The organism is Altibacter sp. (assembly GCF_019913785.1).
In the GTDB taxonomy this organism is placed as follows: domain Bacteria; phylum Bacteroidota; class Bacteroidia; order Flavobacteriales; family Flavobacteriaceae; genus Altibacter.
In genome coordinates this window covers 57672-115342 of the sequence record NZ_JAIOHK010000011.1, presented here as the reverse complement: position 1 = coordinate 115342, position 57671 = coordinate 57672, and the positions used below count along the sequence as shown (strand labels likewise).

54 protein-coding genes (2 of these 54 cut by a window edge) are annotated in these 57671 nt (G+C 42.2%); 15 read left to right on the top strand and 39 right to left on the bottom strand.

The window, feature by feature from the left end:
* From K8F54_RS01840 to K8F54_RS01780, 13 genes are all read right to left on the bottom strand, one after another.
* On the bottom strand, positions 1-47 hold the start of the coding sequence (locus tag K8F54_RS01840; protein ID WP_290786241.1) for a metalloregulator ArsR/SmtB family transcription factor. Its footprint begins 331 nt before the window's first position; only the first 47 of its 378 coding nucleotides appear in the window; it begins with the start codon at positions 45-47; its stop codon lies off the left edge, out of view.
* Between the two features lie 236 nt (positions 48-283).
* Positions 284-2104, bottom strand: coding sequence for a hypothetical protein (locus K8F54_RS01835; protein ID WP_290786239.1), 1821 nt, complete (start codon positions 2102-2104; stop codon positions 284-286).
* Positions 2089-2673, bottom strand: coding sequence for a hypothetical protein (locus K8F54_RS01830; RefSeq protein ID WP_290786237.1), 585 nt, complete (start codon positions 2671-2673; stop codon positions 2089-2091). Before K8F54_RS01830 ends, K8F54_RS01835 begins: the two co-directional genes overlap by 16 nt.
* A 314-nt stretch (positions 2674-2987) precedes the next feature.
* Positions 2988-3734, bottom strand: a complete 747-nt coding sequence (locus K8F54_RS01825) for a T9SS type A sorting domain-containing protein (RefSeq protein ID WP_290786235.1) — start codon at positions 3732-3734, stop codon at positions 2988-2990.
* A gap of 231 nt (positions 3735-3965) precedes the next feature.
* Positions 3966-5453, bottom strand: coding sequence for a hypothetical protein (locus K8F54_RS01820; RefSeq protein WP_290786233.1), 1488 nt, complete (start codon positions 5451-5453; stop codon positions 3966-3968).
* A gap of 305 nt (positions 5454-5758) precedes the next feature.
* Positions 5759-6841 carry an acyloxyacyl hydrolase gene (locus K8F54_RS01815; protein WP_290786231.1) on the bottom strand — a complete coding sequence of 361 codons (1083 nt, stop codon included), beginning with the start codon at positions 6839-6841 and terminating at the stop codon, positions 5759-5761.
* A 116-nt stretch (positions 6842-6957) separates the two neighbouring features.
* Positions 6958-8775, bottom strand: coding sequence for an adenylate/guanylate cyclase domain-containing protein (locus K8F54_RS01810; RefSeq protein ID WP_290786229.1), 1818 nt, complete (start codon positions 8773-8775; stop codon positions 6958-6960).
* Between the two features lie 15 nt (positions 8776-8790).
* Complete coding sequence (locus tag K8F54_RS01805; RefSeq protein WP_290786226.1) at positions 8791-9282, bottom strand: hypothetical protein; 492 nt, start codon at positions 9280-9282, stop codon at positions 8791-8793.
* Positions 9283-9415: 133 nt separating this feature from the next.
* Positions 9416-9790, bottom strand: a complete 375-nt coding sequence (locus K8F54_RS01800; RefSeq protein ID WP_290786223.1) for a hypothetical protein — start codon at positions 9788-9790, stop codon at positions 9416-9418.
* Positions 9791-10289: 499 nt separating this feature from the next.
* Complete coding sequence (locus K8F54_RS01795; RefSeq protein WP_290786220.1) at positions 10290-11084, bottom strand: hypothetical protein; 795 nt, start codon at positions 11082-11084, stop codon at positions 10290-10292.
* A 153-nt stretch (positions 11085-11237) separates the two neighbouring features.
* Positions 11238-13250 (bottom strand): M13 family metallopeptidase, encoded by a 2013-nt coding sequence (locus K8F54_RS01790; RefSeq protein ID WP_290786217.1) that lies wholly within the window; start codon positions 13248-13250, stop codon positions 11238-11240.
* 46 nt (positions 13251-13296) lie between these two features.
* Positions 13297-14352: an NAD(P)-dependent alcohol dehydrogenase gene (locus tag K8F54_RS01785; protein WP_290786214.1), complete on the bottom strand. Its 1056-nt coding sequence runs from the start codon at positions 14350-14352 to the stop codon at positions 13297-13299.
* A 135-nt stretch (positions 14353-14487) separates the two neighbouring features.
* On the bottom strand, positions 14488-15444 hold the full coding sequence (locus K8F54_RS01780; protein WP_290786211.1) for a winged helix-turn-helix domain-containing protein: 957 nt from the start codon (positions 15442-15444) through the stop codon (positions 14488-14490).
* Between the two features lie 31 nt (positions 15445-15475).
* On the opposite strand from K8F54_RS01780, the gene K8F54_RS01775 reads away from it, so the two are divergent.
* The 4 genes from K8F54_RS01775 (at position 15476) to K8F54_RS01760 (ending at position 18702) form a co-directional block, all read left to right on the top strand.
* On the top strand, positions 15476-16048 hold the full coding sequence (locus K8F54_RS01775; RefSeq protein ID WP_290786208.1) for a hypothetical protein: 573 nt from the start codon (positions 15476-15478) through the stop codon (positions 16046-16048).
* A gap of 84 nt (positions 16049-16132) precedes the next feature.
* The gene (locus K8F54_RS01770) at positions 16133-16723 is read left to right on the top strand and encodes a hypothetical protein (RefSeq protein ID WP_290786205.1); all 591 of its coding nucleotides are present in this window, start codon (positions 16133-16135) and stop codon (positions 16721-16723) included.
* A 173-nt stretch (positions 16724-16896) separates the two neighbouring features.
* Complete coding sequence (rlmF, locus tag K8F54_RS01765; protein ID WP_290786202.1) at positions 16897-17772, top strand: 23S rRNA (adenine(1618)-N(6))-methyltransferase RlmF; 876 nt, start codon at positions 16897-16899, stop codon at positions 17770-17772.
* A gap of 24 nt (positions 17773-17796) precedes the next feature.
* Positions 17797-18702, top strand: a complete 906-nt coding sequence (locus K8F54_RS01760) for a class I SAM-dependent methyltransferase (protein ID WP_290786200.1) — start codon at positions 17797-17799, stop codon at positions 18700-18702.
* Between the two features lie 74 nt (positions 18703-18776).
* On the opposite strand, the gene K8F54_RS01755 is transcribed toward K8F54_RS01760, so the two are convergent.
* The 9 genes from K8F54_RS01755 to K8F54_RS01715 all read right to left on the bottom strand — a co-directional run bounded on the left by K8F54_RS01755 (position 18777) and on the right by K8F54_RS01715 (position 28596).
* Positions 18777-18968: a cold shock domain-containing protein gene (locus K8F54_RS01755; protein WP_290786198.1), complete on the bottom strand. Its 192-nt coding sequence runs from the start codon at positions 18966-18968 to the stop codon at positions 18777-18779.
* Positions 18969-19038: 70 nt separating this feature from the next.
* The gene (locus K8F54_RS01750) at positions 19039-20106 is read right to left on the bottom strand and encodes an acyl-CoA desaturase (protein WP_363299047.1); all 1068 of its coding nucleotides are present in this window, start codon (positions 20104-20106) and stop codon (positions 19039-19041) included.
* A 470-nt stretch (positions 20107-20576) separates the two neighbouring features.
* Entirely contained in the window at positions 20577-21749 is a 1173-nt protein-coding gene (locus tag K8F54_RS01745) for a hypothetical protein (protein WP_290786196.1), read from the bottom strand.
* A 153-nt stretch (positions 21750-21902) separates the two neighbouring features.
* The gene (locus K8F54_RS01740; protein ID WP_290786194.1) at positions 21903-22766 is read right to left on the bottom strand and encodes a mechanosensitive ion channel domain-containing protein; all 864 of its coding nucleotides are present in this window, start codon (positions 22764-22766) and stop codon (positions 21903-21905) included.
* Positions 22767-22898: 132 nt separating this feature from the next.
* Positions 22899-24284, bottom strand: coding sequence for an FAD-binding oxidoreductase (locus K8F54_RS01735; protein WP_290786191.1), 1386 nt, complete (start codon positions 24282-24284; stop codon positions 22899-22901).
* A 128-nt stretch (positions 24285-24412) separates the two neighbouring features.
* A complete protein-coding gene (locus K8F54_RS01730; RefSeq protein ID WP_290786188.1) occupies positions 24413-25519 on the bottom strand; it encodes a nickel-binding protein in 1107 nt (368 codons plus the stop codon).
* A 149-nt stretch (positions 25520-25668) separates the two neighbouring features.
* Positions 25669-26532, bottom strand: a complete 864-nt coding sequence (locus K8F54_RS01725) for a cyclase family protein (RefSeq protein ID WP_290786184.1) — start codon at positions 26530-26532, stop codon at positions 25669-25671.
* Between the two features lie 67 nt (positions 26533-26599).
* A complete protein-coding gene (locus tag K8F54_RS01720) occupies positions 26600-26821 on the bottom strand; it encodes a VF530 family protein (protein ID WP_290786181.1) in 222 nt (73 codons plus the stop codon).
* Between the two features lie 125 nt (positions 26822-26946).
* The gene (locus K8F54_RS01715) at positions 26947-28596 is read right to left on the bottom strand and encodes a SulP family inorganic anion transporter (protein WP_290786178.1); all 1650 of its coding nucleotides are present in this window, start codon (positions 28594-28596) and stop codon (positions 26947-26949) included.
* Positions 28597-28792: 196 nt separating this feature from the next.
* Between K8F54_RS01715 and K8F54_RS01710 the strand changes: the two genes are divergently transcribed.
* Positions 28793-29365, top strand: coding sequence for a hypothetical protein (locus K8F54_RS01710; protein WP_290786175.1), 573 nt, complete (start codon positions 28793-28795; stop codon positions 29363-29365).
* A gap of 115 nt (positions 29366-29480) precedes the next feature.
* Here the strand turns inward: K8F54_RS01710 and K8F54_RS01705 are convergent, their stop codons facing one another.
* The 11 genes from K8F54_RS01705 to K8F54_RS01655 form a co-directional block, all read right to left on the bottom strand.
* Positions 29481-31067, bottom strand: coding sequence for a hypothetical protein (locus K8F54_RS01705; RefSeq protein ID WP_290786172.1), 1587 nt, complete (start codon positions 31065-31067; stop codon positions 29481-29483).
* Positions 31068-31089: 22 nt separating this feature from the next.
* A complete protein-coding gene (locus K8F54_RS01700; protein WP_290786169.1) occupies positions 31090-33153 on the bottom strand; it encodes a PQQ-binding-like beta-propeller repeat protein in 2064 nt (687 codons plus the stop codon).
* A gap of 98 nt (positions 33154-33251) precedes the next feature.
* Entirely contained in the window at positions 33252-35129 is a 1878-nt protein-coding gene (locus K8F54_RS01695; protein WP_290786166.1) for a CocE/NonD family hydrolase, read from the bottom strand.
* Positions 35130-35228: 99 nt separating this feature from the next.
* Positions 35229-37106, bottom strand: a complete 1878-nt coding sequence (locus K8F54_RS01690; protein ID WP_290786163.1) for a peptidase M61 — start codon at positions 37104-37106, stop codon at positions 35229-35231.
* Between the two features lie 101 nt (positions 37107-37207).
* Positions 37208-38149 (bottom strand): EamA family transporter, encoded by a 942-nt coding sequence (locus K8F54_RS01685; protein ID WP_290786162.1) that lies wholly within the window; start codon positions 38147-38149, stop codon positions 37208-37210.
* A gap of 133 nt (positions 38150-38282) precedes the next feature.
* On the bottom strand, positions 38283-39836 hold the full coding sequence (locus K8F54_RS01680) for a DEAD/DEAH box helicase family protein (protein ID WP_290786160.1): 1554 nt from the start codon (positions 39834-39836) through the stop codon (positions 38283-38285).
* Between the two features lie 88 nt (positions 39837-39924).
* Positions 39925-41481 (bottom strand): SDR family oxidoreductase, encoded by a 1557-nt coding sequence (locus tag K8F54_RS01675; protein WP_290786158.1) that lies wholly within the window; start codon positions 41479-41481, stop codon positions 39925-39927.
* Positions 41482-41563: 82 nt separating this feature from the next.
* Positions 41564-42829, bottom strand: a complete 1266-nt coding sequence (locus tag K8F54_RS01670) for an MFS transporter (protein WP_290786156.1) — start codon at positions 42827-42829, stop codon at positions 41564-41566.
* Positions 42830-42852: 23 nt separating this feature from the next.
* Entirely contained in the window at positions 42853-44208 is a 1356-nt protein-coding gene (locus K8F54_RS01665; protein ID WP_290786152.1) for a DEAD/DEAH box helicase, read from the bottom strand.
* A gap of 153 nt (positions 44209-44361) precedes the next feature.
* Positions 44362-44817, bottom strand: coding sequence for a cold shock domain-containing protein (locus K8F54_RS01660; protein WP_290786149.1), 456 nt, complete (start codon positions 44815-44817; stop codon positions 44362-44364).
* Positions 44818-44928: 111 nt separating this feature from the next.
* The gene (locus K8F54_RS01655; protein ID WP_290786146.1) at positions 44929-47034 is read right to left on the bottom strand and encodes an elongation factor G; all 2106 of its coding nucleotides are present in this window, start codon (positions 47032-47034) and stop codon (positions 44929-44931) included.
* A 499-nt stretch (positions 47035-47533) separates the two neighbouring features.
* On the opposite strand from K8F54_RS01655, the gene K8F54_RS01650 reads away from it, so the two are divergent.
* Entirely contained in the window at positions 47534-48091 is a 558-nt protein-coding gene (locus tag K8F54_RS01650; RefSeq protein ID WP_290786143.1) for a biopolymer transporter ExbD, read from the top strand.
* A gap of 9 nt (positions 48092-48100) precedes the next feature.
* On the opposite strand, the gene K8F54_RS01645 is transcribed toward K8F54_RS01650, so the two are convergent.
* Positions 48101-48715 carry a VTT domain-containing protein gene (locus K8F54_RS01645; protein ID WP_290786140.1) on the bottom strand — a complete coding sequence of 205 codons (615 nt, stop codon included), beginning with the start codon at positions 48713-48715 and terminating at the stop codon, positions 48101-48103.
* Positions 48716-48881: 166 nt separating this feature from the next.
* Here K8F54_RS01645 and K8F54_RS01640 point away from each other — a divergent pair, with 166 nt between their 5' ends.
* The 5 genes from K8F54_RS01640 (at position 48882) to K8F54_RS01620 (ending at position 52923) form a co-directional block, all read left to right on the top strand.
* Positions 48882-50180 carry a dipeptidase gene (locus K8F54_RS01640; RefSeq protein ID WP_290786138.1) on the top strand — a complete coding sequence of 433 codons (1299 nt, stop codon included), beginning with the start codon at positions 48882-48884 and terminating at the stop codon, positions 50178-50180.
* 315 nt (positions 50181-50495) lie between these two features.
* Positions 50496-51128 (top strand): hypothetical protein, encoded by a 633-nt coding sequence (locus tag K8F54_RS01635; protein ID WP_290786135.1) that lies wholly within the window; start codon positions 50496-50498, stop codon positions 51126-51128.
* 10 nt (positions 51129-51138) lie between these two features.
* Entirely contained in the window at positions 51139-51765 is a 627-nt protein-coding gene (locus K8F54_RS01630) for a hypothetical protein (protein WP_290786132.1), read from the top strand.
* Positions 51766-51795: 30 nt separating this feature from the next.
* The gene (locus tag K8F54_RS01625; RefSeq protein WP_290786129.1) at positions 51796-52452 is read left to right on the top strand and encodes a hypothetical protein; all 657 of its coding nucleotides are present in this window, start codon (positions 51796-51798) and stop codon (positions 52450-52452) included.
* A gap of 333 nt (positions 52453-52785) precedes the next feature.
* On the top strand, positions 52786-52923 hold the full coding sequence (locus tag K8F54_RS01620) for a hypothetical protein (protein WP_290786127.1): 138 nt from the start codon (positions 52786-52788) through the stop codon (positions 52921-52923).
* 30 nt (positions 52924-52953) lie between these two features.
* Here the strand turns inward: K8F54_RS01620 and K8F54_RS01615 are convergent, their stop codons facing one another.
* Positions 52954-53232, bottom strand: coding sequence for a DUF1456 family protein (locus tag K8F54_RS01615; protein ID WP_290786124.1), 279 nt, complete (start codon positions 53230-53232; stop codon positions 52954-52956).
* A gap of 126 nt (positions 53233-53358) precedes the next feature.
* On the opposite strand from K8F54_RS01615, the gene K8F54_RS01610 reads away from it, so the two are divergent.
* Both K8F54_RS01610 and K8F54_RS01605 read left to right on the top strand, forming a co-directional pair.
* Positions 53359-53949 (top strand): pseudouridine synthase, encoded by a 591-nt coding sequence (locus tag K8F54_RS01610; protein WP_290786121.1) that lies wholly within the window; start codon positions 53359-53361, stop codon positions 53947-53949.
* A 97-nt stretch (positions 53950-54046) separates the two neighbouring features.
* Positions 54047-54661 carry a hypothetical protein gene (locus K8F54_RS01605; protein ID WP_290786118.1) on the top strand — a complete coding sequence of 205 codons (615 nt, stop codon included), beginning with the start codon at positions 54047-54049 and terminating at the stop codon, positions 54659-54661.
* Positions 54662-54729: 68 nt separating this feature from the next.
* On the opposite strand, the gene K8F54_RS01600 is transcribed toward K8F54_RS01605, so the two are convergent.
* From K8F54_RS01600 to K8F54_RS01585, 4 genes are all read right to left on the bottom strand, one after another.
* The gene (locus K8F54_RS01600) at positions 54730-54930 is read right to left on the bottom strand and encodes a helix-turn-helix transcriptional regulator (protein ID WP_290786115.1); all 201 of its coding nucleotides are present in this window, start codon (positions 54928-54930) and stop codon (positions 54730-54732) included.
* A complete protein-coding gene (locus tag K8F54_RS01595; RefSeq protein WP_290786112.1) occupies positions 54930-55382 on the bottom strand; it encodes a hypothetical protein in 453 nt (150 codons plus the stop codon). The genes K8F54_RS01600 and K8F54_RS01595 overlap by 1 nt, the downstream gene beginning before the upstream one ends.
* 107 nt (positions 55383-55489) lie before the next feature.
* Positions 55490-56140 carry a hypothetical protein gene (locus tag K8F54_RS01590; protein ID WP_290786109.1) on the bottom strand — a complete coding sequence of 217 codons (651 nt, stop codon included), beginning with the start codon at positions 56138-56140 and terminating at the stop codon, positions 55490-55492.
* 68 nt (positions 56141-56208) lie between these two features.
* Positions 56209-56418, bottom strand: coding sequence for an adenylosuccinate synthetase (locus K8F54_RS01585; protein ID WP_290786106.1), 210 nt, complete (start codon positions 56416-56418; stop codon positions 56209-56211).
* A gap of 132 nt (positions 56419-56550) precedes the next feature.
* On the opposite strand from K8F54_RS01585, the gene K8F54_RS01580 reads away from it, so the two are divergent.
* Positions 56551-57417, top strand: coding sequence for an RNA polymerase sigma factor RpoD/SigA (locus tag K8F54_RS01580; protein ID WP_290786103.1), 867 nt, complete (start codon positions 56551-56553; stop codon positions 57415-57417).
* 182 nt (positions 57418-57599) lie between these two features.
* Positions 57600-57671 carry the start of an OmpA family protein gene (locus K8F54_RS01575; RefSeq protein WP_290786100.1) on the top strand. 771 nt of this gene lie beyond the right edge of the window, so only the first 72 of its 843 coding nucleotides appear in the window; its start codon is at positions 57600-57602; its stop codon lies beyond the right edge, outside the window.

Below are 57671 nucleotides of genomic sequence, written 5' to 3'. Positions count from 1 at the left end.
ATTTGTTTAGCGTCTGCTTCTAATCTTATACAACTGGTTCCTTCCATAGATCAAATATGGAATTATTATCTTATTTAAGCAAATACTTAAATACAATTAACAATACATTATAATTCTTCTATGATGTATACTAAAAGGGATGAAAATTATTCTACTCACCCTACCTCCACCCTGCCGTGGCAGGCAGGTACGCTGTTTTAAATAATTCGGTTATAATTCCTGCCTTAGCAGAATATGTTGAACCAAACAAATTGTTGACTCACCACTTCTAATTAAAACATTTTTAAATTCTTAAAGAATATTGAATTTTTAATGTCGTCACGTAGATATCCGATAACTCCCTATATGACAGTACTCCATACATGAAACTAAGCCTTAAATCTGAGTCAACTTTTCCGCTGTGAAATAACTTATAAATAACACCTACATTCCCGCCAATTGTCCATGCAGTATTAAAATTATCCTCTAATAATGTATTATCCTTATACAATATTGAATTAGTTTCCGGACCTATGAAAGGCTCTATCGATCCGTTCATTCCATTTGTTCTAAATATATAATTCAACCAAAATGATGTGGTCGCTGGATAAAACAATTCGTAATTATTAAAGAAGACACTTTCTTTTTTGCCAAAAATCCCACTAAATCCCAGTTCCCAGTTATTAGTTAACAAAGCAGAAATACTTAAATATCCACCGAATCCAACAAAACCTGAATTTCGGCCTAACACTATTTCCTCCCCAGATTCTGTGGTAAAATTATCTCCTTTATTATTCCCAATCGTGTACGGTGAAACACCAATATGAATAATAAATAGCCCATTAGTATATAGTTTGTGCTTGATGTGTGATGGTTGACTTAATCTTCCATCTAAATTTTTCCTATAAAGAAAGTAGTCATTTTCCGAATCAATCTCAGGAGCAAGAAACTGAGATTCAAAAACTATTTTATAAATGCCTTGATCATTGTAATTTTCAATTTTTGTTTCCACTAAAAAGATAGAGTCTTTAGGATTAAATTTTTCTAAAATATCTAATTTCTTATTTGCCAAAATGAAATCGTCAGCTATTAATTTTACCGGCCCGTTATTTTCAAAATATAATTCCGCCTTTTGTCTTATTTTAGGCTTAAAATTCTTTAATAATGTTTGTCGGTGAATTGAATAAGATATAGTATCCAACAATAGAGGTATTTCTGGTCTGTTTTCTGCTTTAATGTTTATTATTATTTGATTGGAATCGGAAACACCATCATTTACTTTAAATCCAATCTTATAAAATCCATCTTGATTAATAATTATGTTTTGCTTAGCAACATTATCCAATAATTCTAATTTTTTAAATGTTTGATACTTTTCATTCTCGCCAGGTATGTTATACCATAAATACTTTACTATTTCAGAATCAGTATCACCAGATGAAGATCCATCCAGAACAATAAAGGCCTTAGTGGGAAGAGATATTGTGTCTTCAGACTTATATAATTGATCAAAAATATACAATTCGGCTTGCGGCACACTATTAGAATTATGAAAAAGTCGCTCTATCGCAAGCTTAATCTGATTTCCATAGTTACTTTCCTTAGGATTAACGAAGAAATTCTCAACGCCAATAATGTTGTCCGCAATATTGAGGGGGGAGTTAATTGAGTCCTTTTTTAGTTCTGATTTTCTAGTTTCAAACAATTGAAATTGAAATTCGATTAATTCAACCAGAGTATTCGTCTTAATGGCGAGGAAATAATCATAATCAACCAGAATATCGAACACCCTGTTGTTATCTTTTTTTTGATTTTCCGTATAAGAAATATCTAAACTCACATTGTCAGGCTTACGAATACTAATAATATCATTAAGGATTGACTGATAACGATTATCGCTTATAAATGTATTAAGTGAATTTACCTTATTAAAATATTGTCTTTCTCCTTTTTTATCTTTGTAAGAGAGTCCTTTTATTACAGATTCTATAAAAGGCTGAAGATAGCCGTCTCCCTCTGAGTATATCAAAATAGACTCAGGCTTAATTGCTTCTTGAGCAACAAGGATCGAGAAACTTAGATGGATTGTACAGAACAAAATTAGTGTCCTTAGTGTTTTATGCATTCTAGAATTTTTTGTGAGATTTCTATGAAATTAATATTAATTAGCGATTCACGTTCTTTATCAATCACGGATTCCAGTTGGTGTTGTTTTGCAGGTCGCAATGAGCTTAATTTCAATGATTTAAATTCATAACATATATTCCCATTTACCAACGCTATCAAATTTCCTCCTGTGAAAATATAAGTCTGTCGTTCCTTATCAATCTCTTGAATACTTCCGCTTATTTTTAATCTAATCTTATTCTTTGAACTTGTAATAATTTTAATATTTCCCAATTTTTGAATTTCATTCTTTAAGTTGACATTTGATGTGCCTTCTAATTCGAAAATAGAAATATTTGATTTTTCCGCTTTCGAACTTGAATCAGTTGATTCAAGTTCAGAGGACTTATTCGTATCATCATTGTTATTTGAACAATCCATGGCTAAAAAAATTGCAAGCGCACAGGATAGAACAAAAAGTGCAATATTTAGTAATCTATCTTTTAAAGATCCCTTGTAGAGTTTATAGATTAATTTAGATGGTAATGACCAATTTTCGTATTGATCGTCGCTAGGTTTTAAATTCATTGTTAATTCCTTAAAAACAGAATTTCTAAATGGGGAGAATTCAAATCTACGAAAGATTTCCTATTATCTATATGAATAAAACAGTATTAATTTTACCACGTTGCACCTAACAACAAGCCACAGGGTGATCTTCATCAAAGCTTAGCTCAACTTTAAAGAATTAAACATCACCTTAACTTCAAATCCCTTAACCTTGCTGCATGTAACCACAAAACCCTTATATAGACTAACAAGAGCTATTACGAATAGCTTAAAACCATGCATAGCATTGTTGTAAAATCTAGTTTCGAAGCATCACTGACAAATAGGAAAGCCTACTGCTTTAAAAACCGCTGTACGCTGGTATAGCCGTCTGTGGAGATGATCTCCACAAAATACAGCCCATTGGCCAGCTGGGAGATATCGATGGACTGGGGCCCGAAGTTGGTATAGCGGATCACCTTGGTGCCCGTGATGGAGAAGATATTTACGGTTTCTATGGTCGTGTTTTCGGTATCAATATGCAATAGCTTTTTACTCGGATTGGGATAGATGCTAACCCGTGGTTTCTTTGCCGGATCGTCTGTCGCCAACACATAGTTGTAGAATACAGCATGATCTCCCTCCGGGGTGGTGATGGTCAGTACATCGGTGCCGCTTATATTCTCAATAATATAGTCAAAGGTGCGCAGGGTAAAATCGCCAGCCAGGATGGTGCTCAGGTATAAGTTTTCCAAGTCACAAATACAGTCGCATTCTCCCAGGGTGACTGCGCCCCAGGTGGTAAATGTAGTTTCGTCTATCGTCATGGTGGCATTGACACTATCGTGAAACCAGTTGTTAAAGGTCAGCACCGCAAAGGCCTCGTACTCCCCAGTGCCATCGATACCAAAACTAATGCTCGGAAAATAATCAAAGGGCAGACAAGGGGGTGTGGTACTGTATAAGGGCGGTGCCACATAGGTGGTCCCGTCGACCACCACATAATCCAGCACCCATGTTCCATCCAATAATTCTTGCTGGGCCGAACTTGACAATAAACCGGCGCATAAGCATAACAGGCAGCATATAATTTTTTTCATCCTGATGGTTTTAGTGGGGATGTTCGTTACAATATACTCTATTTTGGCAACACTTGCGTGTGCTCTCTATCTAAAGACGGCCCTTTTTATAAACTGTTACACAGGTGCAAGAAAATAATCTCGGCCACTATGCCTAGCCGCTGTTGACTGTGGTGGTGGTTTGGACCGAACTCCCTATATAAAAACCCATCCTGTTACAGATGGGTTTTCGCAATCTAAAGTAACGACCGCTTAGTGTTTAAACCGTACATAATACGGTGTCACCGAGCCGTCGGTTTCGTAGGTAAAACCGGCCGAGACCCACTCATCGGCATTGGTGCCCGAACGCCGTGTGGTATGGTAATGCCCGTAGTTGGTATAGCTACGCGAACTCAGTCGCGGATAGTAGATCACAAAATCGCCCCACACTCCTACTCCGCTGCTGGCATTCCATGGGCCACCGCCAAAGGCGGTGATGATTCCTATTTGCCCCTTTTGGTTGGTCTCAAAATACGGGTAGGCAAAGGCAAAGTCGGGATTCCATATCTGGTATTGGTTCACCAAATTCCAGGAATTGGTATTGATTTCGGCAATTTGCACATGGGTTTGCGGGAAATTGGCATTGTTAGACGCATTCCAGGCAAAGATGGCATTGTTCTCTCGCATGGTGGCGGCACGGACATAGGTCTTCCAGGAGGCATCAGTGAGCCAGTCGTTGCCATCGGCGGCCGTAGACGACATGGTATTGTTGGGCCACGAATTTATATTCACTTCCCGCCAACTGTAGAAATTGTCGGCATCACGCATGGAGTACACCAACATGGTACTATTGTTTTGGTGCCCCGCCCAGAACACGGCGTTGGTACCGTTTTGGGTTACGTGCGACCAGAAGGCATTGGTACTCCCCGTAAATTGGTAGTTTACGGTGCCTTTGGCGTTTAGCTCGGACAATGGCACACGTATCACGTAGCGATTGGCACCCCCTCCTATGCTGCTGGTCCAATACAGGAACTGACGTCCAAAGCTCATGTCGTTATAATCCAAGGTTCCAGAAGAGGCCAAGGCATCGTTGGTAAAGTCCCAGTAGGTCCAGGAAGTACCGTTACTACTTCTCACCTGTTGTGTATTCTGAACGGCGATTCTAATGGCATTTTGCCCGCCGGAAGTCCAATATTGCAGCAACCAGACAAACATATCGAATTCGGGTACGTACTGCAGCACCTGATCGCAGCAGAGTCCGCCGTAATCATTTGGAAAGATGGTGGTAGGATTCACACTTGTAAAGGTTTGTCCGCCATCCAGTGACAAGGACATATAGGTATTCCCGGTGGTCATTACCGTTTGTCCATTTTCGGCAACACTAGGTTCAGGAAGCACGGAGCTTACATTGATGGCATCACCAATCTCATCGTATTCTTCGAAGGAAATTGCCTGACTTGCTCCTCCGTCCTGCTTTTCTACCTTATACTCAGGATTGTTGGGGGACAGATTCCCACGAATAGGTCCGTTAGGGACATAGTACGGCTTGGTTTCCTTGTTTAGGGTATCGTAGGTAGGTTTGAAGGGTGGATAGTCACCTCCTTCTACCACCTTGGGCTCTACCTTTCCAAGTTTTAGGGGTTCGGTATACTCACAGGGGTCGTCCGGTGTGGGGTCCGGTGGTGTGACTTTAGGATCGCAATTGCAAAGTAACAGGGCTAGAATAAAAAGCCCCGCAACGTAGTTCCATTGTTTTTTCATAATAATAGCATTTAAGGTTCGTAGTCATTACAGATAGGGGGCTATTTGTCTATACTTCCATGCCATACGTTAGCACTAATTACAAATTTAAGCAATTGATACTCAGATTATTTCAGGTAAACCACTAGAGTTTGGAGGGGATTTTCCCTTGATCTTATAGCCACTGTAGTGTCATAAGGAATACACTGTAGGTACGATCGAGGTATGGTGGTTGATTCGCTCCCCGCCTATGCTCCTTCATCAAAAAGCCTAGGCGGACACGGTTCATCCCAACTGTGCCCGATACAGGCTAGCATACGGTGCTTTTAATCTATCATATACAACAACCGTCCATCCAAATGATCTACGTCTGTACCATACACAATATAGGATGCCCCAATAGTCCATCGTTTCGACCTTCCAATGCCATACCAAAAGGAATACCGCTGGTAGATCCATCTGGGTTCGATGGTTTTAGGCCGGGTGATATAGGCACCCACTTGTTGGAGAAAATAAAAATTACCTACCCGAAAATGATGCCCCACAAGCACTGCAGACGAAAAGGCCGAATCGGCCAGTCCATCGCGCTCGGCGATCTTGGCATTGGCATAGTCGTACCAAAGTTCTACGCCTCCATTAATCCCATTAATATCGGTAAGTGGTTGTAAGGCACCACCCATACCTCCCACAAGCAGATGGCTGGTCGATGCTTCGTCCTTACCGGTGGATCGTAAACTTAAAAAGGAGCCCACATAATAGCCGGTGGATCTTTCCTGTTTCCTTAATTCTCTTGGCTTAGTTACCAAGCCGTCAAAATTGATCATCCTATCGATACCTACCGATACGGTAGGAAAGTTCATGCCTTTGTTGGGCTGTTTCTGACTAGCGTTGGAAATATGATTGTAGTTTGCCGATAGGTTTATGGCGTAGTTTTCATTAAGATGATAGTTAAGATTGAGTGACATGGCCAAATAAAAACTGAAATGAGAACTAAACAGCAGGTTTTGAGGATTGGTAGTTGCACGGAAGGGTGTCGTTAAATAGGTGGCACCAATGGAGCCTCTCATTGAGAATTTGAAAGGGCCTTTATAGGCGAAGTACGGTTCCATAAAATAGATTAGGTTATAGGCACTTCCCAAAACCTGAGGATTGGCATAATTAAAATACGAAAAGGACAGCCCCGTACGGCCGTAGCAATAACAGGTCTTCCAGGCTTTATCGCTTGTTTTGAGTCGGCTGTATTCTAATTGGATCCCATAGGGATTGGATTGGGAGATGGACTTTACTTCATCGGAATGAGAAATGATAAAACCATAGTGTGTTTTCAGACTATAAAAATCGGGGTTCGACTGTCCAAAAGTGCTCTGGAAAGCTAAAAGTAGTAGTACCGCTCCAATATACTTTTTCATACCGATAATCCACTCTTAATCGCTTCAGCTGAAATTAGATTTTATTTTATGCGCTCGATTTACTCACATTAGATGCCGTAGCCTAAGGTGCGTGGTATGGCAGCATGGAATTAGAATTAGGCGTCCCTACCATTGGCATTGACAAAATACATTTTCAAACTGCCCCGATTCTTCACCTCAATTTCACCGCGGTATACACAATCCCAGCTATCCTTGACCAGTTCGTAGGTGGTCTCACTAATATTGATCTTCCCCGGTTCCGACATGGATTCCATCCGCGAGGCCACATTGACCGTATCTCCCCAGATGTCGTAGGCGAATTTCTTGGTTCCTACCACCCCGGCTACCACAGGCCCCGAATTGATCCCAATACGGATGTCGAAGCTGAGTTCGTTGGCCGTGATGTCTTTCTTTGTCTTTTCCACAAAGGTGACAATCTCGAAAGCGGCCTTGACCATTCGAGTGGCGTGATCCTGGGTATCGTGATGCAGGCCACCGGCGCACATATAGGCATCCCCTATGGTCTTGATTTTTTCCAAGCCGTGTTTTTCGATGATCGCATCGAATTCGGAAAAGTAAAAGCCAACGGTCTCTACCAAGGCCTCCGGGGACAGCCCTTCCGAATAACTGGTGAAGCCTTTAAAATCGGTAAATAGCACCGTGGTGGAAGCGTATTTCTTGGCGGTGACCTTGCCGTTGCGTTTTAGTTCTTCGGCGGTTTCTTCCGGCAGTATGTTGAGCAGCAAGCGATCTGATTTGTCCCGCTCTTCTTCAATAATCTGCTTTGTTTTCCGTATATAAATAATACGCCTGAATTGCCCCACGGCCAACAGTCCAATGAGGAACAGTGCGATTATGGTAGCAATCACCAGAATACGCTGGCTCTTTCTTTTCTGTTCGGACAGGTCTATTTCGATCTGTTTCTGTGACACCTCGTAATTGGTGCGCTGATCGGCCATTTTTTGAACGGTTTCGATGTTCATGACGCTGTCCCTATAGACGATATGGTTTTTAAAATAGGTCAGAGAGCTGGCCGGATCGCCCTGTGCTTCGTACAATTCGGAAAGCTTTAGATTGGCATCGCTAATCTGATTGTTCAAACCGTGGCGGGTGGCCAATTCTAAACTTCGCTTGGCATAGTGCAAGGCGGTGGGAAAATCGTTTTGTCTGAAATAGATATCGGACATATAGGTGAGGTAGATCGAAATACCGTAGTAGTCTTCTAACTCTTCCAGTAAAATAATGGCGTCGTTGATATTTTTTTCGGCCAGTTCGTCCTTTCCTTGTTCGGCATGTACCATCCCCACATTTCCCAAATTATAGGCGGTGCCAATGAGGTAATCGATTTCCTTAAAGATAAGTCCCGACTCGTCGAAATACAGCAGGGCCTTTTCGTAGTCCTTGGCATTAAAGGCCTCGTCTCCGGCGTTTAGCAAGGCGCTTGCCAGAGACGCCTTGTCGTCTGTTTTTCGGAGTATTTCTATGCCCTGACTGTAATACAGTTCGGCATTGACGGCGTTTCCTATTTCGGAATAGATATTTGCCACGGCGATGGTCACGGCCCCCACGGCCCGGGTATCGTCTATGCGTTTGGCATGGCCTATGCTCACAAAATAGGAGGTGATTGCCTCGTCATAATCGCCTTGGAGGTGGAGGGCATTCCCCTTTTGCAGGTGTCCGCTGATCAAATAATCGAAGAGGGAATCGGAAGCCGCCTCTTGTATGAGTAGTTCGGCATAGGCATGTTTTCTATCGGGGTTGGATTCTTCTTCGGCAATTGCCTTGAGCAGGGCGAGCTTGTCGCCTTGATAGGCTTCCGACTCGTACAAATTGATAAGGCTGTCGGTGTATTTCTGATCCTGAGCAGCCATACTGAAGCACATCAGACAAAAGAGTCCAATCGCCAATAGGAATGATCTTCGCTTAAAAATCATGGTCGGTATCCGTTTTTATAGTTGCTCTGTCTTAGGTGGTGGGGCTACAAACTCAAAATAGCGCCAATCTCCTTTGTTTCCCTCCGGCATATAGGTAAAACCCAGGAATCGCAACCAGGTAAACAGGTCGGGATGCGGTGATACCGAGTGGATGCCTAGGGTATATCCCTGATAATGTGCTGCTTTTTCCTTTAAGGTCTTTCGCATTTCGAAGCTCAGCTTCATCACATGCTCGTCGTAATGATGGCTACAGATAAGGAAGGTGGTAAATTTCTTATCGGCCACCTTATAGCCTCCCAGCAGCGCTATGGGTTCGTCCTTTTCGGTTCTCCAAATTTTGGAATAGCCACCGTCCTTCGTTTTTTGGAGTAGTTCCTTAATATACGAAAACATGGCGGTACGGTTGTTTTCATCACGAATTCTCCATTCTACTTCCGAGATACTCCAGGGATTGTTTAGAATATACCAGAGGTCTTCGGGACTTATTTCGTTTTGCAATGCTGCCATACCCATTTTTAACACTTAGATTCTTTACACCAAAAAAGCATAGCCTATACGGTATCGTTAGTCTCAACTATAGAGGTGAAACTAGTATCCACATAGGCACACTTAGGGGATGGTGTAAGCAAGAAATATCGAATTACACCTTCATCTGAAGCTTAGGATCCTGACGATACGGATTGCCGGGAGCTCCTTTTACGTTATAGAAAATGGTATACTCGCGTGTGTCGCTTGCCGGCAAGGAACCTATTACGCCGGTCCAATTATTGGCGGCGGTAGGATCGGTCTTAAAGATGTCTGATCCCGAGCCTTCTTGAATTGCAGTAATCTCGGTAATATCACCGGCCGGTACAAACTGAATTTGCTGGCCTGCAACTACGACGGTGGTGAATGCGGCATCATTTCCCCCGCCAATTGGAAGTGAGGTTACGCCATCGGATAGACCCGGTGGTGCCGGATTTGCCGTGGTTGCCGAAACAGTTACAATGATCTTTGTTGGTCCTCCATTACACATAATTTAAATTTTTAAGGTTAGTTAATTGTATGTTGAATTAAAGTATTCCAGATTTATTAAAATGTCGATTTGGGAGGAACATTTTAAGCACCCTGTTCGGGTATATATTCTATTGCCTAAGTAAGATAGAGGGAAATTAGGCAATTTTTTTTGATATTCCTAAGATTATTTCGCATTGATATTCAATACATTATCTGCCATATCCCGAAATATGTGGTTTTAGGCCGTTTTGTAAGCCGAAAATTTACCGTCCCTACCGAGCGGTATTTTACCCACTTCCCTATTGATTTAGCAGCACCTAATTTATGAGTGACAGTACCCTATACGTACCCTAGTAGTATACCGGGAGTATCCTACCCTTTACTACGGGTGAAACATGGGTGAAACATGGGTGAAACATGGGTGAAACACGGGTGAAACACGGGTGAACCTTACAAATGAGTAGCCCTTTCCTACAAGGCCCTAGGTCGTACACAACTAATGATTTGATGGTATTTTCTTACACCACACTTAGAATGTGCATGGTTTGGCCGCTTCTTAGCCTTTCTATGCGATGGTGCAGTACCCCATAGGATATACCCAATGTTACCACACAGGCCACATTGGCTTGTGGAATGGCATCGTTAGGGGTATTCAGCACCCACTCCATGGCTATTGGCAGCTCATGAATGGGTAGAAAGCCTGTAGTCTGTATGTTGCCCAGGGCATTTTGTTTCGGGACTTTTGGCAGGTATTTTTCGGCTGCTTTGTTCCAATAGTGATTGGACACCAGACTGATTGCTGCCGTAAATTGAACGTGGGTAGCTTGGGCGGGTTTGTTTGCAAAGTCCTCTGGATATAACGGATTGCAGGTTAGTATACATTGTGAGCGATCTGCTTTAAAGTCGGCTTGAAAGGCACCGCTAAAACCGTACGAAAAAGGCTGTTCTTTATCAAATGCAAATCCAATTAATTGATTCCCATGCGTACGCAGGTTGCCTTCCCTAATTCCCCAGTCGCCCGAACTTTGGATAATTAGTTTTCGACAAGCACTTGTAAGTCGGCCTGCCATATAGGAATCTTGAAATTGACGGCCCATAGGCCCCCAGCTTTGGCGTAGGGCCTTACTGATTACAGACCCTCCACCAAACTCATTGTTGTTCTTACGTACGTTGGCAAAGGCCGGATCGTTTTTGATGGTATCTCCCGAATGCCCCGAAGACCATTTCACCAGGTTCTTTTTACGCTTGGAGTTATAAAAGGACAACGGGCCTAATTTGCCTTTTATCTTTATAATGCCCTTATTTTCTGCCATAACTGTGTTCTTTTTAGCTGCTAACCAATCATTTAGGTATTGGACAACTTCTATAAAACGGGGTTTTTGGTGGCAATCGTACATGGAATTCGTAAGAAAATACTTCCATGTATGGCACTAACCATGACAGAAACCTTTAGAAAGCAACACGAATTACCAAATCTTGATCCGTTCTTCTACGGGTCTAAAGTTGGCTTCGCCGGCTTGTACGTTGAAGGCCTCATAAAAGGGTGTAAAATTCATCAGTGGCCCATTCACACGCCAAATAGGAGGCGAATGTGGGTCGGTAGCCACATAATTGCGTAAAAACTCGTCGCGGGTCTTTACGCGCCAAATTCGCGCAACCGATAAGAAGAAGCGCTGGTTGGGAGTATACCCGCCAATCTTTGTGGTATCCTGTCCCTGTGCTGTAAGTTTAAAGGCATCGAAGGCAATTGCAATACCTCCATTGTCTGCGGTGTTTTCCCCTACCGTAAGGGCTCCTTTTAAATGTACGCTGTCCAATACCGTAAACGCGCTGTACTGATCAATGATCTGTTGGGTTTTTTCCTTGAATTTGGTATAGTCAGCTTCGGTCCACCAGTCGGTTACATTTCCGTTCTTGTCAAACTGCGCTCCTTGATCGTCGAAGGCGTGGGTAAACTCATGCCCTATCACCATACCAATGCCCCCGTAATTCACGGCATCATCGGCATATAGATCGAAATAAGGGGCTTGCAGTATACCTGCGGGAAAGACAATTTCGTTTAGAGAAGGGTTGTAATAGGCCGTCACCGTAGAGGGGGTGGTATGCCACTCGTCTCTATTGGGCGGTTTGTTAAGTGTGTTGAGTTCGTATTGATACTCTTCTTTCCGCAGGGCCACTACATTTTCAAAAAAGGTAGCACGGTCAATGGTCACATCGTAGGTACGCCAGACATCGGGGTAGCCTATTTTTTTATTGATGGCCCAGAGCTTGTCTTTTGCCTTGAGCTTGGTGCTGTCGCTCATCCAATCGAGCTCGTTAATTCGCTTTTCCAAGGTCTTCTGAAAATTGTTAACTAGCTCTAAGGCACGCTTTTTGGCGTCTTCATTAAAGTATCGCTTTACATAGATCTGCCCCAGTGCAAACCCTATCTGCTGGTCGACACGGCGCACCATTTGTTTGGATCTGGACTGCTGTACCGATTGGCCCGATAGCACTTTGCTATATTCGAAGGCTGCATCCTGAAAGGGCCGACTTAGGATATTGACATGGGTCCCTATGGAATTTGCCTTTAGATATAGTTTCCATTGTTCCAGAGGCACCGATTTCAACATGGCATCCAGCTTTTTATAATAGGCAGGCTGCCCCACATCCACCGAATCAACTGCCATCCCCAGGGTCTCGAGCATGTTTTTCCAAGCGATATTCGATTGGCTTTTCTGAAGTTCTGCTACGGCCAGTTTGTTGTAGTTTTCTTTTACCACTCTGCGTTCGATCCGTGTTTTGTGCGCCTCGGCCAGTTGTTTTTCGATTTCGTATACGGTGGTTGCCTGTGCTTCGGCATTGGGTTCGCCTATCAGTTCGAACAGGCTGCTCAGGTATTTTTTATACGCCTCCTGAATGGCAGTCACCGAGGTATCTGTTCCGAAGTAATAATCACGATCGGGCAGTCCCAGACCCGATTGCACAAAATGTGCAATATTCATAGCACTGTTTTTCTGATCGGCCGAGATATAGGGATAGATCATGGAGTAATCCCCGCTTCGTATCTGCTGGGCGACAAAGGTCATCATTGCCGGAACATCCTGTAGGGCTTCTATGCGATCTAGAATGGGCTGTATGGGCGTAGTCCCACGGGCATTGATACTTAGGGTATCCATACCCGAAGCATAGAAATCGCCTACCAACTGTTCTATACTCCCCTTGGGATGGGTTTCTTGGGATACTTCTTCCAAAATGTCCTGCAACAACTTTTGCTGTGGAATGTTTAAAAAGCGGTAGGACCCCACTCCTACTTGATCTTCATCGATGACCGCGTTGTCGTACCACGTCTTATTGACGTGATGAAAGAAATCGTCTCCGGGCTTTATGGTTGCTGAAATGCCATCGAAGACAACCGGATCGGGCGTCGCCTCGGCGGGTTTGTCTTTGCATGCCAAAACTAAAACGGCCATTGCCGAGAGATACAGAAGATTTTTCATAATGCTATTGGTTTTAATAAATATAGTAAAACGGAAGGCCTGTAACTTAGCTTTTTAAGGACTTCATATCGATGACAAAGCGGTATTTCACATCGCTTTTGAGCATGCGCTCATAGGCTGTATTGATATCCCGCATCTTAATGATTTCGATATCGGATGTAATATTGTGCTTGCCACAGAAATCCAATAACTCCTGGGTTTCGGCGATACCGCCTATCAAGGATCCCGCTACTGCTTTGCGCCCCATGATCATAGGGACGGTCACCAACATCGGGTCTAAGGGCCCCAGATAACCCACTACCACCAGGGTGCCGTTGGTGTTCAAGGTACCTACATACGGATTGAGATCGTGTGCATAGGGAACGGTATCAATGATAAGATCGAATTGCCCCATGGCCTGCTCCATTTGTGCCTCATCTGTTGAGATAATCACTTTGTCTGCTCCCAAGGCTTTCGCATCCTGTACCTTATTCGAAGATCTTGAAAACAGGGTAACGTGGGCGCCAAGCGCCGCGGCTAGTTTGATTGCCATATGTCCGAGTCCGCCAAGACCTACTACGGCTACCTTACTATCCTTTTCCACCTTCCAGTGACGCAGGGGTGACCAGGTAGTGATCCCCGCGCATAATACGGGCGCAATCCCGGCAGGGTCTATGTTTTCAGGGACACTAAGCACAAAGGCTTCGTCCACCACGATGGTTTCGGAATAGCCACCGTGTGTATTGGTATCTAGGTGTTTATCATAGCCACCATAGGTCCCAACCCAGGCGCCACAATATTGTTCCAGATCGTCCTTACAATTGGCACAGGTTCTGCAGGAATCCACCAAACAGCCTACTGCTACCAGATCGCCGAGCTTGTATTTGGATACCCCGGCTCCTACCTTGGTGACCTTGCCTACGATTTCGTGTCCGGGTACTACCGGATATTGGGTCATCCCCCAATCGTTGCGCGCGAAGTGCAGATCGGAATGACACACGCCACACCACAGTATGTCGATTTCTACATCGGATGTGGTTACTTCTCGTCTATTGATATTGAATTGTTTTAAATCGGCTTCCGGAGCTTCCGTGCCGTACGCCTTAACGCTTGTTGTTTTCATGATACCTATGTTTATTGGTTAGTTAACTATATAAGAATATTAAAAATACAAATTTCTGGAAGACAGCGGTACACTATTGGGATAAAACCTTGGTTGGTGGTTGGGAAGTTTGGTAGTAGCCGTGCTATTTTCTAGTTACAAATTCACTTCCAGCTTATAGCCCACCCCGTGAATGTTGGTGAGTTTAATGGAGTCGTCATCTTGTAACTTCTTGCGCAATTTCGAGATATAGGTATCTAAACTTCTCCCTGTAATCACCCCGTTGTCTTCCCAAACGCGTTTGGTGAGTTCGTCCCGGGTGATGATCTGGTTGGGTTTGGCAATAAATATTTGGAGGATATCACATTCCTTTTTCGACAGGCTAATTTCGGTGGCTTCTTTTATCAGCATGTTTTGGTCGGGGTAGAATTTAAATCGGCCCAGAGCAGCAAAGTTGTCGTCTGTAGTTGGGACCATCCGCTTCTTCTTTTTATAAAAGACCAAGACCAACAGCAGCAATCCGCCTAAGGCCAGGGCATATACATAGTTTGGAATACTCGTTGGAGATTCGGGGAGTTTTGTGAATCGCACATGTACGGTATAACAGGCTTTGGGGAGGTTTCGACCGCGGCAGGGAATGATTCCTTTTTCTTCCTCCTGTTTTACCTCATAGCTATAGCCTACCTCTCCATCTTCACAGCGGATGACCTCCGTCAGGTAGTAGGATGGCAGCCCTGCCTTTTTAAAACTGCTTTTAATGATGTCCACCAGGCTGTCGGGATAGATGGCCAGTGGCAGTTCGAAGGATACTTGGTATCTATAGTCGTCCAAAGCCACTACCGGCTTTACCAAGGAGGTAGCATCTTGATCGGCCAATAATAAACGATGGCCTACATCGCGTAGCGACACTTTTACACTTTCGGAGAATTCGGTATTGGGCTCCTTTGTACAGGAAGTCAGTCCTGCAATCAGCAGCAATACAAGTAGCTTTTTTACAAGGATTTGGGTGGAAGTATTCATAATATGCTGTAAATAACACATAAATTGAGGACTTTTTAAAAAGTTTGACACTTCTTTTACATTCTTTTGACACTTTTCTGCCAACGTAGCCATAGTTTTACTTCATCATTTAAAAAATCAGAAAATGAACAAGTTAATAGGAAGTATGCTGCTTATAGTATGTATGGGGTGCAATTCGGAAAAACAGCAAGTAGTAGAAACGCAGGCAGATAGTATGGCCATGCTGCAGACTACCGAGTACCCGATCACAAAACCCATTCACATGATCGAGTTCCATGAAGATCCCTATGAGCTATCACTACAAATGGCACGTGTAGATATAGATGTGTACGAGCTCATCGTAGGAATGGAGTTATTCAATGGGGCATTCTTTGTTTCCCCAAACGCCAAGCGGGATTTTTCGGGAAAATTCACGGTCTATTTAGAAGACTCGAATACACTCTTTCCCATTGCTAAATTGAAGGAGTCGCCTCCTTCGGTGGAAGAGTTCGATCCACATCCCTTCGTAAACGGGACGGTGAATTGGGTACGATCGAATACCACCTATACGCAACGCCTTCAGCGAGATTCGGAAGCCAACTTTCATGTGCAGGGGGAGATTCGCTTTACCATTGAACCACGGTGTACCTTCGAAAGAATACCCATCACTATTAAATACGAGGCAGGCGAACTGCACGTTGAAGTAATGAAATGCTAATTCCGATAGGAAAAAAATAATAATAAAGTAAAGGAATTAGCTCAGCCATTGCGTTTGAACTTTGCTTACAATTTTAGCCATAGTATGAAAAAGATATTTTTATGTATGTTCGTACACTGCTGTGTGTTAACAGGAAGTAGTCAAGAGCAGGAACCACCCATGCTCTTGGTAGTAGATTCTACTTGGACCAAGGAGATTTTCCATTTTCCCATTGGGTTTGCACAAACCTTAACGTACAGTGGTTATGAGGAAGCTCATTTTCCGCCCGGTTGGGGAGACCGAGAAAGCCCTCAGTTTTGGTCTTATGCCTTTGCCTGGTATATTGATGCGAGTTCCAGCTTAACGGCTTCTCAATTGGAGCAGGATCTACAGAAGTATTTCGATGGGTTGATGCAGGCCGTAAACAAGGAAAAAGGCAAACAAATTCCTCCCAGTACGAGCCTACTTACTGCAACTGAAATTAAAGATGATACCGCTCTATTTGAAGGGACTGTACATACGCACGATTCGTTTCGAAGCAGGGCTATGATGAGCTTGCAGGTTCGAATAGAACAGCAATTCTGTCGAGCCACACAAAAGGCCTTGCTTGTATTTCGGTTTTCACCCCAGGCCTTTGATAGGGCTATTTGGGAAGAACTACACAAAATAAGACCCCTTATCGAGCTTTGTGAATAGTCCCAATTAGGAGAAAGATAGTATTGCGAATACCAGACCTTGGAATTATCGATACCCTATTGTAAACTTAGTTGCAGAACTCCTTCGGACTAACACCCAAACGGAGAATCTCCTAAAATACAGCCGAAAGCTGCTACTATTATCGTAGCTTCACACCTCAATAGCTGCGAGGTTTGCATCCCAATAATATTCATAGTGCTCCATACGATTTTAAGGCCTTGATCAAGGCGCATCCTCCCTTGGGCCAATATGCCCATTTGGGAAAAGCAGGTATGGACACCATTAATTTTGCCGACAGCGAGGCGGTGTTACAGCTAAACAAGGCGCTTTTAAAGCATCATTATGGCTTAACCGACTGGAATATTCCTCCGCATTACCTCTGCCCTCCTATTCCCGGTAGAGCCGATTATATACATTATCTAAACGATTTACTTTCGGAAACCGGAACAGCTACTAACATTACGGGCTTGGATATAGGTGTGGGTGCCAACTGTGTGTATCCTATTCTTGCCAGCCGGATCTATGATTGGCAGATGGTGGGTGTTGATAATGATCCAGCAGCAGTGGCTTCGGCCAAGGAAAATGTAAAAGCTTCGGAAGTCTTAAAAGATCGTATTGAGATTCGGCTACAAGCCAACAATGCCAATATATTTGATGGGGTGATCCACGAAAAGGAATACTTCCACTTCAGCATGTGCAACCCACCTTTTCACGCTTCGGAAGAAGAGGCCGTAAAGGGAACGCTGCGAAAGCTACGCAATCTTGGTGACCAGGCGCCTTATCGGACCAAAAGTGAGATTGTGCTCAACTTTGGCGGACAGGCCAACGAATTATGGTGTAACGGAGGCGAAGCACTTTTTATCAAGCGAATGATAAAGCAGAGTGTTGGGTTTAAAACACAGGTGGGATGGTTTACCACGCTGGTTTCAAAAAGCGAGCATCTAAAACCAATTTATAAACAACTAGACAAACTAAAGGCCAGCCATCGCACCATTGCCATGGAACAGGGCCATAAGCAAAGCAGGATAGTCGCATGGAAATTTCCTTAGGACGTCTTAACAACATAAAATAACATGGCAGAACAAAAGGATTTAGATTTTACCTATACCACCATCGATGAGATATTTCGATTGAGTATGGGAGAAACAGGCGACTACAGTGGGGCGAAATACGACGGTGATTTTGCTATGACCTTGGAGGAAGCCCAAAGGGCAAAGCATAAGTTTATCGCCGACAGCCTCCGTATCACCAAAGGCAGTAAGGTCCTTGATATGGCATGTGGATGGGCACCTTTTACACGTTTTATTACACACGATCGAGGGGCTGAAAGTATTGGCCTTACCCTCTCACAGGGGCAGGCAGATGCCTGCCAGAAGAATGGCTATAATGTCCTGGTTCAAGACTGTCGATATGTAAAGCCCGACCAATTTGGAACCTTCGACGCCATTACTTGTATAGGCGGCTTGGAGCATTTCTGTTCGGTGGAAGAATGGCAGGCAGGCAAACAGGAAGCGGTGTATAGTGATTTCTTTAAAACCTTGTACGACCTATTGCCAGTGGGTGGGCGGTTTTATATGCAAACCATGGTATTTAGCAAGAATATGATCGATTTTGAGGAATTGGACGTTAAGGCCGAAAAGGGATCTACTGCCTATATCATGGCACTGATGGTAAAACAGTTTCCCGGTTCCTGGCTTCCCTATGGCCCCGAAATGGTCATTCAATGTGCAGCGCCCGGCTTTAAATTAATTTCCAAAAGCAGTGGAAGGCTAGACTATATTGAAACCATTGCCCAATGGAGGAAGAAATTCAGGAAATTCCATCTTAAAAAATACTGGCTCTACTTATCCCTAATTCCAAGGTACTTCACCGACAAGGAATTTAGGCATTTGGTGGCAATTTTTAAAGTGAGTCCGAACCGTGTCTGTTTCGAGCGAGAGGTCATGGATCACTACCGCCTGGTCTTTGAGAAAGTATAATTTTATGAATGTATAGCACAAAAAAACCATCTGCTTATAACAGATGGTTTTGTAATTCTAAAAATTTGAATTGTCTAGGCCAAACGCACTTTTACGGCGCTTAGTCCTTTATCTCCTTTTTCAACGTCGAACGTTACTTGATCATTTTCTTTGATATCGTCAATAAGATTGGTTGAATGCACAAAGATGTCTTCATCAGAATCTTTGATGTTAATGAATCCAAATCCTTTGGCGTTGTTGAAAAATTTTACTGTACCTTCTTTCATTTTGTTTACTTTATTGGTTTTTATTAATTTATTTATAAATTGTTTAATCATAATTTTTGTTTTTAAATTGTTACTCTGAACCCAATACTACAACAGGGCTCATTACTTTCGCTTTTCTACCTAACGAACGCAGCATTTTGACATGATCTCGGAGTGCTTCGACCAGTGTTCCTTTTACATGATACGGCATACCGAATTCGCGTGCGGTTTGAGCTACTACTTTGGTTAATTTGGCATAATGCACATGACATACATCCGGCAATACATGATGCTCTACTTGAAAATTTAATCCGCCAATAAGCCAGAAAATCAGTTTGCTTTTAGGCGCATAGTTGGTGGTTGTGGCAAATTGATGTCCATACCAACCTGCATTCATCTTCCTGTTCGCATCGGGAAGCGGAAATTCATTGTCAGGCATGATGTGTGCTAACTGAAATACAATGCTCACCAATAATCCGGTTATAAAATGCATACTCAGAAACGCTAACAGGATCTGCCACCATGGCAACGGTATAAAGATCATGGGTAATACGATCGCATAGGAGTAATACAGCAGTTTCCAACCAATCATACCAATGAGTGTATTCCGGAATTCGTTTTTCTTGTCTAAAAACCCCATTTTCCGATAGCGCTTTAGTCGGACAAAATCTTTGGTCGTTATCCAGGAGATGGTTGAAATTCCATAAAAGAACCAGATATAAATATGCTGAAACTGATGCACCCAATAGTGTTTGGCATGGGGCGAAAATCGCAGAAAAAAGGGCGCGTTGATATCATCGTCGGCATGGTCTATATTGGTGTAGGTATGATGCAATACATTGTGTTGGATTTTCCAAACCGTTGCATTGGCGCCAATGAGGTTAAAGGTATAGCCCAATAGGGTATTGGTCCTTTTATTTTTTGAATAGGATCCGTGAATGGCATCGTGCATAATGCCCATCCCAATACCGGACATTCCCAGACCACTGAGTATATACAGTGCGAAAAGCAGCCAGGTGCTTGTCACCATCCCTGTGGCAAGAAAAGCAAGGGGAACAAAAAACAAGGCCAACATGACGATGGTTTTAATCACCATGGTTGTATTTGCGTTCCTGCTCGTATTTGCTGTCTTAAAATAGGTGTTTACACGATTCCTCAAGGTTTTTGAAAAATCGGAATCTATGCTCCGTGAAAAAATGGGATGTTCGATATACTGCTTTTTAATTTTGTTATTATTTCCATTACTTCAGAACAATATATTCAATGAATGCAGAAGGCTAGCATGATGTAACCTATCCATTATTGTGATGAAGCGATGTGCCAATTCAGATTAGTAGGCTTGAAGTATGGTGATGGTTGAATTATAAATTGATTTCAAACCACAGATTCAAGCGTAGTAACGCAAATAGCGTTGCAACTGATAGCGTATTGTAGAAAGCAAAGGATTGATTAAAATTGGAAGAATAATAAAAAAAGAAAAGCTGACTGTTTAACTAACGATGCAAAGGTAGGTTAAATATTCTTGGAAACACTAAAATTACGTTAAAGTGTTGAATATCAGGCGTATTTTATTTTTTACGATAGGAATAATGCATGGTTTGCATAGGATTTACTAGTGCGTCACGAGCTTTACAATTCGCAATCCCCGTTTAAAATATCTTCTTTGGTAGGGTTATAGGCGTTGTTTTCAACCGTATAGGTAGTTCCTTCATCGAGATGGGTCACCAAATTCGTCAAGGCACAGAGATTGGTAAGGCTGTTGTTGTCTGAAATATCTAATGAAATACCCAGCTGTTCCATTGCATTTAATCCTTCCAAGTTGGTGAGCAAGTCATTGTCATAAATAGCCAAACTACCGGTAACACCGGTGATATTCCGAAGTCCTTGCAGTGTTGTCAATCGTTCATTTTCGGTAATCCAAAGGAGTCCGTTAGCAGCTGTAATACCTGTTAATCCTTCTATGTTGGCAAGCGTTTTATTCCATCGCACCTCAATACTGCCTTCCACCAGCTGTAGATTGTCCAGTCCGTTTAAGGTTGTTAGTTTTGGATTCCTATAAATACGAACACCGGCTTCATGTATGCTGTTGAAGTATTTAATGGCACTAAGATTATCCAGGCCTTCCAAACTCACAAGATTTGCATTGTGGCCAACAAAAAGATCTTCTACCCTGAAGGTTTCGATATGTTGAAGTCCGTTTATTTGTGAGAGCATATCATTCTGTTCAATATGTATAACCCCTGATAGTTCCCGTAGGCCGGCAAGACCATCTATATGATTTACATCGGCATTCGCCCACAATCGAAGTCCGCCAACAGTGGTAAGATGATTCAAATCGTCCAAATTCTCCAAGGAAGTCACCATACCAAGGTGCAGCTCCCCTCCTATTTCAGCAAGATTGTGAAGTCCTCGCAGGTTGGTAAGCTTCGGGATATCGTTAAGATGCACGGTTCCTCCCACTTTAATTAAGTTCTCTAATCCCGTTATGGAGGTAAGTTCCTTTAATTCAGAAATAACAAGATTACCATCAATTTGCGTGATTCGGTTAAGTGCGTTTAGGTTGGTGATATTCTGACTCCCACGATCGGAACAGTATACGATAAAAAGGGTTCCTCTAATATGGGTATCACCTGTAAGTCCGAACCGATTCACATCGCCTTGAGAAGTTAGTAATACATCACCGCTATCACCGTCGAAGCCAAGTCCGTCTTCACAAGAGATTCCCGGGCCTCCGGTTGTACAACCCATAAAAGTTATGCAAAAGGTTAGAAACAATACGGGTAAAAAGCTGCTATATTTCATACAAACTGATGTAACAAATACCATCCCATTTGCTATATAACGAACTAAGGTGAGAGAATATTCTTAGTCTATGAAAGAAAAACATTCAACATAGCGGCAGCAAAAGGAACATTTTCACAAAGTAGTTCACCGTGTTTTACGATTGCGTTACCACTAAGCAGGAGGTGTTTCTTTGGTTGAAGCAGCCTGATTTTTTATGAGATGCACATCCAGTTGCGGGAAGGCAATCACAATATTGTTTTCATGAAACTTACGCACTATGATTCGTCTGATATCACTTTTTACGGAACCAATTCGGAAGGTATTTTTACTGAAGAACAACAGTTGAAATTCAAGCGATGAAGGTCCAAACCCCATGAGTCTACCCTCCGCCAGATCACGATCGTGCACAGCGTCATGCTCCAAGGCGCTCTCTTCCAGTATTTGTATAACTGTGTCCACATCACTTCCATAAGCCACCCCAACATCTATCCGAAAGCGTGTTTTCGTGTCTTGATGACTCCAATTGATCACCTTGCTCGTAGTAATAAGCGAATTAGGGATAATAATAGAAATGTCGTCTGTATTGAGTGCCTTGGAAGTACGGACGCCTATGGCCTGTATTTGAACTACATCGCCATCCACTTCCAGCACATCGCCTATTTTTATGGAGCGTTCTGAAAGCAATATAATGCCCGAAATAATATCGTTGAAGGTCTGTTGTAAGCCAAGTCCAATCCCCACCAACAAGGCTGCCGATCCGGCAAGCAACAAGGTTACTTTAACTCCCAAGGTCTCTATGATTATTACGAAGGCGCCTATCCAAATGAAATAGCGGATAATTTGGTATACGGCCAGAATATTACCGCGCTCCTGTTCGTCTACATTGGACCGCCGGAAAAGCATCTTTTTTATGATCCACAAAAGTACTCGGGTAAGTATAAGTGTCATTAAAATCATGACAACCATACCTACCTTTAACGAATAGGTACCTATGGTGAAGATTACCTGATTGAGAATATCCTGTACCTCTTGCATGCTTAGTTTATATTAGCTTTGTAAAAATACTATATATTTCGATGCTTACAACATGGCGGGATTTGCAGTTGTCAGTTCGGCAATACAAACAATAGATCAACATCAACTAACTCTAATAAAGCACTTTACCCATTATGGCTTGATGTTTTGGTTTACCCTAAATACATTTGAAGGATCGTAGGTTCGCTTGATTGCTACCAGTCTGTTGTAATTGTGTTTATAGCTGGCCTGTACCCGCTCCTGTCCCTCGTCCATCATAAAATTGGAGTAGGCACCTCCCGATGAATAGGGATGTAAGGCTTCCCAATAGGCTTTACACCAGTCCGTGATCTTGTTCGCGTTGGCAGGATTGGGATCTACTCCTACAATTACCCCTGCATATTTGGCATCTCTATACGCCCAGGGAGTTTCTTCCTTCCCTACTCTGCTCGCTGCTCCTGTAATAGGATACAAATGCATTTGAGACAGGGGGGTTGGTATGCTCGACCCGAACTTAAGATGTTGTGCCCGGACCTCGGGGCCTAATTCGGTAAAGAAATCGGCTCTCCAGTACCATTGCAAGCCATGGGGCAACATGCCATCGAACATGGATTGTATCATGGGATACGGCATTTCCCCTATATGCTCAAAAATAGGTGCTTTATCACGTACCGCTTGGAAAAGTGTATCGAAGTGGGCAGGATCTCCCACATAGCACCAAACAATTCCGCAGAACTGCTTGTTGTGTAAGCTATCCGGAAAGGGTGGTCCGGGTATGATCATGGTAGTAATAAATCCGTTTAATTCTTCGGGTGCCTGCTGAATAAACTCATGATACCATGCCATGATCTCTTCAATGCGTTCGATAGGCCATAAGGTAGGACCGCCTATTACTGTTTTAACGGGGTGTGCCTGAAATTTAAAGGAGGTAACAATTCCAAAGTTACCACCACCCCCTCTTATCGCCCAGAAAAGATCGGGATGTTGGTTCTTGTTTACGGTTACAAAAGAACCATCGGCCAAGACCATATCTGCCTCTAGTAGGTTGTCTATTGTCAAACCGTACTTCCTGGAAAGATGACCAACGCCACCTCCCAAGGTAAGACCTCCAACGCCTGTGCTGGAAATTATCCCGGCAGGAACTGCCAATCCGAAAGGATGTGTGGCATGATCCACTTCCCCCCATAGATTACCTCCGCCAACACGTACTGTATTATTTGCCGTGTCTACACGTATAAATTTAAGTCCGGATAGATCGATCACCAAGCCACCATCGCATAATCCCAGTCCGCCCCCGTTATGGCCTCCGCCTCGTACCGCACATAAAACACCATTGTCTCGAGCGAAATTTACCGATGCCATGACATCGGCCACATCCACACACATGGCAAAAAGCCCCGGGCGTTTATCGATCATTGCGTTGTACACCTTTCTGGTTTCGTTGTAGCCGGCATCTTTAGAAGTCACAAGACTTCCTCTTAATTGCGCTGCAAATGCCTCGATGGTAGTACTATCAAGGTCTTTAATTTCAGTTGTCATAATTCTTTGGATTTGTTAGTTGAAGTTATTTATGCATCAAAACTAGGTGAGACAACAACAACATCACAGTACATATAATTCAAAGAATCACACATTTGATGCATGGGAAGTTTCCATCGGAAGAGGACCTAAGCAATATGTTGTTGGATGTACTTGGAGGGAAGGATACCGTAGGTATTTAAGAAGCACTTTGAGAAGTAGGTAGGACTGTTAAACCCCGATTCGTAGGCCACTTCAGCAATACTCCCTTTTTGACTGTGCAATAAAGACAGGGCTTTGTGCAATCTAAATTCTCTAATAAAATTGTTAGGTGACTTTCCGGATAGGTTCATGAGTTTTCGATACAACTGCGATTTGCTGTACCCCATATCCTTACTGAAAGTAGCCACGTTGAAAGAGGGTTTGTTCCAGTTGGCTTCGGTGTACTCCATAAGCTCTGTCAGGAATTTCTCTTCTTCCGGATGTAGCGAACGTATCAATTCCTCATCGATGATCGCACTGTTATTTTCTTTGTCGTAATACGTAGCCACTTCCGAAGAAATTACCACCTGATCCTTGACGACCTCACACATATGTGTGGCCAATGCGATGGCATCACCAAAGATACCCGCCTTTTTAGCAACCGGTGCACCCGAACTAATCCCTATTTTCAATCTTCGATTAAACGACTCGTGTTTTGGCGTCACATACTTGAAGTTGTACTGTATCTTTAAGGCGCAAAGCACCGCATCGGTCACTGTTTTAAATGAAACTAGGTAGGTATTATTATCCTTGTTCACCACATTTCCCGAAAACTGTTTGAATGCTTTTGAAGCGCTATTGTGAAACTTCTGTGTAAAAATGCTGAATTGATTGGCCTCAACCCTATTCAGGTAATTGCTGGTTTCAATCACCATGATAACGCGGAAGGCCGGATCGGTGATGGCATTCATCAATGCCTGCTCTACATCTTGTGGGTCCTCAATTCGTCCGAGAAACGATTCGACGATATGTGCATCGACCTCAATGATACTGTGGGGTAAGTCACCATGTGCATGATCGTGCATTTTCTGAATTGCCTGTTCGTTTGGCGCCTCAATTAGACAGAATGCCGTACGCCTTTTTTCATCACACCAATAGGTCATCCCCTTGCAATCAAACAAATGCTGTACCTTGAGGTCTGCCTGATGCATTTGTGCCACGTGTTCTGCGGTTAAATCGGTTGGTATTTCGTGGCGATCCATGAAAATTGGCATATCTTATTTTTTTTCAAGTTAGGCATTTCTGATCACTCTAGCAGATAAATATTTCATACTGAAGTAGGTAGATAGCCTAAAATTGAAACCCTAAATAGTTGAACCACTAGCGCATTACCATTGTCTGATTCATCCGAATTCTTATATCACTAAGGGTTTTGTATATTGTTTAAGACGGCCACAATACGCAATGGTGCCCCGCTTCCTCCTTGGATTTTCATGGGTAATGCGATTATTTCAAATCCGATATTTGGTAGTTGCTCTAGATTGGTGAGGTTTTCAAAGGCAGGGATGTTTTGGGAGAGCAATATCACGTGGCTCTTAAAATACTCCGATTGGCCATAATCGATACTCGGGGTGTCAATTCCTATGGCATTGATATTTCGTTGCTCGACGAGCCACTTGGCGGCTTCGGCAGACAGCCCCGGAAAATGCAGTTCTTGTACTGCCTTTTCACCGCGATTGGCTGTTCCTAGGTATTTTTCTTTATCGGGATAGAACTTTGAAAACCCGGTCTGCAATAAAACAATACTACCCCTTGGAATTTTGGTTTTCTCGCTGGTTTCCCAATCCATAAAATCTTGAATACTTATTTGGTAATCCGAATTACTGAGCGCCTTTGACGAAACATCTATTTTTATGGCCGCCCCAATTAGTTTTTCGAGGGGTATTTCATCTACAGACTGACCCCCTTCGGCAAAATGAATGGGGGCATCAATGTGCGTCCCGCCGTGTTCTGCGGTACTGAAATTATTAGCCGAATAGTAAAAGCCTTTATCGGTTTGTCCTTTAAAGACAGTATCCAGCCTGAATTCTTTTGCAGTCACCCAATAGATGGTTTCATCGGAATAGACGTGGGATAAATCGACTAATTTACTATTCAGTGATGCTTGCTCTTGGTCTGTTACGATAGTTTCAGCTATATCTGGCTTGTTTAAATTTGACTCACAACCAATGCTCAAAATATAAAGCAGTACAGGGAATACTAATTGATTTCGGAATATACTATTCATGATAAGATTGTATTAGAACGGCTTGCCACACATTGTAAAGCCGTTCGTTGGTAGCCTAATTTACTAATTATTTCTTATCTAAATTAAGATAGAGCTGTTCCATCTTTTCTCTTGCCCAGGGTGTTTTTCTTAAGAAGGTAAGGCTGGACTTAATGGAGGGATTGGTTTTAAAACAATTGATGTTAATTTTCGTCGCCAAGCGTTCCCAACCATAGTGTGCTACCAACAACTCGAGTATCGTTTTTAAGGTAAGTCCGAGCAATGGGTTGTTGGGTTGTGCTTTATCCATTTCTAAGAATTTAAAATTTAGTTTATACGGGCAAATACGGTCTTTTATTTCTTGTGGTAAGCCAATGTGATCGACAAGTTGAATACCAGCAGCACAGTTTAGGACTTTGGTTTTTGCCCGATTTTCTATAAGTGCTCTTTAGCTCTTTCAATAGCAGTATGAATTTCTTCAACAACATGCTCCCTATCTATAAATAAAAACATTTCATTTTTTTCAAAATCATTCCGTAGGGATTTGCTAATTCCTGAAATTATTACTTTTATTTTTCGAGCCTTATAGCTTTTAATTATTTCTTTAATGCTGTGATATCCGGTCGCATCGATTAGTGGCACATAGCGCATTCTAATGATAATTACTTTGGGGTGCAAATGCGTATTGGTTATGGTTTCTTGAAATTGTCTGGCCGCACCAAAAAATAGTGGTCCATTAATTTCATACAGAATAACCCCTTTTGGCAAATCCAATAGTTCGTCATCAAAAAGATGCTCAGCACTACTATTTTCAGATGAAAAATTCTGAATATTAACCGATTCGCTCATTCTTTTCATAAACATAAAACTAGCTAAAACGATCCCAATTTGTATGGCAATTACCAAGTCGAAAACAACGGTAAGGATAAAAGTGGTGAGTAAAATAATGATATCCATTCTATTGCCTTTTAGAATAGATCTGAATTGTTTCCATTCACTCATATGGTAAGCCACAACTATTAGTATACCCGCTAGACAGGACATAGGTATTAATTTCGCATAGGGCGCAAATAAAAGCATAATAGCCAATAATACCAGGGCATGAACAATACCGGCAATAGGTGTTCGCCCTCCATTCTTGACATTGGTTGCGGTTCTAGCAATGGCGCCTGTAGCGGGGATGCCACCAAAGAGTGACGACATAACATTCGCTCCTCCTTGTGCTATTAGTTCCATGTTTGTACGGTGTTTGCCTCCAATCATCGAATCTGAAACCACGGCAGAAAGGAGGGATTCTATGCTGCCTAAAATAGCTATGGCAAAGGCGGGCTGAATAAGTGCTTGTATGGTATCGAAATTAAACTTTGGTATATGGGGTAGCCCTAATTTATTTGAAATATTGCCAAAATTACTTTCGATGGTATTGACAGGAAGATCAAAAAGTACCACAACAAGGGTAGATAACACAATGGCAATAATAGAGCCCGGAATCTTTTTTATTAATTTTTGAAAATAAAGTGTAATAATTATAGTTGCTACGGCAATACTAATTGCATACCAATTGATTTTATGGAAATTGCTAAAATACACCGTCCATTTGTCAATAAAATCTGCCGGAACCTTCTCTATATTGAGTCCAAAAAAGTCGTTGATTTGCGAAGAGAAAATAATAAGTGCGATTCCACTTGTAAAACCCACAATGAGAGAATATGGGATGTATTTTAATAAATTTCCTAGCCGAACCAATCCAAATCCGATGATGATAAAGCCTGCCATAAAGGTAGCGATGGTTAATCCATCTGTCCCGTATTCTTGAACAATGCCATAAACAATAACAATAAAGGCTCCGGTTGGTCCTCCAATTTGCACCCGACTACCCCCAAAAGTCGAAATAATTATTCCAGCAATAATTGCCGTGATGATTCCCTTTTCGGGTGAAACACCAGAAGCAATGGCAAACGCAATGGCTAATGGTAAAGCAACAATACCGACAATTAATCCCGAAAGAATATCCTTTGTTAACGTTTCCTTTGATATCCCTTGTTTTAAAAGAGAAAATAATTTTGGTACAAATTCTTTTTGCATCGGTTTATTGGCCTGCTGCCGGATATATTTTTCAGCTAATTAAAATTATCGTTTTTGTTGCTTATCAGATGCACGACTGTTTCACTAAATTACTATTAATTGGTGAACTTATGAGCTTTAAGATTAGTAATTATTACTTCAATTCTATTCTAAAAAATAAAGTAGTAAATTTACTATGCAATTCAAATATATAGCTATGTCACAATCACTTATGTCCCCATATTGGATAGCCGAACATAGAACACGTCGAGATGCTGCAGACCGACTTCACCAAATCGATTATCAATTTACCAAAATTGTTGTTTCCAACCCCGGTAATCGAGAGGGCATGGTGGAATTGATCTTTTATGAAGCTAGAGGAGACGGGAATTTCTATCGGTCGGACTGGGCGGGTGGCCGATGGATTGTTTCTCCTACTTGGCAGCGTCATATTAGACCCGATCCAAGTCGCGTGTTTGGGAGTCGATTTATTACATATGGCTGGTTTGAGGTTTGGATGAGCAGGGACGATATGACCATCGACGTATCGGTATCGGCAATCTCACGTAGTTTGGTGGCAGGCGCCGGGGACGGTTCCGGAGGTCTTGTAGAAAGTATCTCTCAGAGAACTGTTCAATTAGTGCCAAAACACGTACCCATTATAGTACGATTTGGAGAATGGATGGGGTTCACCATGCCTTCCCCATTACATTTCCCCCCAGGAACAAATCCTATCTTAGATCAAGACCTTACAGCAATGTTTCGCCCTGAGCCACCAGCCGATGATTAGACACACTTATAAATATCCCAGAATCGATTTCGATTAAATAATTAATAAAAAGAACAAAATAGAATGGGATCTGCCTTTGTTGGAGCGGGGTTCCACAGCTAGGTAGAATTACGACTCATTGCTTACTGCTCACTAACAAATCCTCCAACCGCGACGCCTGTAAATACCCCAAGCCCACAAAGGCCGAAAGCTGGTCTCGATAAAAAGTCTGATCGGCCGTGGTGGTGTGTGGAAAGCGATAGCCCAGTCTACTCCAAACAGGATGGTTATTAATATATTCAGAATACGACTTTACCCAGTATTTAGACAATTCGGTGAGATCCATGGTTTCGTAATCGGTCAAAAGATTGGGATCGTAGGCATCGCATTGGTCATAGGTTTCGCAGCTCGAACAGCAACGATCCTGTAGTTCCAATTCCAATTCCCTGCCCAGATCGCCTGCGTTGGACGGTGCTAGTAGCGTATTGATATCTTCCGAAAGTGACATCTTTATATAGTAGAGGTTGATATCGCGCAGTACACACCCAGTCTCGGTCATGATGGGAATGTTTTTTATATGCCCCTTAAACACCGAATGGGATAAGAGGGTATCCTGCTTCTGAATAAAGGCGTCAATGCCTTCCACCTCTAAGCACAGCCCTAACTCTTCCTCCACCTGCTGTTTCAGCACCTTGTAACCATCGAAACTGTAGTCTTTGTTATATCCCGCGTCAACGACAATAATGTTCTTTACACCCCTTCGAATCAAGGCAATAGCCCCTAAATTCTCTGAATGTCCCCCATCGCTAAGTGCAATATACTTGGCATCCAGCTTGGAGGAATAGTTGGGGATTTTATGTAGTAACTTAAACTTAATAGCAGCCCCCGAAATAGCAATGGCCCTACTCCACTCAAAGTTGTTAGCCGCATCCCATTGTTGAAAATCGAGTTCCGGATTTCCTGAAAACAGGGGCGTAAACTCAAAAATCCTACTCAGCCAATCCTGCCCATCCTGTGCGGCCACGGTAGTATTGATAATAAAATAGGGCGCCTTGCCTGCTGCTATTTGCGAATTTAAGGCGGTGATGGGCAATTCGTGCGCTACATCTCGTCCGTAGGCACTTTCAATACTGCGCCTATAGGTGCCGAAGGCCCTGTTGGGCAGATCGAAGAAGGCTCCCAGTGTGCGGGTCTTGGGCAAAAAGCGCGCTCGGTTCTGCTGAAAGGCTACATTTTTTATAAAACTATTGTCATGAAATGAATAATGCCCAAATTCCTTGTCGGCGCTTGCATGTTTGTAATAGTTGGTATACAGCCAAAAGGAGAGATAACCGCCACCCGATACACTTGAGATTAGCTGAATGCTATCGAGCACACCCATATCGTACAAGGCTTTTAGCGCACCCATATTGTAACTCGCCGAACGCAGGCCGCCACCCGACAACGATAGACCCCAGTTTATTGCTGCACCTTCATTCATAAAGCTTCGCTCAAAATCGTAAGCCGCTAAACGTTCCTTGTTTTGTTGTGCAATTAGAAGTTGTGTTTCCGAATTGGTTCCCTGATATCCCTGTATGCCATTTTGCTTCGGAAGTAATGCCTTTTTATAGCTGGTGCAGGAGCTAAGCACTAAACAAACGAGACATAAGAGAAATGCAAAGTCAAAAGTTGGCCGAAACTTTTGTAATGCTAAGCGTATTGTAGAAGTCGCTTTGATTTTCATCTGGAATTCAGTTAAAAAAATATTATAGCTGATAGCAAAGAATTTCTATTGCCCTCCCCATCATACTATTTCCACCACCATTGAAGTCGTCTTCTTTTTTCATTTTAAAATAGAAAAGCTTCCCCGAGTCCTCATCTACTATAAAATCGGGACTTTTATCGAAACCAAAAGGCACCGCCATGATGGCTTTACCGGTATCCTTGTTTAGCTTGACAACGCCACCGCCTTTGTCATTTTCCTTTCCTAATTTGGCGAAGATATAATAGAAGTCTTTGCCTTGTTTACTCGCTTCAAAGCGATTATTGAGGATGGTGTTGGCCAAGCCTACATTCACACTAGCTCGTACTCCTTTTTTATTGATCACATCGCTATACGAAGTATTCGGGCCCTTCGTCCGGCCGTTTTGTTCGTTCACCGTCTCAATTGCCTTGGCGAAGAAGGCAAAGAATTTGGCCGACTTGCTATAAGAAACGGACGGTAAGCTGGTCTCATAGACGGTACTGCCATCGTACCCAATAAGTGCTGCATTCTGTGAAGAAGAAATAAACACACCACTATCTCTAGCTTCTAAATGATCGGGCTTGGTCCCCGATTTAAAGGATACAGGATATGGAACCAATAATCGCTTCGTAGCCTTTTCGGTATCGATTTCGAAAAGGGAGTAGTTCTCATTATTGTAAACATAGGCCATTTTTCCTCGGAAAGCGGTAAGTAACATTCCGTTGGGCTGGGGTACATAGCTCCAATCATTGAGAACATTTAAAAACCCATCTTTGGTAGTTACTGTTAAGTCGTCGAAGGCATTCTTCCCGGTGGTGGTGTTCCAAATATTGATACTGCTATCGGTGGTATAAAATATTCCTGCATCGCAGGCCAGTACTTCTAAGAGGTGCCCTTCGACCTTATAGTTATCTTTAAAGCGAAGTTTACCGGTGGTTATATCCAATACATTAAATTCGAATACATCTGCCTGCCGTAGGTTTAGTCTGTTAATGGCAATGGCCAATCCTTGTGCCGTATAGCGAGAAGCGATTACCTGACCATCTAAACGCTGTGGTTTATCCCATAATTTCTCGCCCGTATCGTAATCATACATAAACAATTTCTTATCCATGACAATCAAGCCATCGGGACCAAAGACCACTTCTGCCTTATAACTGCCGGTTCTATATCGTTTCCATTGTTTGTCTCCGGTTTCAATATCGTGTGCCATTATCCCGCCATGATCGAGCATATATACATAGGGTTTGTCTGCATAGCGAATGAGCCGGATGGGTGATACCTGCTTCGCTTCCTCTTCGGCCTCTTTTTTCTTCTTTTTGGATGGAAAGCCCATGGTATCGTCAAAACCCATATTCGGATCTGGAAATACCATCGCACGCCATTTCTTTTCACCAGTCCGAATGTCAACACAATAGAGTCCACCTTCCGAAGCAATCAGAAAGGCTGTTTCACTTACTTCCAGTGGTTCACTGGCAATTCGTTCGTCTACCAAAGCACTTCGGAATAGCTTCTTTTGTACCCACAGACTTTTGCCGGTCTTAAGGTCGTATAAGGCGAGGACGTCACGCATCCCAATCCTACCAACGAATAAGACTGTTTCCGACTTCGGTAAAACAAAACGGTGATAGATTTCATCTAACCCATCCGCTTCGGTATTAGCGACCACCTGTCCATCCAAAAGACTAACCACATACTGATTTGTATTTTTGTCACGGTCGGCAATGGCAAAATAAGGGGTATTGGGTATTTCTGAAAAGGAGCTTTGATCGATATTCTTCGGAAGTATTTGATCCTTACCATTTTGGAAGATAAGTGCTCCGGTATCGGGGTTATAACCACTTATTTTTGAAGCAGCCGAATTACTTCCGGAAGCACTGGCCTCGTTTGTAGGTGTATCGCTGGTGACTACCAGAGTCCCCATGGCGGTGAGCTCGTACCCGCCCAATCTCCCGGCACTAATATTAGATGGGGTGCTCCAAAGCGGCTCTATATTGATAGGCACATCGCTAAGGTCTTGTGAATTTACTTCAGAAACAGTACAGATAAAAAATAAGACGAGCAAATACCGAAATGATCGCTTCATAAAAAAGGATAGCTTGGTTAGTATTTATGAAAGATAGGAATAACTTATCAATTTCGAATAAAACTATTCCTATGGCTTTTTAGCAAAACGAATGGCCACTAACGAATTGGCAGTTTTATAAAGGAACTGTACTTGACCGAATGATGCACCTTGTTGTGCGCCACGACCCCTTCAGTTTCATCATAGTTAGTGCCTCCCGTGTTTAGGTTTCTCGCAAAACGCGGAAAATTACTGCTGGAGATCTCCACGCGGATGCGGTGTCCCTTTTCGAAATAATTGCTGGTAGACATAGGGGTAAGTGCTACCTGATATACCTTACCTTTTTCCATAAACACTTCTTTGTCGTAGCCCTCGCGGTAACGTACTCTTTGGATGGTTTCGTCAAGGTTATAAGCCGTGCCATCGGGATACACATCGATAAGTTTGATGGTAAAGTCGGTATCCTTCACATCGGATGAGACAAATAATGTCGATTCGATAAATCCGGAGACCTCTACCCCTTCCTCAAGGACGTCTGTGGTATATACCAGTATATCTTCGCGTTTTTCCATCTCCTGCTGGTCGAAGGCACCCCCTTCTACGGCGTTTCCTGTACAGCATACATTTCCGCCATACGACTTCACCGGATTCATAGGGTCGTAGGTAAAACTATCGGGATTGTCCTTCCTTGGCTTTTTGGTAGTCAATACACCATCACCGGCGGCCGTATTGGCCTTACCTCCACTATTGAGGTAATAGGTTACCATTTTGGTATCTGCGGGCGGCCATTGGGTGGCACGTTGCCATTTGTTGCTTCCCATGGTGTAGTATTGTACTCGGGGGGTGGTTGACTTAAAATCTTTTGGCTCGCCTTTTAGCCACAGATCGAACCATTTACGGATCTGTTCCTCGTAATTTAATCGTGCATCGCCAATATTTCGTTCACCAACCACCGTATTTTCGGTAGCACGGGTATAGCGACAATGCAAGGTGGGCGCAATGACCAAATACTGATTATCGCGTACAGCAGCATCTTTGGCATTGTTACGTACGTGATTAAACAAGGCCAGATTCGGACTAATACTCACATCGTACCAGGAGGTGAACCAAAAGCTGGGCATATTAATTTCCATATCGTCGTGATAGAGTCCGCCGGTATACCAATCGGGATGATTGGGTGTACGTCGTACCATCTTATCAAAGATCTCACGCTTTCCGTTCATATTGACCAACATATCCTGAATAGGCAGATGCGATAGGGCCTCGGCCATATCCACCTCCGGGTTCTCCGGGGCCAGGTCGTAGAATCGAGAGATACGGATTAGATCTTCTTGAGTAGCCCCCGCCGGGATCCTAGGTTTAAATTTATCGTGTTCCACACCGTATAACCAGGCGAAGAATAAAAGCTGTTCTACACCACCACGGTACCAATTTCCTTGCTCGAGGTAATTGCCAACACGCCCAACGCCGGCACCATAGCCTTGCGGCACCATGGCCGCAAAGGAAGGATGGTCCAAGGCGGCCACGGCCATGAGCCATTCGGCAGTAGAAGAACAACCAATCGCACCAATTTTACCATTAGACCAGGGTTGGTTCTTCATCCAAGAAAAGGCATCGTAGCCATCGGTTAAGGGAACTCCTAGAATATCCCATTCCCCTTCCGAAAAATACCGTCCACGTTCGTTTTGTACCACATAGGCATAGCCCTGTTGCACATAATATAGGGCCGCTTCGGCAGTTCGTGTGCGTTGTTCCCCATCGCCCCAGGAGTTAAAATTGTAAGGGGTTCGGGAAAATATAATGGGTACTAATTCATCGGTCTTGGGTCTGTAAATGTCTGTTGCTAATCGGATTCCATCCCGCATGGGCATCATTATTTTTTGATCGACAACCGCTATCGCTTCTAGTTTTGAAAAGACATCGTCTTGAGCCGTTAATTGAATAGTAGAAAGAAGGAACAGCGCAATAAGCGCGATGATGGTTGGATACTGCTTCATAAGGAATAGGCTTTTGGTAAAATGAAGTTTAAAGGTAAAAAAAATTCCGACGTAGCAGCCTACATCGGAATTAGTAATTGATTTAACTAAGATCTCTGATTATCCTTTCAACCAAGCCTTCCGAAGTGCTATCTGAGCTTCGGTGGCATCGGGGTTTGCCTTGAGTTGTTTTCCTTGGATATAGGGTTGCTCGGTTATTGCATTAATTACCACTTCTTCTCCGGCTCTTTCCAGCTTCACTTCGATCTCCTTACCCATTTCCCAACCGTAAACCTCCATAAAGATACCGTTTGCATTTTCTCTCGACAAGGCCACGCCATTCACTTCTTTGATCACATCGTTGACTTGCACGCCTTGTTCAGACCAAAATGAATTGTTGTTAACAAGCTCATTAAATGAAATATCGCCATTAGGGCCTCCACTTACAATTGGTGTTCCACCGTCTAAGATAAAGTTGCCTTCTATCTTACCTTCTTCCAGTTGTAGGCCTACCTTTTCAAAAAACGTATTGTAATCGATCGGTGTTGTTCCTTCAACATGGGTGGCAAAGAATTCGGCCACACTGGGATAGGTCATTTGACCAATTTCGGCAATAATGGTATCGTCGTCGAATGGTTTGTTCTTGCCGTATTTGTTAGAAAGTTCCTTCATTAGCGACAACATGCTTCGATTCCCGTTACTACCTTCTCGCATCAGAATATCGATACACATACCAATGAGGGCTCCTTTCTGATATACATTGTAATAATTCCGCGAATAGGGATCGTCCAGAATGTTCTCACTCATAACCGTAAAACTCATGGCATCGTCCAATGCCTTGGAGGTGTCTATTTTTCCTAGCAAGGTGGCGTAGAATTCGTCTTCATCGATTAGACCTTTATAGATCTGAAAGTGATGTGCGAAATATTCGGTTACCCCTTCATACATCCACAAGTGTTTTGAAAAAGTAGGTGCGTTATAATCGAAATAGTGCACATCTTCTGAATGTACCGATAAAGGAGTTACAATATGAAAGAACTCATGTGCCACTATATCGAGCGCACTGGATGCCAAGGCCTGAGCCGGCATGCCTTCGGGCATTACCATTACCGTGGAGGTATGATGTTCCAATGCTCCGAAGCCTCTTGGAGAGGTCTCCGTTCCAGCCGATAGATAAACAAAGATATCGTAGCGCGGTGTATTGTTAATATCCCCCAAATACTCCTTTTGTGCTTCCATCATGGTAAACATGGTTTCCTTTAAGGTAGCTGCGCTGTGTATTTTGTTTGGCGAGTATACGCTTAGTACTACTTTTATACCTCCAACGTCGAATTCTTCAACATCCAATTTTCCATACATCATGGGATTGTCTGTGATATCAAAATAACGAGCCGCTATATAGGAGGTCGTGCTTGACGTACCATCTTTACTAGCCTTCTCTCCTACTTTCTGTAGTGCAGAAGAGCGCACGAAGTTGGAAGGAGCCGTGACATCCAATGTATATTGGCTATCCTTTAATGAATCGAAGTAGCCTATAAAACCATGTAGATTCAGTAGGTAGTTATCCTCTTCAATATTAGTCCCTGAAGGTGAAAAAGGTGACTTTCCCTCTCCTTCCACATCGAAGGTATCGTTCACGTAATAGGTAATCTTATCCAGCTTGGTGCCATTCTCGATGGTCCATGTATTGGTATCGGTTTTGGTAGAAGGCATTATGTTGCCTTTGTAATCGTAGGCCGTAAAACTTTCGATAAAGTATCCAAAATCACTCACCGCATAGGTGCCTTGCACTACTTTCGGGAGACGATACGTAACCATATCCTGCTTGAACTTTCCGGGATCTATAGTTACCGGAACCTTATCATCGACAACCTTTGTGAGATCGATGCTGGTTTTAATAACATCACCTCCAATGATATTATTGGCATAAGCACTTGCATTTAACCCAAAAGCCAATACAAATAAGGCTACGCCTAGAAGGGAATTCATTCTTTTCATAACGCTGTACTATTTTTCTTTTTTGTTTGATTAGTAGACGCAAAAAGGCTTTAAATGTTACAATCAACAGGGCGATTACTACTACAAAAATAGTTGGTCACCTACTTTTTTGAACTCGCCCCCCCTTTACTTGAAAACCTGGAGAGGGTTACGCCTTTTTTAGAAGTATTTATAAAATAAACTCCGGTAAGCAGAACGACTGCAGCAACGATGGATTGGGTGGTGATTTGTTCGTCTAAGAAATACCACCCCAACGCTAAGGCGATAATCGGGTTCACATAGGTGGAAGTTGCCACCTTTTCGGGAGAAACTACCTTTAGTAAATAGTTAAAGGAAGTAAAGGCAATAATGCTTCCGAAGATAATTAATAAGACCATGGAATACTGTACGTCTGTGCTCCACTCTGTGGGAAGGCTCCAAGCCTCGCCAAATAGCACACTTGAAATGGCCAGCATCAAACCGGCTGTGAACATTTGATAGCCTGTGTTGACAAAAAAGTTGGAAGGTAGGTCGGCCTTTCCTACAAACAGGCTACCATAGGCCCAGCTAATCATACAGACAAAGATCATGACCATCCCAATGACGGAGTTTTCCTGACTAATTAGTGCCTTCTGACTCACCAATAGGTAAATCCCTATCACGCCCAAAACGACACCTACCAAAGACATGGGTTTTATCTTCTTACCTTGAACAATACGCATGAGGATGAGTACGACTAGGGGTTGTGCCGAAATCTCCAAAGCGGCAAAACCGCTATCTACATATTTTAAGGCCCAAACCACAATTCCATTTCCGAAGCCCAGAAATAGAAATCCGGCAATCATGGTATTTCGCAACTGGTTCTTAGTAATGGCAAGTGAAATCCCCATAATTTTGGCAATCAGGAAAATCAAAAGGCCTGCCGTGGTAAATCGCACGGAGGCCAGCATAAAAGGTTCCAATTGGGCTACCGCAATTTTATTCAGCAAATAGGTAGAACCCCATATGACATAGATAGAGAAAAATGCAAGTACAACTAGGACTAGATTTGATTGCTTCGGCATTGAAAAAAACACATTCTTTTGGACGTACAATAGTACGCATTCCTTTTAATAAACTTCTTACACTAGATTAAGATAATAGCTATTCCGAAGTATTTATTGCTATCAAAGCAACCATTATTATCAAGCCGAATTGCTACTCTACCGGGGCATGACCATGAATTTCCTCGTAGATCGTATCGAAATGCTCTCTGAGGTAGGCACGTAACTTGAGTCGGTAGTCATCCTTCAACCAACTAATAAAATTATAGGTGCTTTTGCTGATGCATTTTGCATACTTTTCAATACGATGGTCAATATCATCACCCAATAGTTTGGCCAGTGCCAGTGCGTCGTAAACGTCTTCGCTATTTTCGGTACACATATAACCGTGTTGCGCAATAGAACGCTCGAGTATCTCCTTGGTAGAAGCCCCGCGTACGACCGAATCTGTATAGGCGCCTTTGATATCGAAATAGGTGTCTTTTGTATTGTTGAATTGTATTCGGACCTCTTCCGGTAATTCGTACTTAAAATTGCTTTCTAGTTCTTCATCATCCAGTAAACGATCCATATAGTAATCGGGTGAACGGAAGATGGCATTCCAATCTAGATCGGCACCCCAAGGACCAAAACGGTAGCAGTTATTCCCCAGATCGATCACTTGAAACGTTGCTTTGTTGTTGAGGATACGAGATCCACGACCAATCATCTGGTAATAGAGTGTAAGCGATTTTGTAGCACGGTTCAATATAATGGTGTCGATGGTAGGTTCATCAAAGCCTGTGGTTAAAATACTTACTGAAGTTAAAATGGCATCGGGCGTTTCTCTGAACCATTTAAGTATTTGTTTACGCTGCTTTTTGGTTGCGGTATTGTCTAAATGCGCAATGGGTAACCCGGCCGCCTTAAAGGTGTGATACACCTGAATGGAGGTATTAATCCCATTGTTGAAAATCAATGTCTTTTTACCTTCGGAATGCATTTGATAGGCCGCCAATAAATAGTCCAACATGGTATTGGTGGTGTACAGATCTTCCGAAGACTTGACCGTATAGTCACCATTGGACCCCACTTCCAAGGCAGTTAATCCCATATTGTACTGAATGATCTCGGCACGTGCCAGAAATTCATTTTCGATAAGTGCCTCGATGGATTCTCCCGCAATTAGCGCATCGTAATTGTCCTTCATGGGCAAGTTCTTGTTTGAACTCAGCGGTGTGGCTGTAACGCCAAGTACAAACGATTTGTCGAAGAATTTGAAGAGCTTGGTAAAAGAGTTGTAGTGTGCCTCATCAATAATAACTAGTCCAATATCTGAAATATCCAACTTGTCGTCGTGTAAACGATTATTCAAGGTCTCCACCATGGCCACAAAACAGCTATAGCGTGCTTGGTCATCTAAATTGGCCGTACTATTCACCACCTTGTTTACCACGCCGAAACTGGTCAGCATTTCGGAGGTCTGTTTGCACAACTCGATTCGGTGCGTCATCACCAGCACCTTTTTATTATGGTGTTTGAGGTATTGGCGCACTATTTCAGAAAAAATAACGGTCTTCCCCCCTCCTGTAGGCAGTTGGTACAATAGGTGGTAGTCATCGGGTGCCGACTCAAACTTCTCGAAGATCCTTTGAATTGCTCCTTTCTGATAGCTATAAAGTTCCTTATCGGTTTTCCGTTCCTGTAATCCTATTGCAGTTTCAGCCATATGCGTCCCAATTTTAGGGTTTTGCAAAAGTACCTACTTTTATAGGCTTTTCGGTCACGAATTCCGTTAATTTTATGAGCATCGATACTTACCAGTCGATGGGACGGTAATCCTTTAAGAATTTTCCACTCCAATGCTTTCCAATATTGATGCCATCAAACAGGGGATCCATCACACGTGCTGCCCCATCGACTATGTCTAAGGGAGGTTGAAAATCGTGTACTTCCTTTTTGTGCCTCGCAAGATCTGCGGGGTCTTCATCGGTCACCCAGCCTGTATCCACCGCATTGATGTAAATTCCCTCTTTGGCTAAACTTCCTGCGGCGGTATGGGTAAGCATATTAAGTGCCGCTTTGGCCATGTTGGTATGGGGATGACGATCTTCCTTAAAAAACCGGTGAAACTTTCCTTCCATGGCCGATACATTGATAATATGTTTAAGCCCGGTGTTCTCGCGTTTCATCATTTCTGAAAGTCGGTTACACAAAACAAAGGGGGCCACCGAGTTTACCAATTGCACTTCGACCATTTCGGTGGTTTCGATCTCGCCGAGTTTTAACCGCCAGCTATTGGTTTTCCGAAGGTCCACCTGCTGTAAATCGGCATCCAACTGTCCTTCCGGAAACACTTCTTTGGCAGAAAGCGAATTGTCGAAGCTATACGGGATTTGAGAGAGTTTTGCCGAAGCGCGTAACCCAATACCGGGTTCGGGGCCATGCCAACTCACCGGGAGGGTGTTATTTATATTTTCCTTTGTTCCGCCGGTGATTGAATTTATTTCTTCTAAACATTTATAATGATCGTGTAGCAGGTCTGCGGCAAATTTTGGAAGGGCTTCTAATGGCTTTCCTTCGTGCTCCATAAGATGCTGATAAAATCCGGCAGGACGGCGCACTGTTTGTGCTGCATTGTTGATCAAAATATCTAGCCTATCGTATTTCTGCTCTATATAGTTGCAAAAAATCTCCACACTGGGAATATGCCTCAGATCCAAGCCATGAATCTTTAGACGATGTCCCCACTGTGTAAAATCCTCCTCCTTCGAAAACCGCAAGGCCGAATCCACCGGAAACCTGGTCGTGGCAACTACGGTCGCACCTGCTCGTAATAACATGAGGGTACATTGATAGCCTATTTTGAGTCGGGAGCCGGTAATGACCGCTACCTGGCCTTTTAAATCGGCTGTTTGAAATCGCTTGGCATAGTTAAAATCACCACAGTCCGAACACATGGTGTCGTAGAAATGGTGCAGTTTTGTAAACAGGGTTTTACAGACATAGCAGTTTCGGGCTGAGGCCAATTCGGGTGTTTCTTTTGTGGAAATTTCGGAATTGGGAAGTAATTTTGGCGCTACAAATACAATGGCTTCACGTGCGCTTCGAATACCGGTTTCCTTTCGGGCAGTTCGGTCTTTGGCCGCTTGTTTCCGTTTTTCGGCTTTTTTCGCATCCTTCTTTCTTCTAGAGAATTCGTCCCTGTCTGGTCTCGATAGCATTCCTGAGGCCTTAATTAGGGCGGTACGCTGCTCTTTTGGGATTTCAAAGATTTCATCGGTATTGGAATTCAAAAAGCTTAGAATGCTAATACACTTCTCAATTTCTTCGGAAGAAAACCCACTCGCCGTGTCCAATTCGTTCTTTTTCATATAAAAAAATAAGTCGGCAAATGTACTCTAATTTCTGTGCTGTCTGCTACTGAAACGAGCTTACTTCAGAAAAAAAACCGCGCTAGTTTGCTTCATGTGCTGCTATATCTTTCCGCAGGTCCAGTTTTCGCAATCGCGGAAATTTATAGGCGGTAAGCAGTACCGTAAACAGGGTCATACTACCGCCAAACACTACAGCGGTAACCGTTCCCATAATTTTGGCGGTAAGACCGCTTTCGAAAGCACCTAATTCGTTGGAAGACCCCACAAACATCGAATTTACAGCCGCTACCCTTCCGCGCATGGCATCGGGTGTTCGCAGTTGGAGTATGGTCTGACGAATAATCATGGAAATCCCATCGGTTACACCACTGAAGAAAAGGGCTATCATAGAGATCCAGAAGACGGTGGAAATTCCGAAGGCGATAATACAAACTCCAAATCCGAAGATTGCTGTCAATAATTTGATACCGGCATTCTTGTTCAAGGGGAAATAGGCAGAGGTAAACATAATTACAAGGGCCCCTACGGCAGGAGCTGCACGCAGCATTCCAAAGCCTTCGGGGCCAACTTTTAGGATGTCCTGTGCGTAGATAGGAAGTAATGCCACGGCGCCACCAAAGAGCACGGCAAACATATCCAAGACCAGTACGCTTAGGATGACTCTGGTCTTACGCACAAATCGAATTCCCTCCCGTAGACTCTTCAAGACGGGTTCTCCAATATTCGGATTCAAAATGGGTTTCCTCGGAATTTGAAGCAGTAAGAGCAGGGCGATCAAAGACAGACCAAAAATAATACACATGGACCAGTGTACCCCTATTAAATATATGGTAAAACCACCTACTGCAGGCCCAACAATTGCGCCGAGTTGCCAGGTAGAACTGCTCCAGGTAGCGGCGTTGGGATATATTTTTTTCGGCACCAATAATGAGAAGAGCGAAAATACCGTAGGCCCCAAAAAAGCACGTACAATTCCGCCTACAAATACAAGCGCATACATGATATACAGGATGCTGTTCTGGGTCATATCGGAGATGATGAGCGGCCAGGTAATAAGAAACAGACCCAGGCTAACGACTGAGAATCCGGCGATGCATTTGATCAATAAATTTCGTTTCTCGCTTTGGTCGACAATATGTCCTGCGAAAAGTGCCATGGCAACGGCAGGAATTACTTCCATAAGGCCTATGATTCCTAATGATAATGGGTCTTTGGTGATGCTATACACCTGCCATTCGATCACAACAAACTGCATGGACCATGCAAATACCATGGCAAACCGTACTCCTAAAAATATATTGAATTCCCTAAAGCGAAGTGCAGCGTATGGATCGTTCTTTGCCATTGGTTAGGTGTCTACTCCTGTATTTACTTCTTTTTATTGCGCTTATTGTAGTTCTTGTCGCCCTTGGTCTTTGGCTTTTTGTATTTCTTTTTGATGATGCGCTTATAAGACCCTCCTTGATTGACTTGTTTGTTCTTTTCCTTTTTCTCATGGAAGCCTGAACCCGCTTCCGTATCGACATTGCGTTTGATAGGATTGTTTGGTTCGGTTAGTTTTGGTTGTTCTTCGGAAGTCAATTCTTTTGAAACGCTTACTTCTGAAGGCCATGCTAACAACGGAATCTTATATTCCATTAACCGCTCAATGGCTTCCTTGGCGTTGGTTTCCTTTTCGGTATAAAGCAGCAGTGAATTCCCTTCCTTTTCTGCGCGACCCGTTCTACCAATGCGGTGCATATAATTTTCGGGAAAAGAAGGCGTGTCGAAGTTAATCACATGTGAAATCTCATTCAAGTCCAAGCCTCTGGCCATGACATCGGTGGTCACCAGGATCCTGTTGGTACCTTCATCAAACTGTTTAATGGAGCGCAGGCGGTAGTTCTGTGATTTATTCGAATGGATGACACAGATCTCATCGGCAAAGCGCGCTGCTAAAAGTTCGAAAATAAGGTCCGCATTCTTTTTATTTGAAACAAACACTAACACTTTGTCGTATAGCTCTTTATCCTGCAGTATATGAAGCAGTAGATTCACCTTCGAATAGAAGTTGGGAACGGCCATGGCCTGTTGTGAAATTGTATCCAGCGGGGTTCCGCTTACGGCTACTGAAATCTTTTCAGTATTAAGGAAGAAATCTTGTATGAGTGCATCGATCTCGTCGGTCATGGTAGCCGAAAACATGATATTTTGTCTTCGCTCCGGTAATAGATCGAAGATATTTGTAAGTTGAAACCTGAAGCCCAGATCGAGCATTACATCTACTTCATCTATCACCAACTTCTTTACTGATTTTAACTGCAGCGCCCTACTCAGCACTAGATCGTACAGCCGTCCGGGGGTAGCGACCACGATATCGCATCCTTGGGCCACTTCTTCTTTTTGTCGATTCATATTTACCCCTCCGTATACCCCGATGACACGAACAGAGGAATATTTGGCGAATTTTTCTATCTCTTCCACCACCTGCACCACAAGCTCACGCGTAGGGACAAGTACCAAAACCCGAGGTTGGATTTGTTTAGAAAATGACAACTGCTGCAAAATAGGCAACATATAGGCGAGCGTCTTTCCGGTTCCCGTTTGCGCAATTCCCACTATATCTTTACCCGATGCAACCACAGGAAATGCCTCAACCTGTATGGGGGTGGGTGTTTCAAAGCCCAGGTCGGTGATTGCGTTTTGTAGTTGGTTGGAAATATTAAACTCGTCGAATGACTGCATGCCGTAATTCTGTTTTATTCGAATAGTGGCAAAGATAGGTACTCTTTTTTCGGAAATAGAAATTTATCGGTCAAACATAGCCAGGCTCGAACAATGCGTGATAAAAGAAATTATGAAGTGCTGAATTTTGGGAGCTCAATTAAAATCGAGCGGTTACTTGATGAGGGTTACTTTGACCGCGTTCATCCCACGTTGGCCCTTTTCAAGTTCAAAGGAAACGTGATCGTTTTCTACAATGGTATCTATTAATCCACTCACATGTGTAAAGTATTTCTCTTCATTGACATCGTCAATGATAAATCCGAATCCTTTGGAAGAATCGAAAAAAGACACTTTTCCTTTTCGAACGGGATCGAAAGCTACGCGGTCACCTTCCTCCATTTTAGGAATACCTATTTCAATGCTAGCTGCTTCTACTTTTACTTTTTTAGAGGGATCTGGTGGTGTATCGGTTAAATTCCCTAAATGATCCACATAGGCAAATTGGATTCCGGGATTCTCTTTGGCTTCGGCTTTACGCGCTTCCTTTTTTTTCTGTTTTTCCTCTCGTTTCTTTAATCTCTTCTTCTCCTTCTCACTCTTACTATACGTCTGCTGCGATTTAGCCATTCGATGTTTAAATTAGTTTATATATGCGTAGGTAGGCAAAGGTATCATTTACAAGATACATTTGCACATACTTTTAAATAATAATTAAGTGCTCCATATAAGAAACACTATTTACATGTTATTTACCAAGTCTTTTTGAACATTAGGAGGTACCGGTTGGTAGGATGAGAATTCAGACATAAAAGTCGCTCTTCCCTGTGTTAACGATCTAAGGTTGGTGGAATACCCGTATAATTCAGATTCGGGTGTAATACATTTTAAAATCTGATAGCTATCGTTGCTATCGATTCCCTGAATAATGGATCTTCTGGATTGCAGATCGGTCATTACATTTCCAACCATTTCCTCAGGAACTTTCACGGTCAATTCCAAGGTGGGTTCTAATAATTTTGGGTTGGCATTTAAAAAGGCTTCTTTAAAGGCATGAGCGCCTGCAATCTTAAAGGAGATATCGTTTGAGTCTACCGAGTGCATCTTACCATCGTACACCATCACCCGAACGTCTCGTATATAGGAGCCCGTAAGCGGCCCTTCCTCCATGACTTCCAAGACCCCTTTCATTACAGAAGGCAAATAACGCTGATCGATCACACCCCCAACAATACAATTGTAAAAGATCAATTTCCCGCCCCAGGGTAGGTCCATTTCTTCCTTTCCTCTGATATTAAACCCATCCGGTTCTTCCATACCCTCACTCCAGGGTTCGATTTTCATATGCACTTGGGCAAATTGCCCCGAACCACCCGATTGTTTCTTATGTCGATAATTGGCATTGGATGCACGCTGTATGGTTTCTCGATACGAAATCTTTGGTTTTTCGAATTTGGCTTCGACCCCGTAGATGTTTTTTAGCGTCCAATCGATGATGGCCAAATGCAATTCGCCTTGACACGATAGTATCAACTGGCGTGCCTCTTTTGAAAAAGAGACTATGACCGTAGGGTCCTGACTATGAATTTTCTTAAGTGCATCACTTAATTTCTCTTCGTCGTTTTTGTTTTCTGCAACTATTGATTTTCGTATTCTAGGCTGTGGATATTGTATGGGTTTTATTCTAATTGCCTTACCCGGTGCGGCCAGGGTATCGTTCGTTTCGGTATATTTTAGCTTTAAGGTAGCACCAATATCACCAACAGTTAGTTTAGTAACCGAATTTCGTTCTTTACCGTCCATGATAAAGAGCTGGTTTATCACTTCAGTTTCATCATTTCTCGTGTTTACCAATCGATCATTGAGACGAATCTCACCCGATATCACCTTAAAGAAGGTTATTTGCCCTAAGTTGGGTTGATACACTGTTTTAAACACAAAAAGTGCTGTAGGCGCATCCTTGGTACTAGGAATCTCATTGCCTTCAACACTTTGCTCCGGTTGCAAATCGGCAGCTGCAGGGGCCACATTGTCAATGAAGCCCATCAACCTTCCGCTACCCATATCATTGAGAGCACTCATACAAAAGACCGGGAAGAGTTCATGGTTCAACATGCCGGCTTTGATGCCTTCACGCATTTCATCTTCGTTCAGGGTTCCCTTTTCAAAAAACAATTCCATCAAGGCTTCATCGTTCTCGGCAGCCCTTTCGATCAATTCGTTTTGTAATTCGGCCGCAAGCTCCTTCTGATCATCGGGGATCTCTAATTTCTCAGGTTTCCCTCCTTCGGGAGAAAACTTATAGAGTTTCATTTTCAATACATCGATGATGCACTGAGCTCCGTCGAGGACGTACGGATATTGTATCTTAACCGCGTTGTTCCCAACGAGTGATTTAATACTTTTATAGCTTTCTTCAAATTTTGCATTGGGATGGTCAATTTGATTAATGACAAAAAGAGTAGGCTTATTGTATTTGCTGATATAGCTCCAGATGATTTCGGTGCCCACTTCTACCCCATGTTGCCCATTCAATACCGTAACGATCGTATCGGCAACACGAATGGAAGATATGATCTCTCCTATAAAATCGTCTAAACCCGGGGTGTCGATAATATTTATCTTATAGTTCCGCCATTCGGTATGAAGTGGGGTGGCGTATACCGAATTTCCTCTTTCGTGTTCTACCTCGTGATGGTCGGAAACAGTGTTCTTAGCTTCCACGGTACCGCGGCGGTTTATTAAACCAGCTTCAAACAACATGGTTTCGGCCAATGTAGTCTTACCGCTGTTGTGAGCCCCCACAAATACTACATTCTTAATGTGTTTGTCATCATATATTTTCATATATCCAATTTTAAAAGTTAGCATTCCAATCAAATCGTTCGCACGGTATTTCGGGGCTAAATGGCATGTTACCGGCGATTCAAATTGAAAGTTGAGATTTTAGACTACTAAATATATGAAATTACTGCAATAAAACTTTAAGAATTTCTCGGTTAGTTTCAGATTCTACGCTAATAAAGTACAATCCCGAAGCAAGCTTTGCGCCCGAACCGTTGGTGCCATCTCAGCTAAGTTGTTGTTTTCCAGAAACAAAGCCATCTAACAGCGTTCGGACTTTTCTTCCACAAAGATCAAAAACGTTTACTTGTACCTGTCCTTCTTACAGTACCGTATCGTCCTTAAATAACAATAAAATGAATTAAAAAGTAGTTCATCCTCCGCAAATTGACTTGTTATTTTAGGACAGGCTTATCGGACTTTACAATCTAGCTTGCAGATAGCAGTATCGTGGCATCTTTTTTGAAATGAAGCAGTTATAAGGTCTTAAAACGTTTCAGCTATGAGAAATTCGAACAACTCCCCTAAAGTAAATGCAGGAAGTATGGCAGATATAGCCTTTTTACTCCTTATCTTTTTTTTGGTGACCACTACAATTCCGAATGATAAAGGAATTGCCCGAAAACTACCCGAAGCTTGTCCCCCGGGAGTGAAATGTGATATTACCAAAAACGAACGCAATGTGTTACGACTTAGTTTGAATGAATTTGGTGAGCTAATGGTCAATGAAACAGTAACACAAATGGATGAACTACGTGAATTGGCCAAAGACTTTATAGACAATAACGGCGATGCCAGTTGTGCGTTCTGTAAAGGGAAAGGCGTACAAGCGTCTTCTGACAATCCACGGGAAGCAGCTATTTCCATTACTACACACAGAAATACTCCTTATAAGGATTTTATAAAAGTTCAAGATGAATTGACCGCGGCCTATTTGGAACTGCGAACTGCCTATGCCAAATCTATTTTTAAGAAGGATGCTTCGGAATTAAGTCAGATGGAAATGGAAATCGTTAAAAAGGCGTATCCCTTTCAGATATCTGAAGCCGCTATTCAATAAAGTAACCGCTTACACCAGGTTGAAAATCGCCAAGGCAAAAAGGTAAAATCTCACAAAACGAAGCGTCCCGAAAAGCAAGTAATTTCGGAATCTGTAATTTATGGTTCCGGCTGCCATGCTGGTCATTGAAAAGGGTATTGGAAGTAAAGCGCCTACTATGATCAAAAAGCCGCCCCATTTACGAACATTGCGAAGATGCTTTTCCATTTTCACCTCTACATAATTATATACCGCAGGAATTCTTAAGATCATTTTTCCTATAAAATAGGAAACAATCCCGCCTAAATAGGACAAGATAGCAAGCAAGGTGAGATACACCATCGGAGAGGCCGTCTTGTCGGACCATGCGATAAATATTTCAGGTGGAATAAGACCTAGCAATGATTCGGAAGCAAAGAATACCGAAAGTATACCAACAGGTGCGTAGGTGTTGGTGATATGGGTAAAGAATTCGCTAAAGTCAAAAACGAATTGATTCAGCAATACGACTAAAATTATAAAACCGAGTATTGGAAGTGAAGCCTTTTTTAAACTTTGGCCAACAAACGAATAAAAGCCCGTCAAGCTATAGTACTTGTGCAGACGTTTAATATTGTTCTTTTTTGACTTAGGGGCTGTGTTCATAATAATAAGTAGGTATGTAATAAACGCTATAAATTCTTAAATCGTATGGGTTCGATTTTAAGTGAGCAAAGATAAAATATTTTTAATGTGTTTTAGTTAAAAAATCCCCAATTCCCTTTCTGTAATATTTGGCTATATTTGATTCTCGTCTAATACTCTATTCTTTATGAAGAAGTTTGTCCTAATTATTGTAAGTGTAGCCACTGTATTCACCTCCTGTAAAAATCCTGAAAAAGAAATGACCGAAGCACAACTCGTTGCCAAAGCAATGGAGATTCACGAACGTGTGATTACCTTAGACACACATTGCGATATAAACGTTGCCAACTTTACCGATAGCATCAATTACACCCAGGATCTCGATTCGCAGGTGACCTTGTCAAAAATGAAAAAGGGCGGTTTGGATGTTGCGTGGTTTATTGTATATACCGGACAGGATTCGTTGACGGAAGGCGGTTTTGCGAAGGCCTATGAAAATGCCATGGCAAAATTTAACGCCATCCACAAATTGGTCGAGGAAATTGCACCAGATCAGATCGAACTGGCCACAACAACAGCAGATGTCAAACGAATTGTTGCCAGCGGAAAAAAAGTAGCAATGATTGGAATTGAAAACGGCTATCCTGTTGGAAATGATATTACCAACGTACAAAAGTTTTATGAGCTTGGTGGACGTTATATGTCGTTGGCACACAACGGACATAGTCAGTTGAGTGATAGTAATACCGGTGAGGCTGACGGAATTTGGTTGCATAACGGACTCAGCGAACTTGGGAAGCAGGTGATTGTCGAAATGAACAAGGTAGGTATGATGATCGATGTGTCACATCCATCGAAAGAGGCGATCAAGCAAATGATTGAATTATCCAAAGCTCCTGTCATCGCCTCCCACTCTTCGGCCAGAGCCTTATGCGATCACAGTAGAAATCTGGATGACGAACAATTGGCGTGGATGAAAAAGAATGGCGGTGTAGTTCAAACGGTGGCTTTTAAGAGTTATGTAAACAAAGAAAAAAGTGATGCACGTGCTGCCATAGAAACAGAAATTGGCAAACAGATTATGGACTCTATGGGCGTTGTATGGATGGAATGGAAGGATTTAGGGCCACTGCCTAGTGAAGAAAAAGAGGCTTACTATAACAGTTATAGCGTAATGTCGAAAATCCGAGACCAAAAATTAAAAGAGATGACCGACCTCCCTCCTGCTGTCAATGTTTCCGATTTTGTAGATCATATTGATTATTTAGTTGAAAAGATCGGAATAGACCATGTGGGTATCAGTAGTGACTTTGACGGTGGTGGCGGACTAGAAGGCTGGAACGATGCTTCCGAAACTTTTAATGTTACCCTGGAGCTAGTCCGTCGCGGTTATACCGAATCACAAATAGCCCAGTTATGGAGTGGAAATTTACTAAGAGTACTGGATGAGGTATCGGCTGTTGCTGAAAAATGGCAAACAAATTAAATTCCTATTTGGCTCCTTATATATAGGACTTTTGAATGCTATCTATTTTTAAAAAAACATCCCAACTAAAAGTGGGATGTTTTTTTTATCTCAGCAATCGAATGGGTGAAATGACGGTTGAAACCATTAAAAGAAGTAAGATATTTCTTTCATGAATACATTTATATTTCCTACGTAATCCTACAAATAATTTTACAAAAAGCTATTTTTTCGACGAAACGCATTCTTTACTCGTTATAAAACACTGCTCAAATTATTCTTTAACAACTACTTATCTATTAGGCTCCTATCTTTGTAGTCCCAAATTTAATGAACATGAAAACCTACGGCCTACATCGTATTTTATGTATTGCATTTATTGTATGCAATAATTTCATATTATTTTCTCAGGTTGGAATTGGTACTACAAATGCCCGAAAAACTTTGGAAGTTGCTGGTGATGTTCAAATCTCCGGTGATTTGGAGATTGTAACACTAAATCCGTTGAAGGATGCCGATACTTCTACTTTTTTAATACAAGATTCCGACGACTCCATAAAATCAATAGATGTAAGTAATCCAACCGGAGCTGCTTTAGGGTACATTCAGGAATATACGATTACCAATCCCGATTTGGATTGGGTGCTCGATTTTGACACTCAGGTAGATGCTTCAGAGTTTGTACTTATTACAATTTCAGCATCATACGACAAAGAACTTGCTATTAGTGCGTCTACCAATGCACACGAAAATGCCAGCTTGCCGTATACCGCTACCTTTATTCAAGGTGGTACTTGGCATATAATTGCCGATTATCCCATGGCGGCCAACTTAGACACCAGTGCTGTTGGAACATGGACAATAAGCACGCTTATATTTTCAAAAGATCTTTCAAAACAACTTGGTACAACCAACATTCCAATGCTTAATGGAACGACCGGAAGTGCCGTTACCCCCATAATTGATTAATCTACTTATTATGAAAACACTAACTCTTATTACAGTATTATTGTCGGCTAACTTGATGTTTGGACAAGTTGGTATTGGAACGACCACCCCGGATACCGATCTGCATGTGGCAGGTGATGTTTTGGTTCAAGATTCGTTTAAAACCGCATCCTTGGGTACCGTATCATCGAGTGATGAAGATTTTAAATTAGTGACACGAACCACAAACTCAACCCCCGTTGGTGAAATCACCGTACTCGATGTGAATTCACTAAGTGTAGCCCCCGTCAATGTGGTCGATTATCAATTTACAAACATTCACCTAGATAATTTAAGTGATGTTAATTTACAGTACGATGCGAATAATTATGTGGTTGGGGTTGCTAACTTCAGGTATGTAGGCGATGCTATCGATAAGGCCACGATAGGTGGTACAAAAACCATTGGCACCTTTGTGGTCCGAACTTTTGTTAGCGGTGGATCATGGCATTTAGAAATACAAAACAGGGATTTAGACTTGAACGTTGGTGATTCATTGGATTATTATGTAACGCTAATAATTTACAACAAGTCTTTTTTTAGAAATATGCCATCTATCAATACAGACCTTGGGGGGTCAAATACGGGCATAGCCTCCTCAGTTCCAAATTTGTACTAAAAAAGTATCTAAGAACATATACATAAGAATATGAAAAAAACACTACTTCTAATACTGCATTTTATTTGTGTAGTATCACTTTGGGGACAGGTAGGAATAAACACGACTAACCCCGCAACAACTCTAGACGTTGTTGGTGATGTAAAAATAGACAATAGTCTGTTTCTTGAAAACCCGGGAGATTATCCCCAGATTCGAGATTCAAAACTTTTGATTAAGTCAACAGGAGATGAGATTCTTCGTTACGACATAGCACAAAGTAAATATGGGCCAATAAACTATGCACAATTTATTTTTCAGAATACGTCTACAAATGGCTTACAGGATTACGACACCAAAATATCAACAGATAATTATATGGTGACGGTTCAAGGATATTATTTTCTTGAAGCAGGTACCGGAGATACCGATATTATGACCTCTAGCAATATTCACAATGACCGTATAGAAGGATATCAAATTTACGCCTATCCAAATCCGGTCACCCAAACCTGGTTTATTAGAGCGTTTATTAATAATGGGAAGTTTAAAACAAGAATATCGGGTGTCTTTTCTAATACCCCAATCGATCTTTATCTAAATTTAATTATTTACAGAAAAGGATTCATAACAAAATCAATAAATTCAATTACAGTTGATATGGGAGACACTGCAACGGGTACAGCCCCCTTGCCCGCAGGGTTTTAATATTTTTTTGCGTTATGCATATACACGGTACTTCGGTACCATTTAAAGGATGATACTAAGTATCATCCTTTTTTTTGGACTATTGCACTCCCCCATTAAACCGTATTTGGTTAAATATTTGTTAAAATAGTACTTTGCAATACATAGTACTGTAACAAAATATAAGCCTGCTCGTCTACTAGGTATAACAAAACAAAAAACAAAATAAAATGAGAACATTAAACAGCAATCAAATCACAGAAAGAGTAAGTACATCAAAAGCGTACGCGTGGAACTCGAAAAGACGTTTCCGTTAAGTGTAACAGATAGCATCAAAAACAAAATCATACTATTATGAGACCTTTACGGAATATTCAGAAAATTAAAAAGATCGCTTCAGAAAAACGCGATAACTTAATCCGATTTTCCGATAGCATCCAGTACCTACACGAAGATGCAAAACCCATCCGACTCGCATGGAATCTGCTTTAAAAGTGAACCGACCTAAAAGTAAAGCTGAAATTAAGACCCCTTAGTTTCAGTTTTTTTATGCGTTGAGCCTGCGGCTTTTTTGGGAGGCATTGGACCGCGAAGATGAATCACTAAACCGTTTAAGAAATTTCGTAAGAATTGATCCCCGCACTCCATATATTTTGGGTGGTCCGGATTTCTGTAAATGGCGCCTATTTCGCTTTTAGTCACAGCAAAATCGACCAAACTGCATATTTTTACAATATCGTCATCGCGCAACTTAAGTGCAACGCGCAGCTTTTTCATGATATCGTTGTTTGTAAGTCCCATGTTTAGATTGGTTTTGAAGTGTTTTTGAATGGCACAAAGATACTGCTAATTATACCGTAAAAGCACAATTTCTACTCGTAAACACCTATTTTTGCTGAAACCATTTCTCACCTTCCTATTCCTTAGATGAAACTCGTAAAGCACCGACATTTTAAAATCAATAAACCCTTTGGATATTTGAGTCAGTTGGTAACCAACGACGTGAAGCCTCATAAAAAGAAATTACTATCCGAGTTATATTCCTTCCCGGAAGGAACCATGGTAATTGGTCGATTGGATGAAAAGAGCGAGGGCTTATTATTACTTACCAGCGATGGAAAATTAAGTGATACCATAAACAGCAGTGCCATCGAAAAGGAATACTATGTGCAATTGGATGGTGAGATTACCTCCGAAGCCATGGAGGCCATGGAAAATGGGGTGGAAATTGGATTTAGCGGAATACGGTATACAACCAAACCCGCAACAGTTCGTAGGATTCCCCTCCCCGATTTTCCGAACCGGACGAAGAAAATAAGGGACGATCGACACGGCCCCACCTGCTGGATCTCCATTTGTGTTACTGAAGGGAAGTTTAGACAGCTTCGCAAGATGACGGCGGCTGTTGGATTTCCAACCCTTCGACTGGTTCGGGTGCGTATTGGCACTATTTTTTTAGATGATTTAAACCACGGTGCAGTTTCAGAAATTAACGAGATCAATCCTAATTCGCTTTAGCGTTTTTTTTGTAAAAAAAACAGGGCTATTACTGACCAGAATCGTTTCTATTCCTAGGATTATTTCATATATTGACCCCTTGTTAAAACTCCAAATTATGTTGAGAAAATTAGTTTTTGTACTCCTTGTATTTGTAAGCCAGGCCTATGCTCAGGAAGAACCTGTTAAGATAGTGGACGAGGAAGATCGCAACCGACTTATGCTGTATGCGGTAAACGAGTCTGAAACCGACTATGATGTGTTAATGACCGTATCGGGTTCGGGATTCAAACAACGCGCAGGTAAGCCTAGGTGGTTTTTTGTACCTAGTGCTTCAAAAGTGCTTATCAATACCCTGATTGTGGAACGAGGGAAAAGAGCGAATTACAAATACGAGTTACAATTAAACGACAGTATTTCGAGACGTTCCCTTAGAAAACCAGTCGAGGCCATCAAAATAAAGCCAAAAAAGCAGATCACCTTATATCTTACTGAAAACTGCACAACCTGTGATACTATAATGAGTAGTCTTACACAGAGTAAATATATCTTTAATTCGCACTCGCTTGCCGAAAAGCCTGAAATCAGAAAACAAATTGCCATGGCATTGGCAAATACTAGAACCCCATTGGATTCGGTACAAAACCCGGTTATAAGTTTGGCGGGTAAGCTATATACCGAGATCGAAGACTATGAGGGCTTATTGGAATATCTTCGCAAGGAAGAGGAATAAGTTTTCAAAGTTAAAAAAATAACTTCAGCAGAAATAGGCTAAGTTGTAAAACGAGGTACCGCAGAAAACTAATCATTTTCTTCCAGGGTAAAAAAATCGTTAACCGGCTTTTTAAAAAGTTCGGACAGCTTCAGCGCAAGTACTGTTGATGGCACATACCTATTGGTTTCAATAGAATTTATGGTCTGTCGCGACACCCCTATTTCCTTAGCGAGTTCGTCCTGTGTAAGATTCAAGATGGCGCGTTCAACTTTCAGTGTGTTTTTCATCAGGAACATTTTTTTCGCATCATTCTAAAAATGAACCACTGCATAAGTAACATAATGAACAGAACTTCCCAGGAATTCACTTCGAATCCAAGAGATTCTTTTTTAAAGATCACATCTGCCATATAATTCACAAGAGGAAGTATTAGGATGGAATACAGCACTCCTACTACAAATGCAACTTGATAGGATTGTTGCCGCAACTGTACGATACGTTCATCCTCTATCTTTTCCTTAGACACCGAAATAATCAACAAACCAATCAATAATATATACTTGAGGCTTGTTTTTATCACGGTTGCGTCGTTATTGACGAAACGAAAAGCGAGTAGCGCCAGGAAGGCCACTAAAAAAAGTGCGAATCCAATCTGCTTAAACCGGTGGGGTAATTGAAAACGTCGAAGACGCTCAAAATTGCGCTTATCCCATTCCCAAATATTTTTTAATAGCGTCATATCAATATAAGTTTATTTAACAATATGACAAATATAGTTATTATATTGTAAAGTACGCTTTACATTATAAAATATTTTTATTGCAGTTCCAACAGTTTGTATTGCAGCTACTCTTTTACAATTACAAAGGTGGCCTTATCACCGGTTAACAGGTTCCACTCTTTTGCTGAGATTAGTTGGCCCTTTTCGTCATAGATATGTAGCTCGGCAGTGTTTGGCCCGGAAGAACCCTGGTTCAAAGCAACGAATTCAATGCGGTTAAAGCCGCTGTCCAGAGTTAGATTAAATCCTCTAAATCCTCCTTGCAGTGTAATACTGGACTGGATCATATCGTCATTTACAAAAATACGGATCTGATCGCCATCCACATATTCGTGATCTCGGTATTGCACACTCACAATTTTGGATCCCGTTTTTATATCGCCCAGATATTGATCGCCACCCACAGCATCGGTGACGGGTTTGTCCTTGGTAAAATATTTGGGAGCTGTCCCCGAATTAAATTCCAACAAGCCATCCCCCTTGGTCATATCCAGAGGCTTCGGGTCGTCCTCGGCTTTTTCACTATACTTAGAAGGTGTGTCGGGCTTACTTAAGCTGGGTGTCTTAATGGCGGGTAATTCATAACCCGTTGGGTCGGTCGTATTTGTTTCGGTCGATTCGAATTGTACCGTAGTGCTTGGATTTTCAATTTGCGAAAACACAGCATTTGCCGTCCAAATAATCATGGCGATTGCCAAACTCAACTTCAGTTTCATAAATCAATTTTTTGCAATATCTTAGCAACAATTGCACCAAACATATGACACATTTTTTTCAGTAAGGTTTAATTGTTATTCTTTTTCCGTTTTCGGGACAGAAAATAAAGTGCAACAAATATAATAGGAATAACAATGTAGATAATAATATCGGCCGGATTGCTAAGGTCTAAGGGCGAATTATTGTCGGGATGCGGTACTTCTTTCGGAATTTGGATCACAAAAAACTTCAGAAATAAAGAAACGATACCTATTGAAAAATGAAAAATATAAATCATTGTAATTTTTATTATAAGATACTCAAATTCTCTATTTCAAAAATAAATTTAACAAATAGTGTTAAGAATTTGGAATTGTGGATCTTAAATGATATTATGCCATGTTAACGAATTTAAAACAGAAACACCTATATGAGACAACTTAAAATTACGAAGCAGGTTACCAATCGAGAAACCAAATCTTTAAACACCTATTTACAGGATGTAAGTAGAATTGATATGATAACCGCTGAAGAAGAAGTTGATCTTGCCCAACGAATACGCGAAGGTGATCAAAGAGCGCTAGATAAACTAACGCGTTCAAATCTTAGATTTGTTATTTCGGTTGCAAAACAATATCAAAATCAGGGTCTAAGTCTGCCCGACCTTATTAATGAAGGGAATGTTGGTTTGGTAAAAGCTGCCAAGCGATTTGACGAGACCAGAGGATTTAAATTTATCTCGTACGCCGTTTGGTGGATACGTCAGGCAATATTGCAGGCTATAGCCGAACAATCTCGAGTTGTACGGTTGCCGCTTAATAAGATTGGAGATATCAATAAGATCCGAAAGGCCTCTATACATTTAGAACAGGTACACGAAAGACCACCATCTGCCGAAGAAATTGCGCAGGAACTAGACATGACCATAAGTAGCGTAAAGCAATCCATGAAGAACGCCAGCAGAAGCTTATCGATGGATGCGCCCTTTCAGGAAGGTGAAAACGATAACAATCTATACGATGTATTGAGTTCCTCTAAAAGTCCAAATCCGGATAAGGAATTAATGCATGAATCCTTGCGAATTGAAATAGACCGCGCCTTAGAAACACTGTCGCCACGTGAAGGTGATGTAGTAAAGCTGAACTTCGGCCTTAGCGGACACCCGCCAATGACGCTTCAGGAAATTGGAGATACCTTCGAATTGAGTCGGGAACGCGTTCGGCAAATTCGGGAAAAAGCCATACGAAGATTACGACAGGAGTCGAAAAGTCATATTCTGAAAAAATTCTTAGGATAACAGAAAAACGAAAAGGATGCAGTTGCATCCTTTTTTTTTGTGCCATACTTGCTTTTTCTGATACATTTAACACTAGGGCCGTAATGTGGTTTTTATTTAACAAAACAATAGCAGACCTTAACTAATTTTTTGGTGACACATGCGGTTATATTTGCCGTACATAAACCATTAAACTTAGTAAAATGAAAAAACTAATTGCACTAACCCTGCTCTCCGGGGTATTTCTAACCACCTCATGTGTTTCGAAAAAAAAG

What these genes read in the sequence shown, in the direction of transcription:
- K8F54_RS01655 (WP_290786146.1), bottom strand. Translation starts at nt 47,034, where the DNA reads ATGAAAATATATGATGACAAACACATTAAGAATGTAGTATTTGTGGGG.
- K8F54_RS01770 (WP_290786205.1), top strand. Translation starts at nt 16,133, where the DNA reads ATGAAAAAGATATTTTTATGTATGTTCGTACACTGCTGTGTGTTAACA.
- K8F54_RS01755 (WP_290786198.1), bottom strand. Translation starts at nt 18,968, where the DNA reads ATGAAAGAAGGTACAGTAAAATTTTTCAACAACGCCAAAGGATTTGGA.
- K8F54_RS01625 (WP_290786129.1), top strand. Translation starts at nt 51,796, where the DNA reads ATGAAAAAAACACTACTTCTAATACTGCATTTTATTTGTGTAGTATCA.
- K8F54_RS01805 (WP_290786226.1), bottom strand. Translation starts at nt 9,282, where the DNA reads ATGGCAGCATTGCAAAACGAAATAAGTCCCGAAGACCTCTGGTATATT.
- K8F54_RS01605 (WP_290786118.1), top strand. Translation starts at nt 54,047, where the DNA reads ATGTTGAGAAAATTAGTTTTTGTACTCCTTGTATTTGTAAGCCAGGCC.
- K8F54_RS01700 (WP_290786169.1), bottom strand. Translation starts at nt 33,153, where the DNA reads ATGAAGCGATCATTTCGGTATTTGCTCGTCTTATTTTTTATCTGTACT.
- K8F54_RS01590 (WP_290786109.1), bottom strand. Translation starts at nt 56,140, where the DNA reads ATGAAACTGAAGTTGAGTTTGGCAATCGCCATGATTATTTGGACGGCA.
- K8F54_RS01640 (WP_290786138.1), top strand. Translation starts at nt 48,882, where the DNA reads ATGAAGAAGTTTGTCCTAATTATTGTAAGTGTAGCCACTGTATTCACC.
- K8F54_RS01705 (WP_290786172.1), bottom strand. Translation starts at nt 31,067, where the DNA reads ATGAAAATCAAAGCGACTTCTACAATACGCTTAGCATTACAAAAGTTT.
- K8F54_RS01645 (WP_290786140.1), bottom strand. Translation starts at nt 48,715, where the DNA reads ATGAACACAGCCCCTAAGTCAAAAAAGAACAATATTAAACGTCTGCAC.
- K8F54_RS01585 (WP_290786106.1), bottom strand. Translation starts at nt 56,418, where the DNA reads ATGATTTATATTTTTCATTTTTCAATAGGTATCGTTTCTTTATTTCTG.
- K8F54_RS01630 (WP_290786132.1), top strand. Translation starts at nt 51,139, where the DNA reads ATGAAAACACTAACTCTTATTACAGTATTATTGTCGGCTAACTTGATG.
- K8F54_RS01820 (WP_290786233.1), bottom strand. Translation starts at nt 5,453, where the DNA reads ATGAAAAAACAATGGAACTACGTTGCGGGGCTTTTTATTCTAGCCCTG.
- K8F54_RS01650 (WP_290786143.1), top strand. Translation starts at nt 47,534, where the DNA reads ATGAGAAATTCGAACAACTCCCCTAAAGTAAATGCAGGAAGTATGGCA.
- K8F54_RS01735 (WP_290786191.1), bottom strand. Translation starts at nt 24,284, where the DNA reads ATGACAACTGAAATTAAAGACCTTGATAGTACTACCATCGAGGCATTT.
- K8F54_RS01610 (WP_290786121.1), top strand. Translation starts at nt 53,359, where the DNA reads ATGAAACTCGTAAAGCACCGACATTTTAAAATCAATAAACCCTTTGGA.
- K8F54_RS01715 (WP_290786178.1), bottom strand. Translation starts at nt 28,596, where the DNA reads ATGCAAAAAGAATTTGTACCAAAATTATTTTCTCTTTTAAAACAAGGG.
- K8F54_RS01810 (WP_290786229.1), bottom strand. Translation starts at nt 8,775, where the DNA reads ATGATTTTTAAGCGAAGATCATTCCTATTGGCGATTGGACTCTTTTGT.
- K8F54_RS01790 (WP_290786217.1), bottom strand. Translation starts at nt 13,250, where the DNA reads ATGAAAAATCTTCTGTATCTCTCGGCAATGGCCGTTTTAGTTTTGGCA.
- K8F54_RS01775 (WP_290786208.1), top strand. Translation starts at nt 15,476, where the DNA reads ATGAACAAGTTAATAGGAAGTATGCTGCTTATAGTATGTATGGGGTGC.
- K8F54_RS01710 (WP_290786175.1), top strand. Translation starts at nt 28,793, where the DNA reads ATGTCACAATCACTTATGTCCCCATATTGGATAGCCGAACATAGAACA.
- K8F54_RS01675 (WP_290786158.1), bottom strand. Translation starts at nt 41,481, where the DNA reads ATGAAAAAGAACGAATTGGACACGGCGAGTGGGTTTTCTTCCGAAGAA.
- K8F54_RS01600 (WP_290786115.1), bottom strand. Translation starts at nt 54,930, where the DNA reads ATGAAAAACACACTGAAAGTTGAACGCGCCATCTTGAATCTTACACAG.
- K8F54_RS01685 (WP_290786162.1), bottom strand. Translation starts at nt 38,149, where the DNA reads ATGCCGAAGCAATCAAATCTAGTCCTAGTTGTACTTGCATTTTTCTCT.
- K8F54_RS01830 (WP_290786237.1), bottom strand. Translation starts at nt 2,673, where the DNA reads ATGAATTTAAAACCTAGCGACGATCAATACGAAAATTGGTCATTACCA.
- K8F54_RS01730 (WP_290786188.1), bottom strand. Translation starts at nt 25,519, where the DNA reads ATGCCAATTTTCATGGATCGCCACGAAATACCAACCGATTTAACCGCA.
- K8F54_RS01740 (WP_290786194.1), bottom strand. Translation starts at nt 22,766, where the DNA reads ATGCAAGAGGTACAGGATATTCTCAATCAGGTAATCTTCACCATAGGT.
- K8F54_RS01725 (WP_290786184.1), bottom strand. Translation starts at nt 26,532, where the DNA reads ATGAATAGTATATTCCGAAATCAATTAGTATTCCCTGTACTGCTTTAT.
- K8F54_RS01670 (WP_290786156.1), bottom strand. Translation starts at nt 42,829, where the DNA reads ATGGCAAAGAACGATCCATACGCTGCACTTCGCTTTAGGGAATTCAAT.
- K8F54_RS01760 (WP_290786200.1), top strand. Translation starts at nt 17,797, where the DNA reads ATGGCAGAACAAAAGGATTTAGATTTTACCTATACCACCATCGATGAG.
- K8F54_RS01795 (WP_290786220.1), bottom strand. Translation starts at nt 11,084, where the DNA reads ATGGCAGAAAATAAGGGCATTATAAAGATAAAAGGCAAATTAGGCCCG.
- K8F54_RS01695 (WP_290786166.1), bottom strand. Translation starts at nt 35,129, where the DNA reads ATGAAGCAGTATCCAACCATCATCGCGCTTATTGCGCTGTTCCTTCTT.
- K8F54_RS01835 (WP_290786239.1), bottom strand. Translation starts at nt 2,104, where the DNA reads ATGCATAAAACACTAAGGACACTAATTTTGTTCTGTACAATCCATCTA.
- K8F54_RS01665 (WP_290786152.1), bottom strand. Translation starts at nt 44,208, where the DNA reads ATGCAGTCATTCGACGAGTTTAATATTTCCAACCAACTACAAAACGCA.
- K8F54_RS01615 (WP_290786124.1), bottom strand. Translation starts at nt 53,232, where the DNA reads ATGGGACTTACAAACAACGATATCATGAAAAAGCTGCGCGTTGCACTT.
- K8F54_RS01635 (WP_290786135.1), top strand. Translation starts at nt 50,496, where the DNA reads ATGAAAACCTACGGCCTACATCGTATTTTATGTATTGCATTTATTGTA.
- K8F54_RS01580 (WP_290786103.1), top strand. Translation starts at nt 56,551, where the DNA reads ATGAGACAACTTAAAATTACGAAGCAGGTTACCAATCGAGAAACCAAA.
- K8F54_RS01720 (WP_290786181.1), bottom strand. Translation starts at nt 26,821, where the DNA reads ATGGATAAAGCACAACCCAACAACCCATTGCTCGGACTTACCTTAAAA.
- K8F54_RS01780 (WP_290786211.1), bottom strand. Translation starts at nt 15,444, where the DNA reads ATGGCTACGTTGGCAGAAAAGTGTCAAAAGAATGTAAAAGAAGTGTCA.
- K8F54_RS01680 (WP_290786160.1), bottom strand. Translation starts at nt 39,836, where the DNA reads ATGGCTGAAACTGCAATAGGATTACAGGAACGGAAAACCGATAAGGAA.
- K8F54_RS01815 (WP_290786231.1), bottom strand. Translation starts at nt 6,841, where the DNA reads ATGAAAAAGTATATTGGAGCGGTACTACTACTTTTAGCTTTCCAGAGC.
- K8F54_RS01690 (WP_290786163.1), bottom strand. Translation starts at nt 37,106, where the DNA reads ATGAAAAGAATGAATTCCCTTCTAGGCGTAGCCTTATTTGTATTGGCT.
- K8F54_RS01595 (WP_290786112.1), bottom strand. Translation starts at nt 55,382, where the DNA reads ATGACGCTATTAAAAAATATTTGGGAATGGGATAAGCGCAATTTTGAG.
- K8F54_RS01620 (WP_290786127.1), top strand. Translation starts at nt 52,786, where the DNA reads ATGAGACCTTTACGGAATATTCAGAAAATTAAAAAGATCGCTTCAGAA.
- K8F54_RS01800 (WP_290786223.1), bottom strand. Translation starts at nt 9,790, where the DNA reads ATGTGTAATGGAGGACCAACAAAGATCATTGTAACTGTTTCGGCAACC.
- K8F54_RS01745 (WP_290786196.1), bottom strand. Translation starts at nt 21,749, where the DNA reads ATGAAATATAGCAGCTTTTTACCCGTATTGTTTCTAACCTTTTGCATA.
- K8F54_RS01660 (WP_290786149.1), bottom strand. Translation starts at nt 44,817, where the DNA reads ATGGCTAAATCGCAGCAGACGTATAGTAAGAGTGAGAAGGAGAAGAAG.
- K8F54_RS01785 (WP_290786214.1), bottom strand. Translation starts at nt 14,352, where the DNA reads ATGAAAACAACAAGCGTTAAGGCGTACGGCACGGAAGCTCCGGAAGCC.
- K8F54_RS01825 (WP_290786235.1), bottom strand. Translation starts at nt 3,734, where the DNA reads ATGAAAAAAATTATATGCTGCCTGTTATGCTTATGCGCCGGTTTATTG.